The following is a 54,279-nucleotide window of genomic DNA, read 5'->3' on the forward strand; positions in this document are numbered from 1 at the left end:
CTCGCGCAGGTCCGCACGATCGACTGCGGCTCGCTCCGTCAGCCGCAGTTCCCCGGGCAGGAGCTGCACCCCGGCGAGCGCATGCCGCTGCTGTCCGAGGTGCTCGACCTCGTGAACCTCCACCGCGCCCACCAGGTCACGCTCAACATCGAGACCAAGGTCGAGGCGGGCGCCCCCGAGCAGACGGCGCCGCGCGAGCAGTTCGTGCAGGTCGTCGCCCGCGAGGTGCGCGCGGCCCGCCTGGTCGGCCAGGTCACGATCCAGAGCTTCGACTGGGGCTCGCTGATGCGCATGAGCGAGGTCGAGCCCCGTTTCGGCCTGGTGGCGCTGACCAACGGCCAGCAGTTCCTCCAGGTCGGGGCCGACGGCGCCTCCCCGTGGCTCGGCGGCCTCGACATCGACGACTTCCCCGGGTCGATCCAGGAGAAGTTCGTCGCGGCCGCCGCCTCGTTCGGGGCCGACGCCGTCTCGCCCGTGCACGGCGACCCGCAGGGCGGTGGCGTGGCCGACCCCGGCTACGTGCCCTTCACGACGCCGGAGCTCGTCCGTGCCGCCCACCGGCGGGGCATGGCCGTGATCCCGTGGACCGTCGACGACCGGGCCACGATCGAGTCCCTCATGGACATCGGCGTGGACGGCATCATCACCGACCGCCCGGACCTGCTGCGCACGATCATGGCGGAGCGTCACCTGAAGCTCCCCAAGCGCTACTGACGCGGTCAGCCCGCGGCGGCGTCCGTCCCGGCCGGAGGAGCCGCACGACGGCGCTCGCGGCGCCCGCGGGCCAGTTCCGTCGCCAGCGCGTCGAGCGGCTGGGCGAACGTGTCCTCGAAGCGGGCGAGCCAGGCACGGGCGGCCGCCGTCCCGGCGTCGTCCACGGCGTACAGGCGACGGGTGCCCTCGGCCCGCACGTGCACCAGGCCGGCCTCGCGCAGCACGCGCAGGTGCTGTGACACGGCGGGCTGGGTGATGCGCATCCGGGCCTGCAGCGCGGTGACCAGGGCGCCCGCGGGCTGCTCGCCCGGTACCAGCAGCTCCAGGAGCCGACGGCGGACGGGGTCGCCGAGCGCCTCGAACACGCCGGGCGGGGCCGTGTCGGGGTGGCCGGCGGCGTCCCCGGCGTCGGCGCGCGCCCCGGCCGGCCCGTCGTCGTGCGCGGAGGCGGCAGCAGCACGCGGCACTCAGGCCTCCGGTGGCGTGGTGTAGAAGGCGAGGGTCCGCTCGCCCGCGGCGCGGGCCTGGTCGGCGTCGTCCCCGGCGGCGGCCGCGGCGTCGGCCCAGCCGGTGCTGGCGGCGCGCGCGAACGTCACGCCCTCCTCGGAGAGCGACCACTCCTCGACCGCCTGCGGGTCGAGCGATGCGCCGGTCTCGAGGTGCAGGCCCAGGCCCATGAGGCTCAGGTCCCAGCCCACGCCGACGGCGCCGGGTCCGTACCGTGCCCAGAAGTCCGGGTCGACGGGGGACTCGTGGACCAGCTCGAGCGTGGTGCCGCCGTCGGCGGGGGTGAGCGAGACCTCCAGCCACGAGACGCCGCCGTTCGACTCCCACGTGACGGCGAAGGCGTGCGGGGCGTCGCAACGCTCCACGACGCCGCCCGCGTGGCCCTCGAGCTGGTAGCGGCCGCCGACCGTGAGGTCGCCGGTGATCGGCATGAACCAGCGGGGGAGCCGTTCGGCCGAGGTGAGGGCGTCCCACAGGTCGTCGCGGTCGGTCGCGTAGGTGCGGCGCGCGACGGCGATCTTGGTCGGTGCGTCGCCCCGGCTGCCGTCGCGGACCTCGCGGGTCACGAGGCCGGCGGTCGCGGCGGGGTCGGTGAGCGTGGTCATGGTGTCTCCTTCTATAAGTGGACACTTATGTTATGCCACACGTACCGCGCTCGCGCAAGAGGGCCGGTCCCCGCGCAGAAAAAGTGTGCCAAGCGGGTCGACGCCACGAGTGTCGGTGGGGAGGAGTAGGTTCTGGACATGGCCCACATCGACGTGGTTCCCGCGACCGAGGAGCGGTTCGACGACGTCGCCCGGGTCCTCAACCCGACCGGGCGCGAGCAGGCGTGCTGGTGCATGCACTGGCGCGCCCCGGCGAAGGAGGACGTGACGACGCGCGGCGCGCGCCTGCGCGAGCTGACCGGACGGGAGCCCGCGCCGGGGATGCTCGCGTACCTGGGTGCCGGCGCGTCGCGCGAGGTGGTGGGCTGGCTCGGCTTCTCGCGGCGGGCCGACGCGCGCTCCCTGCAGCGGTCCCGTGTGCTACCCGTCGGAGAGCCGGAGACCTGGCCCACGACCTGGGTGTTCATGTGCGTGACGGTGCGCGCGGGCTTCCGCCGGCAGGGGGTCGCGCAGGCGCTGCTCGACGCCGGGGTCGACTACGCCGCGGCCCACGGAGCGACCGCGCTCGACGCCTTCCCCGTCGACCCCGGGCCCGGCCGCCGGGTACCCGTCAGCGCGGCGTTCGTGGGGACGGTCGGCATGTACGAGCGGGCCGGGTTCGACCGGCTCGGCCCCACGGGCGCCACCAGCGCCCGCTTGACCCGCTGGCACCTGCGTCGCGAGATCGCCCCGGCGTAGCAGGCCGTCCGGGGCCGGCTACTCCTCGACGGGCACGACCACGCACACCTCGAACGTCTCGCGGCCACGTCGCAGCAGGTAGCGTGCCCGGTCCGCCGCAGCCTCCGACGCGTTCTCGTCCTTGTAGCTCCAGCGCACGTCCACCCAGAGCAGGGCGTCGCCGACCTGCTCCACGGAGCGCACCTCCGGGACCGCCGCCACCAGGCCCTGTTCCCGGTAGGCGGTCAGCATGCCGCCCAGGCTCTCGCGCGCGACCTCGGCGTCCGGCACCACGAGGGACCGGTCCGCCTGCACCACCATCGACGGATAGCCGAGGCTGTCGGTCACGACCTCCAGGTCCCCGGCCCCGAGCGCGACGCCGTACCGGACGAAGAAACTCACCAGATCGTCCTGATCGAAGCTCTCCATCCGCCACACGGTAACCGCCCCCACCGTCGAGTGCTGGACATTCGCCCTCCAGGAGCGTCCCGAAGGGCGAATGTCCAGCACTCAACGGGCGTGGTCGAGGGCTTGGGTCAGGTCGTGCCAGAGGTCGTCCAGGTGTTCCAGGCCCACCGAGAGGCGGATCAGGTCGGGGGAGATGCCCGCGTCCTTGCGGGAGACCTCGTCCATGATCCGGTGGGTCAGTGACGCCGGGTGCTGGATCAGGCTGTCCACGCTGCCCAGGCTCACCGCCGGCGTGATCAGCCGTACAGCAGAGACCACCGCCACCGGATCGGCCGAGGTCTCGAACGACACCATCGCCCCGCCCACCCGCGGGTAGTGCACCCGGGTCACCCGCGGGTGCTCGGCCAGCCGGCGTGCGAGCTCCGCGGCCGTGGCCGACGCCGCCCGCACCCGCACCGGCAGCGTCGCCAGGCCGCGCAGCAGCTCGTAGCCCGCGATCGGGTGCAGCACGGCGCCGGTGAGGAACCGGACCTGGCGCAGGGTGCGCGCCGTCTCCTCGCCGCACGCCACGACGCCGCCCATCACGTCCCCGTGCCCGCCCAGGTACTTCGTGGCGCTGTGCAGCACCATGCCGGCGCCGAGCGTGAGCGGGCGCTGGAGCACGGGTGTCGCGAACGTGTTGTCCACCAGCAGGGGGACCGGGCCGCAGGCGGCGGCCAGCGCGCGCAGGTCCACCTCGTCCAGGGTGGGGTTGGCCGGGCTCTCCACGACCACCAGCCCGGTCCGGTCCGTGATCGCCGACGCCGCCTCGTCCGGCGTCGCCCACGTCACGGAGGTGCCGAGCAGGCCGGAGCTCAGGAGGTGGTCCGTGGAGCCGTACAGCGGCCGTATCCCGACGACGTGCGGCCGGCCCGCCGCGGCCTGCGCCAGCAGGCATGCCGACAGGGCCGCCATGCCGCTGGCGAAGGCGACGGCGGCGTCGGCCCCCTCGAGCTCGGCCAGGGCGGCCTCGAAGCGGCGCACGGTCGGGTTGGCGACGCGCGCGTACACGGGCGGGCCGCCGTCGTCGTGCCCGTCGGCGAACTCGTCGAGGCGCGCGGCCTCGGCGGCCACGTCGTGCGACGGGTAGGTGGTCGACAGATCGATCGGCGGGGCGTGCAGGCCCAGGGCGGCCAGGTCGTCCTTGCCGGCGTGGACGGCGCGCGTGGACCAGGAGTGCGCGAGGGCTGGGCGGGTGGGCGCGGGGTGCACGGACGGTGGGTGCACGGGCCCTGGATGCGTGGTCATGGGGGACTATCGGCACCCGGCACGGCTCGCGTGGGGCGGGCATGCTACAAATTCGGGCCATGGGCCAGAACGTGATCCTCGATTCGGTCGACCGTGCGCTCATCGACGAGCTGCAGAAGGACGGCCGGCTGTCCAACAAGGTGCTCGCGCAGCGGGTCGGGGTCGCGCCGTCGACGTGCCTGGCCCGTACCCAGCGCCTGCAGAACGCCGGGGTGATCCGCGGCTACCGCGCGGAGATCGACCCGGCCGCCGTCGGGCGCGGGCTGCAGGCCATGCTCATGGTGCGGCTGACCACCCACTCCAGGCCCCTGCTGGGGCCGTTCGTCGAGTGGGTGCGGCGCCTGCCGCAGACGCGGGCGGTGCACCACGTGTCCGGCCCGGACGACTTCCTGGTCCACGTGGCCTGCGCCGACACGGACGAGCTGCAGCGCCTGGTGCTCGACCTGACCGCCCGCGGCGAGGTGGGCCGCGTGCAGACCGACCTGGTGTTCTCCTCCTGGACCTGCGGCCCGGTGACCCCGGCGGACTGACCGGGCCGGACGACAGGCCACCGAGGTGACCGTCGTCCGGCGGGCCGGTCAGAGCGCCTGCGCCAGCAGGTCCGCGAACAGGGCGTCGGGGTCGACGTCCAGCCCGCGGGCCGTGAACCAGGCGCACACGGTGCGGCAGTCGCGCAGCAGCACCTCGCTCGCGAACGGGTTGGCCACCAGGTCCACGACCTGCGGCAGGTCGATGACGACCAGCCGTTCGCCGTGGGCCAGGATGTTGTACGGCGACAGGTCGCCGTGCGCGAAGCCCAGCCGCGCCAGCACCGACATGCCGTGCGTGAGCTGGTCCCAGTACGACTCCAGCAGGTCGTCGGAGGGACGCTCCCGGGCCAGCCGCGGCGCGGCGACGATCTGCGTGCGGCCCTCGTCGTCGACCTCCTCGGTGCCCACGAACTCCATGAGCACCTCCGTGCCGTCGATCTGGACCGGGTACGGCACCGGGGCACCCGCCGACCAGGCGTCGCGCAGGGCGACGAACTCGGCGTCGGCCCACTGGGTGGCCGAGACCGCGCGGCCCCACGCGGACTTGCGGTCCTCCATGGCGCGCTGGTCGCGCGTGCGGCGCACCCGGCGGCCCTCCGTGTACTCGGTGCCGCGATGGAACTGGCCGTGGTCCAGGCTGCGGTACCGCTTGGCCACCAGGAGGCAGCGCTCGGGCTCGCGGGCCGGGGCCGAGGGTGGGGTGCCGTGGGGCGGGGTGTCGTGGGGAGGGGTGTCGTGGGGCGGGGTGCCGTGGGGCGGGGTGCCGTGCGGCGTGGTGCCGTGCGGCGGGCTGCCCGTCGGCGGGGCGGACGGGTTGGCGGGTGTGGCGCCGTGCGACAGGCCCGCCGGGCGTGCAGGCGTGGCGCCGGACGGAACGTCGGCCGGGTCTGCGCTCGGCGGGACGGCGCGCTCGACGAGGAACGCGTCCGCCTCCTTGCCGGTCTTGAGGATGCCGAGCTCGGTGTCGAACGCGGCGTCCCGGGTGACCAGCCAGTCCGGGACCGGTTCGGGGCCGCGCTGGCCCTTGGCGACGGAACGCCAGGTGGACCACCGCTGCCCAGGTCCCGGCTGGGTGGGGTCGGTGGGTGTGTGGTGCGTGGGCGCGTCGTGATCGGGGGTGTCCGGCGCGACGGCGTCGTGCTCGGCGTGCTCCACCAGGGCGAACGTGCTCGGGTGGGGGCCCTCCAGGTCCGCCCGGCCGACGGCGCTGCGACGGTCGTCGCTGCGCTTCCTGCTCGCGGACTGGATCAGGACAGACTTCGGTGCTTCGGGAAAACGGGGCAAGACGGTGCTCCTTGATGCCGGAGCACGACCGGATCAGTGCCGGGTGCTCCTGGTGACAGTGGCGTCTGCTGCCGCAGAGGCAGCTGCGCGAACGACGTCGTCCATGACCGCCTCCTTCCTGTCCGCGCTCATCGAGCGCACCGTGCTGGGCACTTGGCCCGGGGTCTGGCCGGCCAGCGAGCGCCGCCTGCAGGGCTGTCTCGATGACCGTGCGAGGAGCATGTCACGCGTGCGGGACGGCGCGCACCTGTTTTTTCCGACGGGGCCGGCACTCTCCTGCGAAGTCGGCACTCTCCTGCGAGGTCGGCACTCTCCTGTGAGGTCGGCACGTTCCTGTGAGGTCGGCAGTTTGCCTCGAGATCGGTCCAGGCCTGTGCCGATCTCGAAGCAAACTGCCGACTCCGCGCGGCAAACTGCCGACTCACCCTGCAAACTGCCGACCGCCAGGCAGGCTGCCGACCACCGGGCAGTCTATCGGCCACCCTGCAGACTGCCGACCGCCAGGCAGGCTGCCGACCACCCTGCAGACTGCCGACCACCCTGCAAGCTGCCGACCACTGGCAGAGCGCCGACAGCCCCCGAACCTCAGGCAGGTGGCAGGTAAGGGTTGGCCCGGGACCTTCTCACCACGTCGGGCGGCAGGTGTGCCGTGATCCTGGCAAGCATCTTCCGGGTGTCGGCGCGGTCGGCGGCGCTCGTCCGTTCCAGGGTGATGCCGGCCCGGCGTATGGCCTCGGCGCGGTTCTTCTCGCTCATGTACTCCGCGGCAGGGTCGTGACCGGCGCGGACGCCGTCCGGCCGGTACTTGATCAGGCCGTCGAACTCGATGCCCAGCCGCCACTGCTCGTAGCCGAGGTCGGTATGGAAGAGCCCGCGGTCGGTCTGGACCGGCATCTGGGTGCTGGGGCGGGGGAGGCCCGCGCGCAGCATCTCGTAGCGCACCCAGGTCTCCCAGGCTGATCCTGCGCCGTCGTCCGCGAGCTCGACGACCGACCGAGCCCGCTGCACCCCGCGCTGTCCGGCGCGGGCGTCGATCATCTGGAGCAGGGCCTGACGGTCGGCGCCGAGGGACAAGGCGGAGTCGGCGATCACGAGCGCCTCCAGGGGATGCAGCGCCAGGGCGCAGTCGACCACGGTGCGGTCGAGCGACGTGACGGGAAGATCGTCGACCAGAACGACGTCCGCGGGCGGGACCTCTCCCCGGTGCCGTACGACGTCCTTCGCCGATCGCCCCGAGGCGCGATAGCCCTGGTAGACGTGCGTCGCGTCGGGCACCGTCCAGACCCGGCAACCCAGCAGCAGGGCGGCGGTCGTGTGGCTGAAGACGTGGTTCGCGCGGAGCTGGGAGTGCAGGGCGCGTGCCCGGGCCAGCTCCTTGATCCGCTTCTCGCGCGGCGCCGACGAGGGGCCGCCGACCTGGACGGCGTCCGCCTCGCAGTAGGCGCCGCGGCGGACCTTGACGAGTGTGCCGCGGCGGTGGGCGTTCGCGAGCTGGTTGCGGTCGCGCTCGGCGGCGAGCAGGACGGAGGGGATTGTCACGACGGGGGTGGACGATGCGGCGGTCATGGGACGAGAGTGCGCCAACCGCGTGCGGCGTGCTGCCTGCGGTGTCAGGGGATGTGCACAGGTCCGACGCCGCGGGACATGTGGTCATGCGATGAGCCCTGCGGCATGGCGCAGAGGGTCTCCGCGCGGCCTGACAGCTTCTTGAGGTCGGCACTTTCCTGCGACGTCGGCAGTCTGCCTTGAGGTCGGCACAGGCCTGTACCGACCTCAGGGCAAAGTGCCGACTCCGCGCGGCAAACTGCCGACATCGAGGCAAACTGCCAACTCCGTGCGACAAACTGCCGAGGCAAACTGCCGACTCCGCGCGGCAAACTACCGACCTCGAGGCAAACCGCCAACTCCGCGCGGCAAACTACCGACCTCAGAACAGTCAGCCGCCGCCGTCAGTTCCAGGGGAGCGCGTCCTCCACGGACTCCCACAGGGAGTCGCGGACGTCCTCCGTCGTGTCCTGCACGCCCTGCTGCAGGTCGTCCTGGAGCTGTTCGCGCTGCTCCTGCAGGGAGTCGCGGGCGTCCTGCGTGACCTGCTGGGCGTAGCCCACCACGCCCTGGACGGCGATCACGATCACCCACACCACCACGACCAGCCAGAACGGCCACGTCCGGCCGCCGCGCCGCATCCGCACGGCCCGGAAGAGGTTCACGACGGCGGACGTGACGATGCCCAGCAGCGGGATCGACAGCTCCGCCATCCGCGGTGCCCAGACGGGGTCGAGGTTCAGCAGCGCCACGGCGATGTCGCCGAGCGCGGCGAAGAGCGGCAGCCCGGCCGCGCTGGGCATCACGTCGAAGCCCGGCAGGAGCCGGACGAGCTGGTACACGGCCAGCGCGAGCAGCAGGCGCGGGACCCAGCCGAGCACCGTCGCCACGACGCCGAGGCCGCCGCCCGTGCTCCGCCGCTCGTCGTCCCGGGGCTCCCGGGGCTCCCGCGAGTCCCGGCGGTCCCGGTCGTCCTCGCGCCGGGGTGCGGGGGCAGCCGGCGGCTGCGGGGCCTCTGGCTGCGCGGCCCTGACCGCGGGCTGCTGCGCTGTGGCGGGCGCGCCCGCCACAGCGGGCACGGGCGTGGGTACCGGGCGCGTGCCCGGCGGGGGACCGGGCCGGTACGCGGGCGCCACCTGCGTGGCCTGCTGGTTGCTGACCGGCGCCATGCGCTGCGTGGGGTTGCCGGCCGGCCGGGGCGGCGCCGGCGGCGTCGGGACGCCGGGCAGCGGCAGGCCGTGCCGCTTCCGGTAGGCGACCCAGCCGTCGTAGGTGTCGGCGTACCCCTCGGGCGTGAAGGCCGGACCCCAGCGCATCGCCGCCCACAGGTAGTCCTTGATCTCGGCGGGCGAGCGCCCGCCCGCCCGCTGCGGCCCGACGGCGGACAGGTAGACCGAGATGATCTCCTCGGCGGCGCCGTCGAACCCGTCGCCGTGCACCTGGTGCAGCCGGCCCATGAGCTGCTGGTCGTAGACCAGGTTGGTGACGGGCTCGCCCTGCCGCACCGGGTTGCTCGCCAGGGGACTGGTGGGGGCCACGGCGCCCGTGGGCGCCCCGCTGCCGGTCAGCACCTCGGTGACCAGGCCGCGCTCGATCGTCGTGGCGTCGGTCGCCGCCAGCAGCGACGGGTCCAGCCGCGCGCTGTCGCCCGCGAGCTGGGCCACGGTGCCGATGAGGTTGTGCAGCGGCGGCCGGTCCTCGGGCCGGTGCCGGGTCATGGCCAGGACGAGGGGGAGCAGCCGCTGGTCGACCGGTCCGACGTCGGCCGCGGTCAGGTCACGGCCCGCGAAGTTGAGGTCGTTGGGGAGCTGGCCCGTGGCGAGGAAGATGAGCAGCAGGCCGAGGCTGAACACGTCCGACCGGGCGTGCGGCTTGCGCACGAAGAGTTCGGGCGCCATGTACGAGATGGTGCCCGCCGCGTGGGTCGACGTCGAGGTGCCGTGCCCCTTGGCGATGCCGAGGTCGATCAGCACGTACCGGCCGGGCGCGGCGATGATGTTCGCGGGCTTCACGTCCCGGTGCAGGTAGTGCTCCTCCTGGAGCACGGCGAGGGCGTCCAGCACGTCGTCGGCGACGCGCAGCACGTCGTGCACCGGCAGGGGCCCCTCGGCGGCCACGCGCTGGGCCAGCGTCGGGCCCGGCACGAGCTCCATGGCGAACCACGGCGTCGTGGACCGCAGGTCGGCCGCCAGGAGCCGCGGGAAACCGCGCCCGGCCAGACGGTCCAGCAGGGCGGCCTCGCCGACGAACCGGTCCAGCGAGCCGTGCTCCGCGTTCGTCAGGACCTTGAGGGCCACCTCGCCACCCTGCCCGAGCGCGCGGTACACGTGCGCGAAACCGCCGTGGCCGAGCGTCCCGACGAGCTGGTACGGACCGAGCACCTCGCCGGTCGCGGGGATGCGGGGCCCCGCCTGCTGCGGGGTGGCCGGGCGGCCTGCAGGTCCGCCGCCCGCGGGCGGCGGCGCGAACGTCGACGCGGCGGGCGCGAACCCGGCGGACGACGGCGCCGCGGGGCCACTCTGTCTCGCGGGCGGTGCTCCGGGCGCCGGGCGCACGGCGGTCTCCGCGAACCGGGCGGTGCCCGTCTGCTCTGTGCTCGCCTGCCCTGTGCTCGCCTGACCTGAGCCCGCCTGACCTGAGCCCGCCTGTCCTCTGCCCGACGGCAGCACGACCTGCGTCGGCGCGGTGGGCGGCGGCGTCGGGGCGGTGCCCGTGGCCGGTCGCACGACGGCGGTCCGGTCACCGCCCTGGGCCGGCTGGCCGGCGGGGCGTACGGCCGGCGTGCGGGTGGTCTCGTCGGACAAGCAGGGCTCCTCAGCAGTGCACCGGGACGACCGGTGGGGACCTGAGCAAACCTATCAGCGTCCCGCTGTGCCGATCAGGCATGTGCCTGGCCGGTTTCGTGCCGGTTCCGTGACCGCACGGGCTCCTGACCGGCGGTCTCCGCGCTAGCCCTCGCCGCCCGGCAGGGCGTCCTGGAGCTGCTCGGTGACGCTCTCCTCGATGTTCTCGGTCGCGTCCTGGCGGGCGTCGTCGACGCTCTTCTCCAGCTCCTCGCGGGCGGTGTCCTCGGCGTCCTGCTTGGCGTCCTCGATGCCCTCGTCCACCGACCGCTCGATGTTCTGCCGCGCGTTCTCGGCGGCGTCCTGCGCGTAGCCGACGATGCCGCCCACGGCGAACACCACGATCCACGCGAACACGGCCAGACCGTACGGCCAGACCGCCAGCGACGTGCCCAGCGCCCGGATCGAGTTGAACACGCCGGCGAGCGCCATGCCGAGCACGGGGATGGTCAGGTTGGCGGCCTGGTCGGACCACCCGGGGTTGAGGTTGAGCATGGCGAGCACGCCGTCGCCGATGCTGCGGAACAGCGGGAACTGCGCGACGTCGGGCATGACGTCGAAGCCCGGGACGAGCCGGACGAGCTGGTAGACGCTCAGCACGAGCAGCAGGCGCGGGATCCAGGCCAGCACCGCGCCGGCCGCCGAACCGCCGGGGCGGGAGTCGTCGTCGCGGTCACGGCGCGGTGCGGGCGGAGTCGGCCCGGACGGCTGCGGTGCGTAGCCCTGCTGGTCCTGGTCGTAGCCCGTGCCCGGTTGCCGGCCGTAGGCGTGGGGCGCCTGCGGGTAGCCCTGGCCCGGCTGCTGGCCGTAGCCGGCTGTGGGCTGCGGATACCCCGGAGCCTGCTGCTGGCCGTAGCCGGCGGCGGGCCGGCCGTAGACCTGGGTCGGCTGCCCGTAGCCGCCCTGTCCCGTCCCGGGCTCGCCCGGGAACGGGCCGGCCCCGTGGACCTGGGTGGGCTGGGCGGTCTCGTAGGGGCGGTACGGCTGAGCGGGCGGTGGTGTCGCGGCCCGGTAGTCGCGGCCCTGCCCGGCGACGCCGGGAGCGTCCGCCGCGCCCGACGGCGGTAGCACCTGGGTCGCGTCGCCGTAGGAACCGCCCTGGGCGCGGTCGGCGTAGCCGCCGCCCTGCGTGGGCGGCATGGCCTGGGTGCGGTCGTCGTAGCCTGTCGTGCCCGGCGCCACGACCTGGGTGCGGTCGTCGTACCCCGCCGTGCCGGGGCCCATGACCTGCGTCTGGTCATAGCCCGTGGCGCCCTGTGGCGCGACCCCCTGCCCGTCCCGGCGGTTCGGGAAGACCTCCGTGCGGTGCGGCACGGCATACGATGACGGGGCATCGGGCTGCGCGTCCGGGCGACCTGTCCGAGCGGGTGGCCGCTGGATCTGCGTGGGGTCGGCTGCCGGAGGAATTCGGCGGGTGGGCTCGTCGGACACGCGGAGGCTCCTCGGTTGTGGTCCGGTTTCGACACCTGTTTCGCGAGAACCTACCAGGTGGGGTGAATGCCCCGTTGGGGTGGCCAGGCAGGCCAACATGTCCGACCCTTGCTTCGGGGGCGGACCACGCAATGCCGCCTGTCCAGGAACTTCGGAGGAAACGCATGAGCTCTGACACCGTGCCCCGCTGGCCTCGGATCGACGCGGTCGTCCGGGAGGACGGCTCCGGGGAGGTGACGATCGACGGGACGTTCCATCCCATCAGCGCCGCCAGCCTGGAAGAGGCACGCGTGGAGGTGCTGCGCCGGGTCACGGAGAACGCGGCCCGGGTGGGTCGGCCGGTACGGGCCTCCGCGACCGGTCCCGAGGGGCTCTGGAACCTGATCGTGCACCCCGACGGGACGGTGGTCCCGGAGGAGGACGAGCTCGCCCCGCCGTCGGCCCCGACCCCCCAGGCCCCGCCTGCCGGGTCCGTCCCCGACCAGGTGCCGGGACAGGCCCCGGGGCCGGTCTTCGACGACGCGTCCGCCGCCGACCTGCCCACGCGCGAGCCGCTGCCCGGCGCGCACGACGGGCCGTCGGCCGACCCGCTCGCCTCCGCCGTGGAGATCGACCCGGACGACACGGTGCGCCGCGTGCCTGCGCCCGGTCCCGCCCCGGACCTGGGGCCCAGGCCCGACCTCGCACCCCGTCCCGACCTCACGCCCGGCCCGGCCGACGCTCCGGGCGCGGCCGACCGGCTGGGAGAGAGCGCCGCGGACCGCGACCTGGTCGCCCCCGCCGCGGACCCGGGCGTCGACCCGGGCGCCCTGCCGGGCACGGTGCCCGGCGACATGGCGGGTCACCACGCCGCGGGACCGGCGTCCGGCCCCCTGGACACGGTGCCCGGCCCGGCCGGCCCCCTGGACACCGTGCCCGTCCCGTCCGGACCCGTGGACGCCGTCCCGTCCGGCGCGGGCGCGCCTGCCGCACCGGCCGACACCGGGCGGACGAGCGGCACGGAGGCGCCTCGCTCGCGCCGCGAGGCGCGGGAGTCCTTCCTCACCCACCAGCAGGACGAGGACCCGGCCACGCGCGGCTTCCGCGGCGTGCTGACGCGCCTGGGCATCCGCGTGGGGCCCAGCGAGTCGGAGCGGGCGGAGCGGGCCGACGAGCGCGCCGTCAGCCAGCACTGGCCGGGGCCGCGCACCATCTCGATGGTGAACGGCAAGGGCGGCGCGGGCAAGACGCCGTCGACGGTGCTGCTCGCAGCGGTGTTCGCGCAGTTCGGCGGCGCGGGTGTGGTCACCTGGGACAACAACCAGACGCGCGGCACGCTGGGCTGGCGCACCGAGCAGGGCCCGCACGAGTCGACGCTCCTGGACCTGCTGCCGCAGACCGACCGCCTGCTGGGGCCGTCCGCGCAGGCCGCGGACCTCGCCCGGTACGTGCACCACCAGACGCGCGACCGGTTCGACGTGCTGCGCTCCAAGCCGATCGCCATGGCGAACGAGCAGCGCATCGAGCCGCAGGACGTCGACGCGATCCACTCGGTGCTGTCGAAGTACTACCGGATGATCCTCATCGACTCGGGCAACGACGAGTCCGACCCGATGTGGCAGCGGATGATCGACCTGACCGACCAGCTCGTGGTCGCCACCACCACGCGGGACGACCACGCCGAGGCCGGTGCCCTGCTGCTGGAGGCGCTCTCGACGCGCGACGGCCGGTCGGCGTACCTGGCGCAGCAGGCCGTGGTGGTGGTGAGCCAGGCGGACCAGAAGCAGCCCGCGAGCGAGCTGGAGCGGGTCGCCGACGGGTACCGGTCGCTGGCCCGCGAGGTGGTGACCATCCCGTTCGACCCGGCCATGGTGGACGGCCACCTGCGGTACGGCGCGCTGCGCCCGGACACCCGTCGCGCCTGGCTGGCGGCGGGCGCCGCGGTGGCCGGCGGCCTGTGACCGGCGGCCTGTGACCGGCGGGGCGTCCGGCCGGCCCGTGCAGGGCCGGCCGGATCAGGCCCCGAACAGCCCGACGATCTGGTACCAGGTCGCCATGGTGTCGTAGCCCATCTCGTCGAGCAGCGCCCACACGATGCCCACGATCGCGTAGAGCGAGACCGGGACCAGGAAGATCCACTCGCGGACCGATCCCGCGTCGCCCAGGATCGGGATCGACAGGTTGCCGCCGGACCGCCAGATCATGTCGAGCTCCAGGCCGCGACCGTCCCGCATCCAGCGCGGGGAGCGGAACTTCAGCGGCCAGAGCAGCGGCACGCCGTTGGTGGTGATCATGTCGCCCAGGATGTGCACGGTGCAGCCGAGGGCCACGCTGAACGGCATCCAGAACCACTCCTCGGGCGCGAAGATGGCGATGAGCACCGCGAGCGTGATCGACGTCGTCCACGGCAGGACCTTCGTGTCACGCGTGATCTTGAGCGCCTTGAGGGCGAACGCGACCAGCAGCACGCACATGATGCCCGGGCCGATGAGGATCGCACCGATCTCCGGGTTGCCCGTGTCGATGCTCAGGAAGCTCAGGCCCCAGGCGATGGCCGTGAACACGGCGATGCCGAGGATCGAGTGGGTGCCCTTGCGGTGGCCGCCCGAGACGGCCTCGATGCCCTTGACCACGACGTTCGACACCGGCTTGAGGGAGTTCGCGATGGTGCCGGAGTGATGGTCGGCGTCAGGCAGGAGCGCGGCGCCCGCACACACGAGCGCTCCCGCGATCACACCGGTGTCCGTCACGGGGTACCAGCCGAAGGCGATCGGCGTGGACGCGGTGACCGCTACCCAGGCCGCGGCTCCCGTCGCGGCGTGGTTGCCTCCCATCATGGTCGTGTGCGCTCCAGTTCCCGGGGTATCCCGATTGATTTGTTAACTCTGACCAGGTTTGTCCCGGAACCCTAACGTGCACCTCCGACACACCTCCGTAGGCGCGCGCGACGTGCCAGGCCCTCAGGTCACCCGGTTGACCTGAGGGCCTGGCACGGGGGCGTCAGGCGCCCGTGACGTACATGTAGTGGTGGAAGCTCTGGTCGCGCACGAAGCCCTCCGACTCGTAGAGACCCTGTGCGGCGACGTTGTCCCACGCGGTGGCCAGCGAGACGCGGATGGCGCCCGCCTCCTTGGCGCGGCGGCACGTGTCCTGCACCAGCGCACGCCCGGCACCCGTGCCGCGTGCGGCCGGGGTGACGAACAGGTCGTTGAGCACCCACGAGCGGCTCAGGCTCACCGACGACCAGGTCGGGTAGCTCTGGGCGAAGCCCACCAGCCCGCCCGGGGTCCCGGCGTCGTCCGGCCCGAGCTCGGCGACCAGCAGCACGCTGTCGCCCGCGTCGCGGCGGGCGGTCAGGTAGGCCCGCGCCTCGGCATCGGGTACCTCCTGGTCGTAGAACCTCAGGTACTGGCGGAACAGGTCGACCACGGCATCGACGTCGTCGTCGGTCGCGGGGCGCACATCAACAGACACGTTCGCGATCATGTCAGGCCGCAGGGGGTCGGCGCCACGACCTCCCGCGATACCGCGAAGATCCGCGAGGTGATACAGGAACACGACGGCGCCCGGAACGGTTGACACAGGCGATGAACACCCAGCCACGCCTGTCCGTCCTTGACCTCGTGCCCGTCCGCTCGGGCCAGACCAGCGCCCAGGCCCTGGCGGCCTCGCTCGACCTGGTGGCGCTCGCCGACCGCCTCGGCCTGGAGCGCTACTGGTTCGCCGAGCACCACAACATGGCCGCCGTCGCCGCGTCCTCGCCGCCGGTGATGATCGCCGCGGCCGCCGCGCGGACCTCCCGCATCCGGGTGGGCTCGGGCGGCGTGATGCTCCCGAACCACGCGCCGCTCGTGGTGGCCGAGCAGTTCGCGGCCCTGGAGGCGATCGCGCCGGGCCGGATCGACCTCGGCATCGGGCGCGCGCCCGGCAGCGACCCCGTGGTCACCTCCCTGCTGCGCGCCACGGGCCCGACGGCGGACGTGGACCGGTTCCCGCAGCACGTCACCGACATCCTGAGCCTCATGGGGCCCGACGGCGCGCGCCTCCGCCTGGTCTCGGGCGACGTCTACGACGTGCGGGCCACCCCGGCGGCCGACGGGACGCCGACGGTGTGGCTGCTGGGCTCCAGCGACTACTCCGCGCGCCTGGCCGCAGAGCTCGGCCTGCCGTACGTGTTCGCCAACCACTTCTCCGGGCAGGGCATGGAGCAGATCCTGGGCCTGTACCGGGACGGCTACCGGCCGTCGGAGGAGCACCCCGAGCCGCGCACCTTCGTGACGGCCAACGCGGTGGTGGCGCCGACGTCGGACGAGGCGCACGACCGGGCCCTGCCCCAGCTGCGCCAGATGGCCCGGCTGCGCTCCGGGCAGCGGCTCGGGCCGCTGGAGACGGTGGAGGAGGCGCTGGACGCCCAGGCCGCCGAACCCGCCGACGGCATGATCGCCCAGTCGATCGAGTCGATGCGCGCACGCTGGCTCATCGGCGACGCCGAGCAGGTGGCCGGCCAGGTGCGCGACCTGGCCGGGCGGTACGGCGTCGAGGAGGTCATGCTCGTGCCGGTGGCCGGTTCGCGGGCGGAGGAGCCCCTCGACGCCACGCCCGGGCGCGCACGAACCCTGGAGCTCCTGGTCGAGGCGCTGAGGGGCTGAGCGCGCCGTACACGCCGGAGCGGCCCGTCCTGGGCACCCGAGGAGCCGTCGTTCCCGCCTGGCGGTTGCTCGACCCGATGGTCGGCAGAAGGTCAGGTGATCGGCCACCCGGGTTGCCGATCACCTGACCTTCTGCCGACCGCGGACGGAGCGGGGGCAGCCGGGGTGGTCACGCCGCGCGTGCCGCCCGGTGCCGGATGGCGCGCGCGTAGTCCGCGCGGGGGACGTGCGGCGTCACGTGGAGCACCATGCCGGCCTCGGCCGGGGTGCGGTCCGCCTTGTGCGAGTTGCACTCGTAGCAGGCGGCGACGAGGTTCATCCACGTCGAGGGCCCGCCGCGGGACCGCGGCAGGATGTGGTCCACGGTCTCGGCGGGGCCGCCGCAGTACGCGCACAGGCCGTCGCGCCGCTTGACGCCCAGCTTGGTGCACGCGGGCGCGCCGCCCGACTTGTAGAGCCACCGCATCGTGACGTACCGGACCAGCCGCAGCACGCGCGGTAAGGGGAACGGCCCGAAGGAGCGGCCGTCGACCGCCTCCTCCACGACCGCGACCTCGCGCACGAGCATGTGGATGGCATGCCGGACCGATACCCGGTGCAGCGGCTCGTAACCGGCATTGAGGACAAGGACGTCGGCCACGGGCCTGCTCCTTCCGGTGAGCGTGTCGTACTTCCTGGATGTCTCGGGTCGTGCTGTCGGGCGGGACGTGTCCGCGCCCGGGACGACAAGAGCCGCCCGGGAACAGGCATCCCGAGGCGGCTCACAGCACTGGTCCGGCACTGCCGGATCAGGAGCGTATGGCGCCCCGGATGGCCTCACGGCCGTCCCACAGGTGCGTGGCAGTGGTCGGGTAGGACGACGCGGTGGCGGCACTGACCTTGCACAGGCCGGCGGCCTGGAGCGCGAAGCTGGTGCGGACCATCGTGTTCTCGTCCTTTCCCGTCTCGTTCGAAGGGCTGGTATCGGTGCTGCGGCAGGCGTGCGGACACACGTCATGCCTTCACGGCGCGAGTCCGTGTGTGAAGAAAGGTACAACGAGGACTTGGTGTCGTCTATGGCTTTTCCGGAACTGCAACCCAAGGATGCATCAAGAACCTCCGCGTGGCGGCATGTCCCGGCGTGTCGCTCAGGGGGTCGGGGCGGCCCGGCGCTCGAGGTCGGCATCCCCGGCCCGGGAGGCCGCGAGCTCCGCCTGGAGCGCGGCGAGCTGCCCCCGGATCGCCCGCAGCTCGTCCATGACCTCGGCGTCCGACCGCTCCTCGTGCTCGGCGAGCTCGTCGATGCTCTCCATGCCGCTGACGACCACCGCGATGAACAGGTTCAGCACTGCGAACGACACCACGAGGATGAAGACCACGAAGAAGATCCAGGCGGTGGGCTCGTGCGCCATCACGTCGTCGGCGATGTCCGGCCACGCCTCGCCCGTCATGACCTGGAACAGCGTGAACGCCGTGGTCCCCAGGTCGCCGAAGTGCTCCTCGGCGATCCTCCCGTAGAGGTTGGTCGCGATGACCACCGACACGTACATGACCAGGAGCAGCAGTGCCCCGACGGAGCCCATCCCGGGCCGACGCCGGCCCGGCGCAGGGCCCGGCTCTACCAGGTCACGGGGTCACGGATGATCGGGCAGGTCATGCAGTGCCCGCCGCCCCGGCCGCGACCCAGCTCGCCGCCGGCGATCTCGATGACCTCGATGCCGGCCTTGCGCAGCAGGTCGTTCGTCGTCGTGTTCCGGTCGTAGGTGAACACCACGCCCGGCTCGACGGCGACCGAGTTGTTGCCGCTGTCCCACTGCTGCCGCTCCGACTCGTAGACGTCGCCGCCGGTCTCGATGACCCGGAGCTCGCCGAGCCCGGAGACCTGCCCGACGACGTCGAGGAAGGACGACCCGCCGGCGTCGGTCACCGAGACGCCGAGCGGCCCGCCGTCGGGCCGCAGCACGAACGGGTGCACGCGGTCGACGATCCGCGGGTACACGGTCACGGTGTCGACGTCGACGAACGTCATGATCGTGTCCAGGTGCATGGCCGCACGCAGGCGGGGCATGCCCGCCACGACGATCTGCTCGGCCGCGCCCGCCTCGAACAGCGAGGCGGCGACCTGCGTGATGGCCTGGCGCGAGGTGCGCTCGCTCATGCCCATCAGCACGGTGCCGTTGCCGATCGGCATGATGTCACCACCCTCGAAGGTGGCCTCCCCGTGGCCGGTCTCGGGGTCGCCCCACCACACCCTGCTGCCCACGTACTGGGGGTGGAACGTGTAGACGGCCTTCATCAGCAGCGTCTCGTCGCGGCGGGCCTGCCAGTACAGCGGGTTCAGGGTGAGGCCGCCGTAGATCCAGCACGTCGTGTCGCGCGTGAACAGGGTGTTCGGCAGCGGCGGCATGAGGTACTCGCGCGCGTCGGGGCTGAGGTCTGCCAGTGCGCGGAAGCCCGGCGGGAGCTCGGGCACGTCCGCGACGGCGAGGCCGCCGATCAGGTAGCGCGCCAGCTCGTGCTCGGGCAGCGACTCCAGGTACTCGCGCGTGGCCTCCACCAGGCCGTTGCCCACGATCTCGGGCACGATCTTGCGGTCCAGGAGCCAGTCGCGGGCGCCCGGCACACGGAGCGTCTCGGCGAGCAGGGCGTGCAGCTCGACGACGTCGACGTCGCGGCCGCGCAGCTCCGCCACGAAGTCGGCGTGGTCCTGCTGCGCGCGCTCGACCCACAGCACGTCGTCGAACAGGAGGTCGGCGGAGTTGGACGGCGTGAGCCGCTGATGGGCCAGCCCGGGCGCGCAGACCAGGACCTTGCGCAGCCGGCCGACCTCGGAGTGGACGCCGTACGCCGACGAGGGTGTGCCGGCCGGGGGCGGGGTGCTGTCGATGGTGTTCATCGGGCGCTAACGGTACTCACCCGACCGCCGTCGTGCCGAGCAGCGAGCCGATCGCGAAGGTCGCGCCCAGCGCCAGGGCTCCGCCGATCACCACGCGCGCCGTGGCGCGCACCCGCGGTGCGCCGCCGATCCAGGCCGCGATCCACCCCGTCCCGGCCAGGGCGGCCAGCACGACGACGAACGTCACGCCGACCCGCCAGGGCTCCGGGATCAGGAGCACGGCGGCGAGCGGCAGGACGGCGCCGAGCGTGAAGGCGACGGCGGACGCGAGGGCGGCGTGCCAGGGGCTGACGACCTCGTCCTCGTCGATGTTGAGCTCGGCCTCCAGGTGGGCGGCCAGGGCGTCGTGCTCGGTGAGCTCGACCGCGACCTGGCGGGCGGTGGCGGGGGACAGGCCCTTGGCCTCGTAGAGCCCCGCCAGCTCGGCGAGCTCCTGCTCGGGCATCTCGGCGAGCTCGGCCTTCTCCTTGGCGATGAGGGCCTTCTGGCTGTCGGACTGGCTGGAGACCGACACGTACTCGCCCAGGGCCATCGAGATCGCCCCGCCCACGAGGGCGGCGAGGCCGGCGGTGAGGATGGGCCCGGTCTGCGACGTGGCGGCCGCGACGCCGACGGCGACCGCGGCGACCGAGACGATGCCGTCGTTCGCGCCGAGCACGCCGGCGCGCAGCCAGTTCAGGCGCTCTGCGAGCCCGTTGGTGTGCGGCTCGTCGGGGTGTCCGGCGGCGTCGCGGCCGGTGTCCGGGTGGTTCGTGCCGGACGTGGGGGTGGTCATGGGTTCAGGCAACCAGGAGTCGGCGCGGAGAGCCAGTGCCGGGGGCGGGGTTGGACAGCCTCACCTTGCCCCCAGCCGTGGTTCAGTACGCCTGCGTGTCCGGGGTGCGCTCGCCCACCGGGACCTCCACGGCCAGCGTGTTGCCGTCCTGGGCCAGCGGGCACGTCCATGCCGGGTCGTAGGCGCAGGACGGGTTGTAGGCGAAGTTGAGGTCGAGCACCAGGTCCCCGTCGCCGAAGTCGCCCGGGCCGCCCCCCTCGCCGCCGTCGGGCCCGCCGGTGTGGCCGAGCCAGGCGCCCTTGATCGTGTCGATGAGGTAGCGCCCACCGCCGTAGGTGCCGCCGGGCGGGCCCGCCAGCGCGTCCTTGATCGGCACGAACAGACCACCGCCGTAGGAGGCGAGCCGCCAGACGTCGAGCGTGCCGAGGTCGCCCAGGGTGTCTGACGCCAGGGTCACCGTGCCGAGCAGCTCGAACGGCACGACGCCGTCGGTCCCGGTGGGCACGTCGAGGCGGCGCGGCGCGCCGTCGGGCCCGGGCTCGGCCGGGACGACCGGGGCGCTCAGGCGCCATGCCGGGTCGTAGGGCGTGACCGTCAGGCCGGTGAAGCCGGGCTGGTCCTCCGGCAGGATCGGTGACACCGGGTGCGTCGCGAAGAGCTCGTCCCGGGCGGCGACCCAGCCGGCGTGGGCGGCGGCCGGGTCCACGACGGCACGGGTGCGGGCCTCGGCGTAGAGCGCGAAGACGCGGCGGCGCCAGTCCGCGGTCTGGAGCGCCGTGACGGCCGGGGAGGTGGTGGCGTACGTCATGCGCACGACACTACCCACCGCGGCGACGTCGCACGGGGCAGGGTCGGGGGCTCAGGCCCTGGGCGTGAGCCGGATCACGGGGATCTCCCGGTCGGTCACCTGCTCGTACCGGCGGAAGTTCGCCGCCTGGGCGGTGATCTTCTGCCAGGCCTCGGCGCGCTCGGCACCGTGCAGCTCCGTGGCGGTGACGGCGACCTTGCGGCCGCCCTGCTCGACGGTGACCTGGTCGGGGTGCGCGGCGAGGTTGAGGTACCAGGCCGGGTTGGCGGGGGCACCTCCGGCCGAGGCCACGACCAGCCAGCTCCCGTCGGGCCCGGGGAACGAGGCCAGCGGGTTGGAGCGGGGCTGCCCGCTCTTGCGTCCGAGGGTGGTCAGGACCAGCAGGTTCATGCCCATGGTCGTGCCCTCGGCGCGGCGGGCGCGTCGCATGAGGAGCCGGTTCATCCAGCGGAAGCCGCGTCCGGGCTGCCTCGCGCCGTGCGTGCCGGTGGGGTGGGTGAAGGTCACGTCAGTCCTCGGGGTCGGCCGGACGTACGGTGTCCGGCACCGGAAAGGTTCGTGCCGTCCAGTATCGGTCGAGTGCGGGCGCGTCGTGGGCCTGGCGCGGAGGCCGGGTCCGCGCGGCCTAGGATCACGGGGTGCTGCGACTCTCCGACGTCACCTATCTCGTCCGCGACCACGACGAGGCCATCGCCTTCTTCGTCGACGCCCTCGGGTTCGCCCTCCGCGAGGACGAGACCACCGCGGCCGGACGTCGTCGCGTCGTCGTCGGCCCGGCGGACGGCGGGACCGGGCTGGTCCTCGCCCGCACGGACGCCCATGCCGCCGTGGGCGACCAGGCCGCCGGGAAGGTCGCGTTCTTCCTGGAGACCGACGACTTCGCCGCGCAGCACGCCCGCATGACGGCGGCCGGCGTGCGGTTCCGCGAGGAACCACGCCACGAGGCCTACGGCACGGTGGTCGTGTTCGAGGACCTGTACGGCATGCCCTGGGACCTGATCGAACCGCCGCGCGGCTGATCCGTCGCTCCACGCCAGGGCCGCCAGGCCCGCCGGAAGGTGTCCCGGGGGCCCGGCGGCCGGTTCGGCCGGCGTCAGCCGCAGTGCTCGAACGGGCTGGTGTAGCTCGTGCTGCCCACCGAGCCGCCCCACTTCACGCAGGTGCCCGGTGCGGACCGCTTGACCGGGCCGGCGTAGTAGGAGAAGTTCCCCGAGTCGGTGGTCCGGGACGCGCCCTCCGGTTCCAGGAAGGCCGAGACCGCGCTCGGCGTGCCCAGGTTGGTGGACTTGAGCGTGACCGCGCAGTTGTAGCCGTTGCCGGCGTTGTAGAGCAGGTAGGTGCGGCCCACGGTGCCCAGCGCCGCGGAGTCGATCACCGAGTAGCCGCTGCCGCACACCTCCGCGGGCGTGTACGGGTTGCTCGAGCCGCCGCAGCCGTTGGTGCTGGTGACCGCCTTCTTCTGGCCCAGCGAGACGGTGACGCCGTCGACGGTCGGCGAGGTGTCGACCACGCCGGACGAGGTGCGCTGCTCGTAGTGCAGGTGCGGCGCGCTCGACCCTCCGGTGGACCCGACGGTGCCGATCACGGTGCCCTGGCTGACGGACATGGTCTGGCCCGCGGCCCGCACCATCGTGGCGAGGTGGGCGTAGCGCGTGCGGGTGCCGTCGCTGTGCACGATCTGCACCCACTTGCCGTAGCTCGTGCTGCCCTCGTCGTCGAACGTGGCGGTGCCGCCCGCCGTGGCACGGACCGTCTCGCCGTTGATGGCGTCGCTGCCGTACGTCTGCCAGTCGATGGAGCCGGACGGGTTGTGCCCGCCGGTCCAGTTGTTGGCGTAGAAGGTCTTGCCGCAGTCGAACGGTGCCTTGTGGGCGATGGCCAGGACGCCCGCGTCCTGGGTCGAGGTCGTGGCGGCGGCCGCCGGGGAGGCGGCCAGGGCGAGCGCGGTCACGGCCGCGAACGTCCAACGCCTGGTGATCTTTCTGCGGAACGTGATCTTTCTGCGGAACGGGGAGATGACTGCCATGGTGCTCTCCATCCTCGGGCCGGACTCCTGGTCTGACGTTGCGAAGGCTGGCACGGCGCCTCGTGCGGCGCCCATGGGGAGTGCTCCCCGTGGACGCCCAGGAGGAACGCGTGCCGTGTCGCCCCGAGCAGTGAGAACCAATCTCTCGGCAAGCCTTCATCGGGTGGGGCGTGCGCCCGGCAGGGCCGTGCGCCGTCGTCGCCGGAGCCGGGATCGCCGGCTCCGGCTCACCCCGTGAGGGGCTGGACGGCGACCTGTCCGGCGTCGCCGTCGACGGTGACCGTCTGGCCGTCCCGGAGCGTCGTCGTGGCCCCCGGCACCGGGGGGGGGGGGGGGGGGGGGGGGGGGGGGGGGGCCCGGCGCGCCGGGGGGCGCCCCCCCCCCCCCCCCCGCGGGGGGCCGCCCCCCCCCCCCCCCCCCGCCCGCGGGGGGGCGCCCCCCCCCCCCCCCCCCGTCTCGGTGACGACCGCTGCCACGACGCCGAACAGCGCGGTCCAGGCCGGTTCGGTGAAGCGGCACACCAGCACGTCGCCGGCACGGACCCGGGTGAAGTCGTCGGGGCTGTGCACCACGCGGGCGGGCCCGGTGGCCCGGCCCGGGCTGCCGGGTGTGCCGGCGACGCCGGCCGTGCTGTGCGACATGCTTCCTCCCTGGGCGTACCTGTTCGCGTTGACACCGGCCGCCGCAGGACGCACGGTCCAGACATGACCAACGACACGCTGCCCGGCCGATCTTCTCAGCCGGAGCTGCTCGTGCTCCACTCCGTGCGCATCCAGGGGATGGCGGACGACGGCGCCGTCGCCGAGCGGTTCGGCCTCGACGAAGCGGGGACGCACGAGATCCTGCTCGACGACGAGGCGTACGGCTGGGTCAGTCACGCGGCGTTCGCGGGGACCAGCGGGTGGTCGATGACGGAGCGCGGCCGTGCCGAGGACGACAGACGCCTGGCCGAGGAGCTCGCGGAGTCGGGTGCGCGGCCCGCCGTCGAGAGCGCGCACGAGCGGTTCGGGCCGCTGAACGACCGCCTGCTGCAGGCCTGCACGGACTGGCAGCTCCGGGCGAACGGGGACGAACGGCTCGTCCCGAACACCCACACGGACCCCGAGTGGGACGCGCGCGTCCTCGACGAGCTGGAGGCGCTGGAGGCCGAGCTCGAGCCCTTGGTCGCGGGGCTGAGCCAGGTGCTCGCGCGGTTCGAGGGGTACGACACGCGGTTCTCCTCGGCCCTGGCCCGCGCCCGGGCGGGCCGGGGGGAGTGGGTGGCGGGCACGGCCGTCGCCTCCTGCCACGCGGTGTGGATGGAGCTCCACGAGGACCTGATCTCGACCCTCGGCATCGACCGCGCCGCCACCGCCGGGCAGTAGGTTCGTCGCATGGCGACCAGACATCTCTACCTGGCCCGGCACGGTGCGGCCGACGCGTTCGGCGAGCTGACCGACGTCGGACGGCGGCAGGCCGGGCTGCTCGGCGAACGGCTGGCCGGTCTCCCGGTCGACGCCGTGTGGCACTCGCCCCTGCCCCGCGCCTCGGCGAGCGCGCACGAGATCGCCCGGCGCCTGCCGGGCGTGCCCGTCGCGGAGGCCGCCGAGCTGGTCGACCACGTGCCGTACGTCCCCTCCGGCCCGGACCTGCCGGCGGCCTGGGCGGGCTTCTTCGACGGGTTCGACGACGCCGAGCGTGTCCCCGGTGAACGGCTCGCCGCGGACCTCGTCGACCGGTTCGCCCGGACCGCCGAGGCCGAGACGCACGAGGTGCTGGTGACCCACGCGTTCCAGGTGGCCTGGCTGCTGCGGCACGCGCTCGACGCCCCGCCCGCGCGCTGGCTCGGCCTGAACGCCGGCAACGCCGCGCTGACGGTGATCGAGTACCGCGACGGCCTGCCGCCCTCGGTCGTGCTCTTCAACGACATGGGCCACCTGCCCGCAGACCTGCGCTGGACGGGTTTCCCGGGGGTGGTGCGGCCCTGACGGGTCGGTCGCACACGAGTCCGTGCAGCGCGCGCGGCGCGCTGGTACGGTCCGACGGCGGCGTCCGGCCGGGCGTCCCCACGTCAGCACGACGGAGGCACACCGTGCACCCTGGATACACCGCGGTTCCCGACGGTGACGGACCGTTCCCCGGCGTCGTGGTGGTGCACGACGCCTACGGCATGACGGCAGAGCTGCGCCGCGTGTGCGACCACCTCGCGGCCCAGGGCTACGTGGTCCACGCCCCCTCGATGTTCCAGGGCGGCCGGTGCCTGCGGCAGACGTTCCGCAGCTTCGTCGCCGACCAGGGTCCGGCCTACGACCGGCTGGAGGCCGAGCGCGCGGCGCTCGCGGACCGGCCGGACTGCACGGGCCGGGTCGGCATCATGGGCTTCTGCATGGGTGGCCGGTTCGCCCTGGTCGCGGCGGGCCGCGGCGGGTTCGACGCCGCGTCGGTCAACTACGGGCTGCTGCCGAAGGGCAAGCAGGAGCCGGCCGCGCTCGAGGCGATGCTGTCGGCGCCCTGCCCGGTCGTGGCGAGCTTCGGCGACCGGGACACGGTGGTCGACGTCGCCGAGGTGGCCAAGCTACGGACCGGGCTGGAGCGTGCCGGGGTGCCCGTGGACCTCAAGGTGTACCCGGGCGCCACCCACTCCTTCCTGGCGCAGTACACGGGCGCGCTCGGGATGCTGATGCGGGTCCAGGGCATGTCGCACGACCCGGAGGCGTCCGCGGACGCCTGGGCGCGCACGCTCGGGTTCTTCGACGAGCACCTGGGCGCCCGGGCCTGACGACGGTCCCGCTCAGGCGGTGGCCGGTGCCGGCCGGGGGCGGGGCCGCAGCTCCGCCGTGGTGGGCCGGTCGGGGGCGGCGGAGTCGACGAGCCGGTCGACGGTGTCCTCCAGTGCGTCGAGCACCTCGGGCAGGGCCGCGGCGACGGCGCGCGGGTCGGCGTCGGGGCGGTCGTAGGTGGACCGGATGAGGCGCTCCGCGGCGTCCAGGACCGTCGCCCGCCGGTCCGGCGCGGCCAGCGCGAGCGTCACGGAGCCGCTCATCACGGTCTGGAAGGCCGTGGCGACCTCGTCGGTCGGGGTGTCCCGGACCAGGCCGTGCCGCTGCATGATCGACAGGACCCGGTGGAGCGCGGGGCCCGGGAACTCGTCGAGGTCGAAGGGCGTGTCGGGTTCGGTCATCGGCAGCGGCGCCATGCCGGGGTTCTCCAGGACGGCGGCGATCTCGCTGCGGACCACGCGGCCGACGCTCAGGTGTGTCGCGCCGGTGCGCAGGTCGTCGGCGAGATCGGTGAGCATCCGGGCGGCCTCCAGGCGGAAGACGGCCTCGCGCAGTCGTGCCTTCGTGGGCCAGTAGAGGAAGACCGTCCCCTTGCCGACGCCGGCGCGGGCGGCGACGGCGTCGACCGTCGTGCGCTCCGGCCCGTCGAGGAGGAACTGCGTCCTGGCCGCGGCCAGGATCACCTCGGCGCGGTCCTGCACGGGTCGTGCCATCGTTCCCCCTTCCTCGCGTGACGGCCATCCTAGTCCCGAGTTCTTGACTGGTGAGATTAGCGCAGTCAATAATCGAGGCACGTTCGCAGACCGAGGAGAGGGATCGACATGAGCAAGCCGCGCGCACTGGTGGTCGGGATGGGTGTCGGGGGACTGGCCACGGCGCTGCGCCTGCACGACGTCGGGTGGGAGTCCGTGCTCGTCGAACGGGCGCCCGCACGGCGCGGCGCCGGCTACTTCGTCGGCATGTTCGGCACGGGGCAGTCGGCGGCGGCCCGGCTCGGGGTGCTGGACGCCATCGGCAACCGGACCGACCCGGCGTCGATCACCTACGACGTCGAGCGGGACGGCCGTCGTCGTCCCGGCATGGGCTACGGAGACCTGCCGGGCGCACCCCAGCTCGTGCTGCGCGGTGACATCGAGGGAGCGCTGTACGACGCCGTCGAACCGCTCGCCGAGATGCGGTTCGGCACCACGCCCGTGGCCGTCGAGGAGCGCGGCGACGGCGTGCACGTCACGCTGCGCACGACCGGCGATACCCCCGGCGAGCCGGCCACGGAGGCGACCGAACGCTTCGACCTGGTGGTGGGCGCCGACGGCCTGCGGTCCACGGTGCGCCGCCTCGTGTTCGGCCCCGACGCCGCGTACCTGCGGCCGTTCCACCACATCATCGGCGTGTCGGTGCTCCAGGAGCCCGTGCCCGGCTTCGGCCCGACCGACGGCATCGTGGTCGCGGAGCCCGGCCGGTCGGCGTGGGTGTTCCCGTTCACCGACCACCGGCCGACCGTGCTGTTCAGCTACCGCACCGACGACGAGGACGCGCAGTTCCGCCGTCCGCCGGTCGAGTCGCTGCGCCGGGCCTTCGGGCCCGAGCCCACCGGGCCCGTGCTGGGCAACCTCCTGGACCAGTTCGAGGCTGCGGACGACGCCCTGTTCGACTCCGTGCACCAGGTGGTGATGCCGAGCTGGCACTCCGGCCGCGTGGTACTGCTCGGCGACGCCGCCTGGTGCGTCACGCTGTACTCCGGCATGGGGGCCTCCAGCGCGATGGCCGGGGCGGACCTGCTGGGCACGGTGCTGCAGCGCAACCCCGGCAACCCGGCCCGCGCGCTGCGCGAGTGGGAGCTGCGGATGCGCCCGTTCATCGCCGCCCACCAGCGCAACGGCCGCCGGGACCTGGTCATGTTCGTGCCGCAGACCCGCCGTGACAAGCGGGCCAGGACCTTCACCCAGACCCTGCTCGGCAACCCGACGGGCAAGCGCGTCATGCAACGTGTCTTCGCCCCCCGCTTCGCGGAGAAGTCCCTGGACATCGCCGCCTGACCCCGCCCCGTTGAGTGCTGGGTATTCGCCCTCCTGGCACACGAAGAAGGGCGAACATCCAGCACTCAACGGGTGGGCGGGGTCAGTCCGTGGAGCGGAGGATGGCGCGGACGCCGATCGTCAGGCCCACGGCCGCCGTGGCGACGGCCGCCAGCCAGCCCCAGGCGACCGTCGTCGAGAGGATGTCGCCCGCGAAGGCCGCGCGGCCGGAGTCGACGACGTAGCGCAGCGGGTTCACCGCCGAGACGGCGCGCATCCAGGCCGGGCCGGACTCCAGGGGCAGCAGCATGCCGGACAGCAGCATCACCGGGAACAGGACCGTCTGCTGCACCACCCAGAACATCCACTCCTGCTTGCGCACCGCCAGGGCGAGCGCGTAGGACAGCGAGCCGACGCCGATGCCGAGCACCGCCAGCTGCAGCAGCGTCAGCACCGCGCCGAGGGGGTCGGGCCGCAGGCCGAACGGCAGCATCACCAGCAGCACGACCGCCGACTGGGCGACGATCGGCACCATCTCCTTCAGCGCGCGGCCGACGAGCTGCGCCGAGCGTGACAGCGGGGTGACGAGCATCCGCTCGTGCACCCCCGAGGTGAGGTCGAGCTGCAGGTTGGAGCCCGTGACCGACGTGCCGAACAGAGTGGTCATGGCCAGCACGGCGGGCACGAACCAGAGCCAGACGTCGCCGCCCAGGCTCCCGCCCGCGGAGCCCGCCAGCAGCGGACCGAACAGGCCGAGGAACACCAGGGGCTGGATCAGGCCGAAGACCAGCGAGAACGGGTCGCGCACCACCGGGGCGAGCTCCCGCAGGAGCACGATCCGGGTGTCACGGACGAGGCTGCGCCGGGGGAGCGGGCGGGCCGGAGTGGTCGGTGCCGAGCCGGGGTACAGGGTCGCGGCGCTCATGCCAGGACCTCCTTCGCGGTGGTGTCGGTGCTGGTGGTGGACGTGGTGGTGGACGTGCTGGTGTCGCCCGCCGGACGCGCGGAGACCGGGCCCTGGTCCGGCGTCCCGTCCTCGCCACCGACCCCCGTCTCCCGCAGGCTGCGGCCGGTGAGGCCGAGGAAGACGTCGTCGAGCGTGGGCCGGGCGACGTCGACGCGGAGCACCCTCAGGCCCGCGGCGTCGGCCGCGCGGAGCAGGCCGGGCGTGGCACCCGGGCCGTCCGCCATCCGGATCTCGACCGCGCTCGTGCCGTCACCGGCGGCGTGGCCCGTGGTGCGGTCCGAGGTGCGGACTGCCGGGCGGGCGGACAGGGGCCCGCCGGCCGGCCCCCGCCGGGCGGGTCCGACCCGCACCGACCGTGCCCCGGGCGCCCGCTCGGCGAGCGTCGCGAGCGCCCCCGCGTCCTCGGCCGCCACGCGCAGCGTCACGAGGTCTCCCGCCAGGTCGGCCTTCAGGGCGTCGGCGGTGTCGTCGGCGATGACCTGCCCGTGGTCCACCACGATGACCCGCTCGGCGAACGTGTCGGCCTCGTCGAGGTAGTGCGTGGTGAGCACGATCGTCATGGGCTCGGCAGCGGCGGTCCGCATCCGGAGGATGTGCTCCCAGAGATTGGCGCGGTTGTGCGGGTCCAGGCCGGTCGAGGGCTCGTCGAGGAACAGCAGCGACGGCTGGTGGACCAGTCCCACGGCGACGTCGAGGCGGCGCTTCTGCCCGCCGGACAGGCTCTCGACCTTCCGGTCGGCCTGCTCGGTCAGGTCGAGGGCCTCCAGCAGCTCGCCGGCCCGGCGGCGGGCGGTGCGCCGGTCGAGGCCGTAGATCTCGCCCTGGACCACGAGCTCGTCGCGTACGACCTGGGACGCCCCGCCGGCGCCGCCCTGGCCCACGTAGCCGATGGCGGCGCGGACGCGGTCGGGGTGGGCGACGACGTCGTACCCGGCGACCGTCGCGGTGCCCGACGTGGGCGGGACGAGCGTGGTGAGCATGCGCAGCGTGGTGGTCTTGCCGGCGCCGTTGGGGCCGAGCACCGCCACCAGCTCGCCCGGCGCGACGTCGAGCGAGATGCCGCGCACGGCGTGCACGGTGCGGGTGCGGCTCACCACGAAGTCCTTGGTGAGCGCGTCTGTGCGGATCACGGTGTCTCCTTCTGTCCTGGTGCTGCTGACAGGACCCACCCTTTCGTCAGTAGAGGTCAGTTCCTGGCCTCTACCGCGTGCGATCCTGGATCCGTGCTCGAGACCTCCGGACGCCTCCTGACCCTGTTGTCGCTCCTGCAGGCCCGCCGCGACTGGCCGGGTGCACTGCTGGCCGACCGGCTCGGCGTGAGCCCGCGCACGGTGCGGCGCGACGTCGACCGCCTGCGCGAGCTCGGCTATCCCGTCAATGCCACCAAGGGGCCCGACGGCGGCTACCGCCTCGCCGCCGGCGCCGACCTGCCGCCGCTCCTGTTCGACGACGAGCAGGCCGTGGCCGTGGCCCTCGCCCTGCGCACCGCCGCGATCCCTGGGGCGGAGGAGGGCGCGCTGCGGGCGCTCGCGACGATCCGGCAGGTCATGCCTGCCCGGCTCCGGTCCCGGCTCGACGCGCTGGAGGTGACCACGGTGCGGCGTCGGCCCGGGACCGAGGATGCGGTCGTGGAGCCTGAGACGCTCCTGGCGCTCGGCTCCGCGTGCCGGGCGGGGGAGGTGGTGCGGTTCGACTACGCGGGCGGCAGCATGGCCGTCGTCGGCGAGGGGGACGCCGCCTTCCGGCCGCCGCGCCGCGTGGAGCCGCACCACCTGGTGACCTCGGAGGGGCGCTGGTACCTGGTGGCGTACGACCTGGACCGGGCGGACTGGCGGCTGTTCCGGGTGGACCGGCTGACCCTCCGGTCGGGTACGGGGCCCCGGTTCACCCGGCGGGAGGTGCCGGGCGGTGACGTGGGTGCGTTCGTCGCCGACCGGATCAGCGGTTCGCCGTCGCCGGTGCGGGGCGAGGTGGTGCTGCACGCGCGGGCCGCCGACGTCGCGCCGTGGATCGGCGCCCGGGGGCTGTGCGAGCCGCTGCCCGACGTCGACGGTGCGCCCCGGTGCCGGGTGGTGCTGGGCTCGTGGTCGTGGGGCGGGCTGGCCGGCTGGCTCGGGGTGTTCGACGTGCCTTTCGAGGTGGTGGGGCCGCCCGAGCTGGTCGCGGCGACCCGGGAGCTGGCGGCCCGCTACGCGGGCGCGACGCCCGCCGCGCGCTGAGCCCGGTCCGCCAGGCGACGGAACGCCGCGGCGGTCTCCCGGCCCTCCAGGACCTCGACCTCCGGGCCGAGTGCCGCGAGCCAGAGCGCGAGCCGGTCGGGATCGTCGGTGCCCAGGTCGATGGCGCACGTGCGCTCGTCCAGCGGCTCCGCGACGACTCCGGGTGCCAGGAGTGGTGTGACCTGGTCGGCCGGCGCGTGCACCCGCACCCGTGCCCGCACTCCCCACGTCGCCCGTGCGACCCGGTCGGTCACCCACCGCGTGACGTCCGGGGCCGGTGGTGGTCGCGGGGCGAAGCGCGCGCCGGTCGGGGCCCGCGGCGTCATCCGGTCGACCCGGAAGACCCGCCAGTCCCCGCGGTCGCGGTCCCAGGCGGCGAGGTACCAGCGCATGTTCCAGCACACGAGGTGCCGGGGTTCCACGAGACGGGTCGTCGTGGCGCCGTCCGCGGAGGTGTAGTCGAACCGGAGCAGCTCCGTCCACCGGACGGCCATCGCGACCGTGCCGAGCACGGCCGGGTCGGTGACGGGCCCGTCGTCGCGCACGACGGCGGTCGTGGCCCGGACGGCGTCCACCCGGCGGCGCAGCCGGTGCGGCAGCACCTGATCGAGCTTGGCGAGCGCGGTCAGCGTGGTCTCCTCCGCGCCGGCCACGCCTTGGGCGGCCACAGAGCGCAGGCCGACGGCGACGGCCACCGCCTCGTCGTCGGAGAGCAGCAGCGGCGGCATCGCCGTGCCCGCCGACAGCCGGTAGCCGCCGGCCACCCCGGGGCGGGCCTCGACGGGATAGCCCAGGTCGCGCAGACGTCCGACGTCGGCGCGGACCGTGCGGGCCGAGACGCCCAGCCGCTCGGCCAGCTCCTGACCGGTCCAGCCGCGTCGCAGCTGCAACAGGGACAGCAGCTCGAGCAGACGGGCGGAGGTCTCCAGCATCCTCCGATCATCACACCGATCGCGGAAGCTGCTCTGCCGCAATGGTTCCTACGGTCGGTGTCGTGACCACGAACCACGACCTCACCCCGTTCCGCATCGACGTGCCGCAGGCCGACCTCGACGACCTGCGCGACCGGCTCGCCAGGACCCGCTGGCCGCTGCCCGTCCCCGGGCGCACCGACGACTTCGGTCGCGGCGTCCCGCTGCCCTACCTGCGCGACCTCGCCGAGTACTGGCGCGACGAGTTCGACTGGCGGTCCCAGGAGGCGCTGCTGGGCGAGCTGCCCCACTTCGTCACCCGGATCGACGACCAGCCGGTCCACTACGTCCACCTGCGCTCACCGGAGCCGGACGCGACGCCGCTGGTGCTCCTGCACGGCTGGCCCGGGTCGTTCGCCGAGTACACCCGTGTGCTCGGGCCGCTCACCGACCCGGTGGCGCACGGCGGCGACGCCGCGGGCGCCTTCCACGTGGTGGTCCCGTCCCTGCCCGGGTTCGCGTTCTCCACGCCGCTGAGCGGCACGGGCTGGGAGATGTCCCGCACGGCGGACATGACCGCGGAGCTCATGTCCCGGCTCGGCTACGAGCGGTACGTGCTGCACGGCAGCGACATCGGCTCGGCGGTCGTGGGGCACCTGGCCATGGTCCGGCCGGACCGGGTGATCGGCGTGCACAAGGCTGTCGACGGGCGGCTGCTGGCCATGGCCGGCCAGGCCTTCCCGGTACCCGACGGGCTCACCGCGCACGAGACCGCGGAGATCGGACGGGTTGCGGCGCTGAACGCCCAGGACCTCGGCTACCTCATGGTGCAGAACCACCGGCCCGACACGATCGGGCCCGCGCTCACGGACTCGCCGGTGGCGCTGCTGGCCTGGATCGCCGAGAAGTACCAGGGCTGGACCAACCCCGCGTACGCGACCCCCGACGCCGCCGTCGGCCGGGACGCGCTGCTGACCACCGTCAGCCTCTACTGGTTCACCCGGGCCGGGGCCTCCTCCGCGCAGTTCTACTACGAGGCGTCCCACTCGGACGTCGACTGGTTCAGCGGCACCCACGCGCCGACCGCCTGGTCCGTCTTCGACGCGCACCCGCTGCTGCGGCGCGTGGTGGACCCGCAGGGTGCCGTGGGGCGCTGGGTCGAGCACACCGAGGGCGGCCACTTCCCGGCGCTGGAGGTGCCGAACCTGCTGGTGGAGGACCTGCGCGCGTTCGTCCGCGACCTCGGGCCGGGTTCTCGCGGGCCCGGCCGCACCCAGTAGGTTGTGCCGCATGACGAACCTGTCCGACTTCACCGACGACGAGATCGACCAGATCCTGGACGCACCGGGTGCCGTGCTCAAGGGCGCGACCCTCGCGGACGGCAAACCCGGCGGGCTCCGGTTCCTGCTCGAGACGGCGGCCGGTGCCAAGGTGTTCCGCGAGGCCCAGGTGCACGAGAACGACTTCGTCCGGTCGGTGGCGGTCGCGCTGCGCGAGCGGATCGCCGAGCAGTCCGCGGCCGAGGAGGAGGCGCGACGCAACCCGGCGTCGCAGGTCGGGGTGGCGGCCGCCGCCGCGGCCACGCAGGAGGCGGCGACGGTGGGCGTGCGCCCCGACCCGGAGGGTGCGACGGCCGAGGCCGTCGAGCTGACCGGAGCCGCCGTGACCCTGTTGCGCGCGCGGGCGGACGAGAAGGACGCCGCCGCCTACGCCGCGTGGGTGTACCGGATCGCGGAGCAGGTCGCCGAGGCGGCATCGACCAAGGAGGGCGGCTTCTTCAGCAGGCGCGTCAAGGTCTCCGCGGGCGAGCAGGACTACCTCGACCGGCTCGCGGCCGCCGTCGGGCGCTGATCGGGCGCGACCGTCGGCCGTGCGCCGTGCGCCGTCGGCTGTGCGGCGCCGGCTGTGCGGCGCCGGCTGTGCGGCGCCGGTCGTGCGGCGCCGGTCGTGCGGCGCCGGTCGTGCCGTACGTCAGGCGCGCTGCCGGGAGTACTCGAGCTCCGGCCGCCCGCGCGTCCCGTACCGGGGCGCGCGGGTGGCGGTCCCGCTGTCCGCCAGGAACTCCAGGTAGCGGCGCGCCGTGATGCGGGCCAGGTGCAGCTCGTCGGCCACCTCGCTGGCCGACAGCGCGCCCGTCTGCCGGGCGAGCAGGTCGGACACGGCGTCGAGGGTGTCCTGCGACAGGCCCTTGGGCAGGCCGGCGGCGTTGGAGGTGCGCAGCGCCGCGAACGCGGTGTCCACCTCGCGCTGGCTGAGGGTCGAGACCGGCGAGCGCATCTGCTCGAAGTAGGTGCGGTACGCGCCGAGCTTCTCCGCGAACAGCCCGAACACGAACGGCTTGATGAGGTACTGCACCACGCCGACGGCCACCGCCTCGCGCACCACCTCCAGCTCGCGGGCCGCCGTCACGGCGATCACGTCCACGACGAGGCCCGCCGCGCGCAGCTGCCGGCACAGCACCAGGCCGTGCCGGTCGGGCAGGTTCATGTCGAGCAGGAGCAGGTGCACCTCCGCTCCCGCGGCCTGGGCGTCGCGCAGGGCGCGGACGGTCTCGCTCGCGGTGTGCACCACCCCCGCGAGCTCGAAGCCCTCGACCCGGCGCACGTACTCGCCGTGCGCCTCGGCGGTGCGGTGGTCGTCCTCCACGACCAGGACACGGATCATGCGCGGGCCGCCGTCCCGGTCGCTGTCTCGGTCGCAGGGCGCGCGGTCGTAGGGCTCGCGGTCGCGCGAGGCGCCGAGCGGTCCGCGGGGCGGGGGAGCGTGACCGTGAAGACGGCGCCCGCGTTCGTGCCCGCGCCGCCGGACACCTCGATGTCGCCGCCGAGGCTCTCGACCACCTGGCGCACCAGCGCGAGCCCGTAGCCGCGCCCGCCGGCCGCGGCGTCCTTGGTGCTCCAGCCCTGCTCGAAGATGTGGGCGACGTGTGCCGGGGCGATGCCCCGGCCGGAGTCGGAGACCTGGAACACCAGCGACCCGTCGTCACCGTTGGCGAGGTACACCTCGACCCAGGCGTCGGCACCCGCGCCGTCGTCCTCCAGGACGCGGGCCGTCGCGGCGTCGATGCCGTTGTCGATCAGGTTGCCCAGGATCGTCACCACGTCCACGGGTTCCAGCCAGTGCGTGCCCGGCGCCAGGTGCGTCTCGAAGTGCATCTCGACGGCCCGCTCGCGGGCCTGCGCGGCCTTGCCCAGCACGAGCGCCGCGATCACCGGTTCCTCGATGGCCTGCACCACGCGGTCGGTGAGGCGCTGGCCCAGGTCGCGCTCCCCGGCCACGAACCGCAGGGCCTCGTCGCTGCGGCCCAGCTCGATGAGGGTCGCGATGGTGTGCAGCCGGTTGCTGAAGTCGTGCGTCTGAGCCCGCAGCGCGTCCGAGATGGTCCGCACGGAGGAGAGCTCACCGGTCACCCGCTGCAGCTCGGTGCGGTCACGCAGGGCCACGACCTCGCCCACGGTCCGCCCGCGCGTGGCGGCTGCCTCGCGCCCCACCAGCAGCACGCGGGAACCCACCCGCACCGGCCCCTCGGGCGCGGTGCCCCCGAGCAGGTCGCGGACGGCGGGGGACAGCCGCGGGTCCGTGACCGCGAACGGCGCGGCCAGGTCGGGCACGTCGAGCAGGCGCAGCGCCTCGTCGTTCGCCAGCACCACCGTGCCGTGCTCGACCAGCAGCATGCCCTCCTCGACCGAGTGCAGCACCGCCTCGTGCGCGGCGAACAGGTGCGCCAGCTCGTCCGGGCCGCGGGACTCGGTGATCCGGTCCAGCCGGCGCGCCAGCAGCGTCGCGGCCACGGCGCCCGTCGCGAACGCCAGGAGCGTGGCCACCCCGACCACCAGCAGGCGGGGCACGATGCTGTCCCACAGCCGGTCCAGCGTCACGCCGGCCGACACCATGCCCACCACCTCGCCGTCCTGCGTCACCACCGGGACGACGGCGCGCACCGACGGCCCCAGCGTGCCGTCGTACACCTCGGTGAACGTCTCGCCGCGCAGCGCGGGCGCTGTCGAACCCACGAACGGGTGGCCGATCTGCCACGCGTTGCGGTGTGTGTACCGGGTGCGGTCGGTGTCCATGACCGTCAGGTAGTCGATCTCGGTGGCCTCCATGACACGCTCCGCGTACGGCTGGAGCTGCGCGGAGGCCTCGGCCACCGAACCCTCACGGTCGTCGGCGGCGTCGGCGTGCGCCCGGGCGACCGTGTCGATCACGAGCGCCTCCGCGGCCACCGTGGCCGCCAGGTCCGTGCTCTCCGTGGCCGCGTGCGCCTCCGCCGAGGAGCGCGCGTCCACGGCCAGCAGGCCGAACACGATCACCGCACCCGCGAAGAGCAGGGCCGTGTGCACGGCGAGGAACCACCTCGCGATACTCGCACCCCGTCGCTGCGCCACGGACCCATTGTGGCCCCCGCGCGCCGTGCCACCGACCATCCGGGCGCACCGCGAGAACACTATGTACGCAATGGGGGTTTCCGACGGCCGGGACAGCACCCTGGTCGCTGACCACACAGCGTCGTGAGAGGAAACCACCATGGCTGTCACGCAGCCCGCCGGTGCCGGGACGACCCCGCGCCGCCGGCTCGACAAGAGTCACTACCTGTACATCGCGGTGATCGTGGCCGTCGTGGCCGGTGTCGTCGTGGGCCTGGCGTCGCCCGAGACCGGGGTGGCGCTGAAGCCGCTCGGCACCGGGTTCGTCGCGCTGATCAAGATGATGATCTCGCCGGTCATCTTCTGCACCATCGTGCTGGGCATCGGCTCGATCGCGAAGGCCGCGACGGTGGGCCGGGTCGGCGGGCTGGCCCTGCTGTACTTCCTCGTGATGTCCACGTTCGCGCTGTTCATCGGCCTGGTCGTCGGCAACGTGCTGCACCCGGGCGAGGGCCTGAACATCGCCGACGCCAGCTACGAGGCCGACGGCGAGGCCGAGGGCCTGGTCGACTTCGTGCTCGGCATCATCCCCACCACGCTGGTCTCGCCGCTGACCGGGGAGTCCGTGCTGCAGACGCTGTTCGTGGCGCTGCTCGTCGGGTTCGCGATCCAGCAGCTCGGTGCGCGCGGCAAGCCCGCCCTCGACGCGATCCGGATGATCCAGGCCATCGTGTTCCGCGTGCTGACGATGATCCTGTGGGTGGCCCCGGTGGGCGCGTTCGGCGCCATCGCCGGCGTGGTCGGCGAGACCGGCTGGGGCGCCGTCGTCGCGCTCGGCACGCTGATGCTCGGGTTCTACCTGACCTGCATCGTGTTCATCGCCGTGGTGCTGGGCGCCGTGCTCTGGTTCGTGGCCCGCGTGAACATCTTCTCGCTCATGAAGTACCTGGCGCGCGAGTACCTGCTCATCGTCAGCACGTCGTCGTCCGAGGCGGCCCTGCCGCGCCTCATCGCCAAGATGGAGCACCTGGGCGTGTCCAAGCCGGTCGTCGGCATCACCGTGCCGACCGGGTACTCGTTCAACCTGGACGGCACGGCGATCTACCTGACCATGGCGTCGCTGTTCATCGCCTCGGCCATGGGCACCCCGCTGTCGATCCCCGAGCAGATCGGCATGCTCGCCTTCATGATCATCGCCTCCAAGGGTGCCGCCGGGGTCACCGGCGCCGGCCTGGCCACGCTCGCGGGCGGCCTGCAGACCTACCGGCCCGACCTGGTCGACGGCGTGGGCATCGTGGTGGGCATCGACCGCTTCATGTCCGAGGCCCGTGCGCTGACCAACTTCACCGGCAACGCCGTGGCGACGGTGATCATCGGCACCTGGACCAAGGAGATCGACCGCGACCGCGTGGACCAGGTGCTGGCCGGCGCGCTGCCGTTCGACGAGGCCGCGGCAGCCGACCTGCACGGCCCGGAGGACGCGGCCGACGGCGAGGCCGGCGCTCCGGGCGCCGCCCGCGACGCCGACGAGGCGGGCCGCACGGGCGGCGCGCGCGCCAAGGTGGCCGAGCCCACCGGCGTCTGACCTCACGGACCGACGACGGCCGGGGCGCTCTGGGGGTGCCCCGGCCGCCGTCTGAACGGGTCCGCCGCCGGCAGGTGGTCGCGCATGCTCCCCGGTCTCCGGGCGTGCGCGGTCGCCGGCCGGGGGCGGACCTTCGTCGTCTCCCGGGACCGCTGTGCGGGAATATATGGACGGCGCGTGCACTTCTGTGCTTATATGGACGCACAGTCCACATCGAGACCAGGGAGCACCTCATGAGCACCACCGACACCAGCACCCGCGTCGCCCTCGTGACGGGCGGGTCCGGCGGCATCGGCCGCGCCGTCGTCGAACGGCTCGCTGCCGACGGGTTCGCCGTCGCCGTCCACTACGCCGGCAACCAGGCCCGGGCTGACGAGGTCGTCGCGGCCGTCCAGGCATCCGGCGGCCAGGCGCTCGCCGTCGGCGGGGACGTCGCCGACGAGACCGCGATGGCCGCCGCGTTCGACGCGACCGAGGCGGCGTTCGGCGGCGTCGACGTCGTCGTCAACACGGCCGGGATCATGATCCTGGGCCCGGTCGTGAGCTTCGACCTGGCCGACCTCGACCGCATGCACCGCACCAACATCCGGGGCACGTTCGTCGTCTCCCAGCTGGCCGCGGACCGGCTGCGGGCCGGGGGCGCGCTGATCAACTTCTCGACGTCGGTGGTCCGGACGCAGTTCCCCGGGTACGCCGCCTACGTGGCCAGCAAGGCCGCCGTCGAGGGCATGACGCTGATCCTGGCGCGCGAGCTGCGCGGCAAGGACGTCACCGTCAACGTGGTGGCCCCCGGCCCCACGGCCACCCCGCTCTTCCTGGACGGCAAGGACGAGCAGACCATCCAGAACCTGGCGAACGCCGTGCCGCTCGAGCGCCTCGGCCAGCCCGAGGACATCGCCGAGACGGTCGCGTTCCTGGCCGGGCCCGCACGGTGGGTCAACGGGCAGGTCATCTACACCAACGGGGGGATGGCATGAGCACCGTCGTCATCACCGGGGCGTCCAGCGGGTTCGGCGCCCTCACGGCCCGGACGCTCGCCTCGGCGGGTCACACCGTCTACGCCGGCATGCGCGAGACCGAGGGGCGCAACGCGCCGCAGGTCGCGGCCGCGCGGACCTGGGCCGCGGAGCACGACGCGGACCTGCGGCCGGTCGAGCTCGACGTGAGCTCGCAGGAGTCCGTGGACCGCGCCGTGGAGCGGATCGAGGCCGAGCACGGGCAGGTGGACGTGCTGGTCCACAACGCCGGGCACATGGTCGTCGGCCCGGCCGAGGCCTTCACGCCGGAACAGCTCGCCCAGCTCTACGACGTCAACGTGCTCTCGACCCAGCGCGTGAACCGCGCGGTGCTGCCCGGTATGCGTCGCCGCGGCGCGGGGCTCGTGATCTGGGTGTCCAGCTCCAGCGTGAAGGGCGGCACCCCGCCGTACCTGGCGCCGTACTTCGCCGCGAAGGCGGGCATGGACTCCCTCGCGGTGTCCTACGCCGCGGAGCTGACCCGCTGGGGTGTGGAGACGTCGATCGTGGTCCCCGGCTCGTTCACGAGCGGCACCAACCACTTCGCCCACGCCGGGCACCCCGCCGACGCGGCGGTGGAGGCCGACTACGAGACCCGGTACGCCGGGCTGATGGGCCAGGTCGCGGACAAGCTCGCCGCACTGGCGCCCGACGCCGACGTCTCGCTCGTCTCCGACGAGATCGCCCGCATCGTGGCGCTGCCCGCCGGGCAGCGACCGTACCGCGTGCACATCGACCCGGCGGACGACGGCTCCGAAGCGGTCTCGGACCTCGCCGACCGCACCCGTCGCGAGTTCCTCGACCGTGTCGGCCTGGCCGACCTGCTGACGGTCGCGGTCGGCGGTGCGGGGGGTGCCGGTGCCGCCGGGTGATCGGCAGGCCTGGCACACACCTATGCTGGCGGGCGTCCGGGGTGCAGCAGCGGGGGATCACAGGAGCGCACATGACTGACCAGCCGACGGCGGCCGCCGTCGACCAGCCGCCCGCCCGTGGCCGTGGCCGCGGGCGGCGGCCCGCCGACGAGGTGCGCGGCGACGTGCTGCGCGCCGTCGGCGAGCTGCTGCTGGCCGAGGGCATCGCCGACCTGACGTTCGAGCGCGTCGCGCGCGTCGCCGGAGTCAGCAAGACCACGCTCTACAAGTGGTGGCCCTCCAGGGGTGCGCTCGCCCTGGACGGCTACTTCCACGCCGTCGAGCAGACGCTCGCGTTCCCGGACACCGGCGACATCCGCGTGGACCTGCGCGACCAGCTCCGGGCGTTCGTGCACCTGATGACGGCGACGCCCGCGGGTCGCATCCTCACGGAGCTCATCGGGCAGGCGCAGACCGACCAGGACCTCGCCGTCGCCTACCGCACGCTGTACTCGTCCGAGCGCCGCCGGCTCGCGGCCGAGCGGCTGCGCGCGGCCCAGGAGGCGGGGCAGGTCCGGGACGACGTCGACGTGCAGGTGGTGGTCGACCAGCTCTGGGGCGCCGTCTACCACCGGCTGCTCATCCCGGACGAGCCGGTCACCGAGTCGTTCGCCGACGCCCTGGTCACCAACATCCTGCTCGGCATAGCCGGCCCCCGCCCTGCGTCCCGTTGAGTGCTGGGCATCCGCGAGGTCCCGGGGCACGGGCCCGACGGACACCCAGCACTCAGACGAGCGCTCACCGGACCAGGCACGGACGTTTCGGGTCGAAGGTCCAGTCCGGGATCAGATACTGCATCGCCCGGGCGTCGTCACGGGCCCCCAGGCCGTGCTCCAGGTAGAGCTCGTGGGCGGCGGCCAGGCGGTCGAGGTCGAGGTTCACACCCAGGCCCGGCGTCGTCGGCACCTGGATCGCACCACCCTCGATGCGTGGCGGGGCCGTGGTCAGGCCCTGCCCGTCCTGCCAGATCCAGTGCGTGTCCAGCGCTGTGATCTCGCCGGGCGCCGCCGCGCCGACGTGCGTGAACATGGCCAGCGAGATGTCGAAGTGGTTGTTGGAGTGCGACCCCCACGTGAGCCCGAACTCGTGGCAGAGCTGGGCCACGCGCACCGAGCCCGCCATGGTCCAGAAGTGCGGGTCGGCCAACGGGATGTCGACGGCGCCCGCGCGCACGGCGTGCGCCATCTCGCGCCAGTCGGTGGCGATCATGTTGGTCGCCGTCGGCAGGCCCGTGGCCCGGCGGAACTCCGCCATGACCTCGCGGCCGGAGAAGCGGCCCTCCGCCCCGCACGGGTCCTCCGCGTACGCGACGACGCCGCGCATGCGCCGGCCCAGCCGGATCGCGTCGGCCAGCAGCCAGCCGCCGTTGGGGTCCAGGGTGATCCGGGCGTCGGGGAACCGTTCCTTGAGGGCCACCACCGTGTCGACCTCGAGGTCGCCCGCCTGCACGCCGCCCTTGAGCTTGAAGTCGGTGAACCCGTACCGCGCTGCGGCGGCCTCGGCCAGGCGCACCACGGCGTCGGGCGTCATCGCCTCCTCGCGGCGCAGCCGCCCCCACGCGTCGGACTCGTCGTCGCCGCGCAGGTAGGGGAGGTCGGTCGCCCCCGGGTCGCCCACGTAGAAGAGGTAGCCCAGCATGGGCACCGTCGCGCGCTGGACGCCGTCGCCCAGCAGCTCCGCGACGGGGACGCCGAGATCCTGTCCGTGCAGGTCCAGCAGCGCGGACTCCAGGGCCGTGACCGCGTGCACCGTGGTGCGCAGGTCGAACGTCTGCGTGCCACGGCCGCCGGCGTCGCGATCGGCGAACGCGGCCGACACCGAGCGCAGCAGGGAGCGGTACCGCGCCACCGGCTGCCCGACGACGATCTCGCCCGCCTCCTGGATCGTCGCCCGGATCTTCTCCCCGCCGGGCACCTCGCCGAGGCCCGTGCGGCCGTCGGAGTCGGTGACGATCGCGACGTTCCGCGTGAAGAACGGGGCGTGCGCGCCGGACAGGTTCAGCAGCATCGAGTCGTGTCCCGCGACGGGCACCACCTCGACGCGCGCGATCGTGGGGCGGGCGCTCACCGGCCGGCCTCCGCGGGGGCGCCGTCCGTGCTGGTCGCGTCCGTGACGTCGGGTCCCGTCGTGCCGAGCACCACGTCGAGCACGCCGTCCACCCGACGGGTCAGGTGCCACGGGTTGTCCGACCGCAGCGGCTCCGGCAGCAGGAACTCCGGCAGGTTCTGGTAGGCCACCGGGCGCAGGAACCGCTCGATCGCCAGCGTGCCCACCGAGGTGGTGCGCCCGTCGGACGTCGCGGGGAACGGCCCGCCGTGCACCATCGCGTGGCCCACCTCGACGCCCGTGGGCCAGCCGTTGGCCAGGATGCGGCCCGCCTTGCGCTCCAGGAGGGGCAGCAGTGCCGCAGCCGCCTCCCGGTCGGACTCGGTCAGGTGCAGGGTCACGGTGAGCTGCCCCTCCAGGTGCTCGACGGCGGCCATCAGCTCGTCGGCGCCGTCGTACCGGACCACGAGCGAGGCTGCGCCGAAGATCTCGGCCTGCAGCACGGGGTTGCTCAGCAGGGTCGGCACCGCGCTGGCGAACACGGCAGGCGCGGGGGCGTTGCGCGTCGCGCCCGGCGACCCGGCACCCACGAGCGAGACGCCGTCCTGGGCGGCCAGCGTGTCCACGCCGTCCTGCCACGCGCGGGCGATGCCGTCGGTGAGCATGGTCTGTCCGGCGGCGGCCGCCGCGGCGCGTCCGGCGGCGGCCACGAACGCGTCGCCGCGCTCGCCGTCCGGCACGAACACGAGACCTGGGGCCGTGCAGAGCTGGCCCGACGAGCCGGTCACCGACGCGAGGTAGGCGGTGGCGAGCGCGTCGACGTCGCCGGCCAGAGCGCCGTCGAGCAGGATCGTCGGGTTGATCGAGCTCATCTCGGCGTAGACGGGGATCGGCACGGGCCGGGCGGCGGCCGCCTCGACGAGCGCGAGGCCGCCGCCGCGGGAGCCGGTGAAGCCGACGGCCTGGATCACCGGGTCGGACACCAGCGCCTGGCCGACGACCTTGCCCGGACCGTAGACCAGCGAGAACACTCCGGGGTGCAGATCCGACGCGGCCACGGCGTCGGCCACCGCACGGCCCACCAGCTCGGCCGTGCCCGGGTGCGCGTTGTGCGCCTTGACCACGACGGGGCAGCCCGCGGCCAGTGCGGAGGCGGTGTCGCCGCCCGCCGTCGAGAAGGCGAGCGGGAAGTTGCTGGCACCGAACACGGCCACGGGGCCCACGGGCACCTTGCGCTGCCGGATGTCGGCGCGCGGCAGGGGGGTGCGGTCGGGCAGGGCGGGGTCGATCCGCACACCGCGATGGTCGCCCTGCCGCACGACCTGCGCGAACAGGCGGAGCTGGCCGGTGGTCCGGGCCACCTCGCCGGTGAGCCGGGCCGCCGGGAGGCCCGTCTCCAGCACGGCCCGCGCGACGACGTCGGACGTGATCGCCTCGATGTTGTCCGCCACGCGCTCCAGGAACCGTGCGTGGGGTTCCGGCGCGAGCACGGAGAACGAGGCGAACGCGTCCTGTGCGGCGGCGGTGGCCTGCGCGACCTGTGCCTCGTCGAGCAGGGAGTAGGCGGGGGCGAGCGCCTCGGCGGTCGCCGGGTCCTGCCCGGCGAACGTGCCGGCGGTGCCCGGCAGGGACGCACCGGCGACGATCGAGTGGCCGGTGAGGTGGGCTGTCATGGGTGTCTCCTCGGGTGCGGGTCGGTCAGCCGGCCAGGGCGGCGGGGCCGGTGGCGCCCGCGGGGTTCGTGGCGCTCGCGGGGCGGACGCCGGCGGCGTCGATCAGGGCGGTGAGGTCGGCGAGGTCCTGCGCGGTCAGGTCCTGCAACGGGGCGCGGACGCTGCCCATGTCCCGGCCCACCGCTCTGAGGCCGGCCTTGACGATGGACACCCCGTACCCCTTGGCGCGGTCGCGGATGTCGAGGTAGGGCAGCACGAACCGGCGCAGCTTCTCCGTGACCGCCGCCTGGTCGAGCGCGCGCACGTCGCGGTAGAACTCCAGCGCGAACTCGGGCACGAAGTTGTACATCGCCGAGGAGTAGGTGCTCATGCCGAGCTGCAGCAGCGGCAGGGCGTAGGTCTCCGCGGTGGGCAGCCCGCCCAGGTAGAAGAGCCGGTCGCCGTTGGTCGCGTGCACGCGGCTGAGCTGCTCGATGTCGCCGATCGCGTCCTTGAACCCGATGAACGTGGGGTGCCGGTCGGCCAGCCGTTCGACGGTGCGCGCCGAGTAGACAGCGTTGGCGCGGTTGTAGACGATGACGCCGAGGCCGGTGGCCGCGCAGACGGCGGAGGCGTGCTCCAGGAGCCCGTCCTGGTCGGCCTCGGTGAGGTACGGGGGCAGCAGGAGGATGCCCTCGGCGCCGGCGTCCTGCGCGGCGCGCGCGTTCTCGATCGCCTGCGCCGTGTTGCCGCCCGCGCTGCCCAGGACCGGGGTGCGTCCGCCCGCCGTCTCGACGGCGAGCCGCACCACGCGGGCCGACTCCTGCGGGGTGAGGCTGAAGCCCTCGCCCGTGCCGCCCGCGGCGAACAGGCCGCCGATCTCGAAGCCCGACTGCCAGTCGATGTGGTCGCGGTAGCGGGCCTCGTCGACCGCGCCGTCGGCGGTGAACGGCGTGACGGGGAAGGAGAGCAGCCCGTCCTTGAGGGCGGCGGCGAGCTCCTGGGGTGCGTACGTGGCCACGGTGGCCCCTCCTGTGACAGACGTCGGCGATGGCGTGCTGGTGCGGTGGTGACGGGCCGATGCCCGGCAGGTCCGGCCGCCAACCTAAGAACCGTCCACGATGCCTGTCCAAGCCCGATGTTGCATCGGTTCATGCCGCAGGGGTATCGCTGCGGCGCGCTCAGTCGTGGACGGGGCGGAGGTAGCGGAGGAACTCGTGCAGGGCGGGGTTCTTCGAGTCGCGGTTCCAGATGGCGTGCAGCTCGACCACGCCGTGCGGTACGTCGCCGAGCTCCAGGAAGGTCACGCCGGACAGGCCGAGCAGCCGTGCCGACTCGGGCACGAACGCCACGCCCCGGCCGACGGCGACCAGCGAGCACATGGTCAGGATCTGGCTGACGACGTGCACCACGTTGCCGTGCTCGACGGCGATGTACCGGACCACCATGTCGTAGAAGTAGCGGGCCTTGGTCGGGTGGTGCCCGATCAGGGGCTGGTCGCGCAGGTCGCGGCCGCCGACCGGCCGGTCCAGCCGGGTCAGCGGGTGTCCGTGCGGTACCGCGAGCACGAGATCCTCGGACAGCAGGAGCCGGGAGTCGAGGGTCTCCTGGTCGAACGGGGGCCGGCCCAGCGCGAGGTCGAGCTCGCCGCGTCCGATGGCCTCGATCTGCTCGATCGTGACCAGCTCCTGGAGGTCCAGGTCGACGTCCGGCATGAACTCGGCGACCTCCTGCACGAGCGTGCCGAGCAGGCTGAACCCGGAGGCGGCGGTGAACCCGAGCCGCAGCACGCCGGCCCGGCCGGCCGCGATCCTGCGGGCCAGGGCCGGCGCGGCGTCGGCGGCGGCCAGCAGGCGGCGGGCCTCCTGGAGGAACACGGCGCCGGCGGTGGTGAGCTCGACGTGCCGGTTGTCGCGCTCCAGGAGCGGTACGCCGACGGCGCGCTCCAGCTTCTGCACCTGGCGGCTGAGCGGCGGCTGGGTCATGTTGAGCCGCTCGGCGGCGCGCCCGAAGTGGAGCTCCTCTGCCACGGCCAGGAAGCAGCGGACCTGATCGAGGGTGTACACGATGGCCTTTCCGAGACTCGATGCATTCCGGGAATCAAGCAATGCAGTAAGAGGCTTAGACAGGCATCGTATGGCCTTCCTATGCTCAACGCCCGACCGGCAGATGCCCGTCCGCGACCTTCCTGCCGTCCGGTGTGCCGACGGCGAGATCTCAATGAGGAGAGCCTGAGATGACGACTGAGAACCGCCCCCGCGCCCGCCGGGCAGCGCTGGGCGTCACCGCCGCGATCGCCGCCCTGACCCTCGCCGCGTGCGGGGGGAACGTGGGCGGCGGGAACGACGCCGGGGCCGACTTCCCGTCGGGTCCCGTGACCATCACCGTGGGCCAGGAGGCGGGGGGTTCGACCGACCTGATCGCCCGCGCCGTGGCCGAGGGCATGGCCGAGGACCTCGGCGTCGCCGTGCCGGTGGTCAACCGCGACGGCGCCAACGGCGCGCTGGCGACCGAGGAGGTCGCCGCGAAGCCCGCCGACGGGTACGAGCTGGTGCTGCTCAACGCGTCGCTCATCACGATCACTCCGCTGGCCGTCTCCGAGGACGAGGCCGTGAGCCTGGACGACCTCGAGGTGCTCAAGGGGCTGTCCCAGGACGACTACGTGCTGCTCGCCAGCAAGGAGTCCGGCTTCGAGACCCTGGAGGACCTCAAGGGCGCCTCGGGCGAGATCAAGTACGGCACCACGGGTGTCGGCACCGGCTCCCAGCTCGCGCAGGCCGCGCTGTTCAAGCAGGCCGAGATCGACGGCACCGCGGTGCCCTTCGACTCCGGCTCGCCCGCACTGACCGCCGTCGTCGGCGACCAGGTCCAGGTGGCCACGGTGCAGCTCGGTGAGGCCAAGCCGCAGATCGACGCCGGCAACGTGGTGCCGCTGCTCGCGTTCTCCGCCGAGCGCAACCAGTTCCTGCCCGACGTGCCGACCGCCGTGGAGGAGGGCTACGACGTGCCCGTCTCGCAGTTCCGTGCGGTCGCGGCGCCCAAGGGCCTGCCCGAGGACGTCAAGGCGCGGCTCGTGGAGGCGATCGACGCCGCCGTCGCGTCGGACACCTACACCTCGTTCAACGAGAACAACCTGCTGACGCCGCACGAGATCTCGGGCGAGGAGGTCACCACGGAGTGGACCGACCTGGCAGGGAAGTACAAGGCGCTCACCGAGGAGTACGACATCAGCCTTGCCGAGGGCTGATCCGTGGCAACGGCAACCGAGGAGACAGGCGTGGAGGAACGAGCCGAGCGCGGGCCCGCCGAGGACGCGCCCCTGCCCGCCGAGCCCGCCGAGGAGGCGCCGCCGTCCGGCGGGCCGGTCGCGAACCTCGCGGCCTGCCTGGTCACGGCCGGCGTCGGCGTGGCCGGCGCGGCCGGGGCCGTGGCGCTGGGCCTGGGCACCCTGGAGCGGCCCGGCGCCGGGCTGTGGCCGCTGGCGATCAGCGTCGCCGTGGTGGTCCTGTCGCTGGCCCAGGTCGTCGTCGGGCGGCACGGCGGGGACGGGGAGCGGTTCTCCCGGTACTCGTGGTTGTCGCTGGTCGGCCTCGTGACCCTGCTGGGCCTCGTGGCGCTGCTGCCCGTGATCGGGTTCGAGATCCCGGCGCTGCTGCTGAGCCTCGTGTGGATGAAGTTCCTCGGCGGCGAGTCGTGGCGGTCCGCCGTCCTGTTCTCGGTGCTGGTCGTGGGCGCGCTCTACGGGGTCTTCGTCGGGGCGCTCGGCACCACCGTCCCGCACCTCTTCTGACCCGCCCCCGCTCTGATCCGCAAGGGAAGTAGCACGTGGAATCGCTGCAGAACGTCGCCGCCGGGTTCGCCGTCGTGCTGGAACCGACGAACCTCCTGTACTGCCTGCTCGGGGTGGTCATCGGCATGCTCATCGGGGTGCTGCCGGGCCTCGGCCCGGCGGCCACCATCGCCATCCTGCTCCCGCTGACGTACGGCGTGGAGCCCGTCACCGCGATCATCATGCTCGCCGGCATCTTCTACGGCGCCCAGTACGGCGGCACCATCACCTCGGTGCTGCTGCGCCTGCCCGGCGAGGCCAGCTCGGTGGTCACGGTGCTCGACGGTCATGCGCTCGCCCGGCAGGGCCGGGCGGGCACCGCGCTCGGCGTGGCGGCCGTCGGCTCGTTCGTCGGCGGCACCGTGGCCATCGTCGGGCTCACGTTCCTCGCGCCGCTGGTGGCGGGCTTCGCACTCGACTTCGGGCCGCCCGAGTACGCCGCGCTGGCCCTGCTCGGCATCCTGCTGGTCTCCACCATCGCGTCCGGCGCGCGGGTGAAGGCGCTCGTGGCGGCCGCGATCGGCCTGCTGCTGGCCACCGTGGGCCGCGACGCCTTCACCGGCGCCGAACGCTTCACGTTCGGCAACCTGAGCCTGGCCGACGGCATCGACTTCGTCCCCGTCGCCATGGGCCTGTTCGGCCTGGGCGAGATCCTCTACAACCTGGAGGAGCGGCACCGTGCCGTGCAGGCGCCGGGCAAGGTCGCCAACGTCTGGCCGTCGCGCAAGGACCTCAAGGAGTCCTCGGGCGCCGTCACCCGCGGGTCGGTGCTCGGCTTCTTCCTGGGTATCCTGCCCGGCGGCGGCGCCACCATCGCCTCGATGGCCGCCTACGCCGCGGAGAAGAAGCGCGCGAAGGACCCGAGCCGGTTCGGCAAGGGCGCCATCGATGGTGTGGCCGGCCCGGAGACGGCGAACAACGCCGCCGCGACCAGCTCGTTCATCCCGCTGCTCACGCTCGGCATCCCCGCCAACGCGACGATGGCGCTGATGTTCGGGGCGCTGCTCATCCAGGGCATCACCCCCGGCCCGCAGCTCGTCTCCCAGCACCCCGAGCTGTTCTGGGGCGTCGTCAACTCGATGTACATCGGCAACGTGCTGCTGCTGATCATGTCCATCCCGCTGGTCGGCGTCTTCGTCCGCATCCTGCGGGTGCGGGCCGCCATCCTCGCGCCGGTCACCGCGCTGATCACGATGATCGGCGCCTACACCATCAACAACTCGGTGTTCGACGTGCTCCTGGTGGTCGTCTTCGGCGCCGTCGGCTACCTCATGAAGAAGCTCGGCTTCGAGCCCGGGCCGCTGGTGCTGGCGTTCGTGCTGGGCTCCCTGCTGGAGGACAGCCTGCGGCGCTCGCTGCTCCTGTTCGACGGCTCGGCCGCGGGCTTCCTCACGCGCCCCATCTCCGCGACGCTCCTGGTCGCGTTCGTGGTGGTGGCCGTGCTGCCCCTGATCCGTTCGGTCCGTGCCCGGCGGACCGCGCCGGTCGAGGCCGGGTCCCCGAAGAACCGAGAGGAAGAGTCCGTATGAGCATCGTCGTGGGGTACGTCCCGACGCCCGCGGGGGAGGCCGCCGTGCGCGCGGCCGTCGCCGAGGCGAGGCTGCGCGGTGAGGACCTGCTGGTCCTCAACTCGGCACGGGAGGGGTCCCTCGTGGAGACCACGGTCGCCTCCGACGAGGACCTGGGCCGGGTGCTGGCGCCGGCCCAGGAGGCAGGGGTGCGGGCACGGGTGGTCCGTGGCGCGCACCGCGACGACTTCACCGACGAGATCCTGGACCTCGCGGCCGAGCACGACGCCTCGCTGATCGTGATCGGCCTGCGCCGCCGCAGCACGGTCGGCAAGTTCATCATGGGCTCGGTGGCCCAGCGCATCCTGCTCCAGGCCGACCACCCGGTGCTGGCGGTGAAACCCCGGCGCTGACGCCCGGCTCACCCCCGCCGCCGGGGTCAGGCGGTGGGGGCCTCCGCCTCCAGTCGGTGGCGGGTGGAGGTCAGGTGGAGCCGCATCGCCGCGGCCGCGGTGAGCGGGTCCTGCGCGGTGAGCGCGTCGAGGACGGCGCGGTGCTCGTGGACGACGGCGGCGAACCGGCCGCCGTCGTGCGCGTCACCGCTCCGGGCGCCCTCGGACGGCGCGAGCCGGCCCCGCGGCATCGCGATCATCTGCGGGCCGAGCCGGTCCAGGGCCTCCAGGAGAAACCTGTTGCCCGCCGCCTCGGCCACCAGGCGGTGGAACGCGAAGTCGTGCTGCACGGCCGTGGCCGGATGTGCATGGGCCGACGCCAGCGCGTCCAGCCGGTCGCCGAGGGCCGCGAGCTGCGCAGGCGTGCGCCGGGCGGCGGCGAGCGCCGCGGCCTCGGTCTCCAGCGCGGTGCGGTATTCCACCAGGGCGATCCGGTCGGCCAGGGAGCGGGCGACGGGGGCGGCGTCGTCGGCCGGCGGGGTCAGGACGTAGCTGCCGCTGCCCCGCCGGGTGTGCACGAGGCCCTCCAGGTTCAGCCGGGCGATGGCCTCGCGCACCACCGTGCGGCTGACCTGGTGCTCGACGGCGAGGCGCGGTTCGCTGGGCAGCTTCTCGCCCGGGGCGATGTCGCCGTTGGCGATGCGCGTGCGCAGGGTCTCGACGAGGGTTCCGCTCAGCGTCCGGGCCATGGCCTCATGCTTCCATCTCGGTGCGTGCTCGTGCCGCCCGTGCGGCGGGGGATCAGGACGGGCCGAACAGTGCCGTGTCCGTGGTCCAGGCGCGGGCCTGGTCGCTGAACGTGACACCCAGGCCGAGACGGTCGGGGACGAGCATGCGGCCGTCCTTCGTCTCCAGCCGCTCGTTGAACAGCGGGTCCAGCCAGTCGAAGTGCTCCACCCACGGCTCGCGCGGGTAGGTGGCGGCCAGGTGCAGGTGGATCTCCATCGCGAAGTGCGGTGCGAGGTCCAGGCCCGCCTGGTCGGCCAGGGTGAGCAGCCGCAGGAACTGCGTGATGCCGCCGACGCGCGGGGCGTCGGGCTGGATGATGTCGCACGCACGGGTGGCGATCAGGCGTTCGTGCTCGGCGACCGACGCGAGCATCTCGCCCGTGGCGATCGGCGTGTCGAGCGCGGTGGCGAGCGCGGCGTGCCCTTCGGCGTCGTAGGCGTCCAGCGGCTCCTCGATCCAGACGAGGTCGTACTGCTCCAGGCGGCGGCCCATCCGGAGGGCGGTGGTGCGGTCCCACTGCTGGTTGGCGTCGACCATGAGCGGAACGTCGGGGCCGATGTGCTCGCGGACGGCCTCGACCCGGGCCAGGTCTGTGGCGCCCTCGGGCAGGCCGACCTTGATCTTGATGCCGCCGATGCCCTCGGCGATGGACCGGCTCGCGCGGTCCTTGACCTCGTCGATGCTCGCGTTGAGGAAGCCGCCCGAGGTGTTGTAGGTGCGCACGGAGTCGCGGTGCGCACCGAGCAGCTTGGCCAGCGGCAGCCCGGCGCGCTTGGCCTTGAGGTCGTACAGGGCGATGTCGATCGCGGCGAGCGCCTGCGTCGCGACGCCGGACCGGCCCACGGAGGCGCCCGCCCAGAGCAGCTTGGTGTAGAGCTTGGCGATGTCGTTGGGGTCCTCGCCGACGGCGGCCTGCGCCACCTCCTTGGCGTGCGCGTACTGGGCCGGGCCGCCGGCGCGCTTGGAGTAGGAGAACCCGAGGCCCTCGAACCCCTGCTCGGTGGTGATCTCCGCGAGCAGGAACACGACCTCGGTCATGGGCTTCTGCCGGCCGGTGAAGACCTTGGCGTCGGAGATCGCGGTGGCCAGCGGAAGGGTGACGGTCGAGAGCCGCACGGTCCGGACGGCATCGGGCTGGTAGGTCATGTCGCTCCTTTGCGGATGGGTAGTTCGAGCATACAAGTCAGCAACCTGTATGACTAATAGCTCTGCCCGCGCGCTGGTTCCTGTGCTCGGCGTGCGCCCGACGCCGTGGGGCGACCTGCTCGACGCGGCGGCGGTCGCCTGGGGTGCCCGCGTCGCGGCCGGGTGTTAGCATCGCCATATGGCGATGACAGAGGCTGTAGACGATGAGTTGGGCGACGGGTTGGGTGACGAGTCGGTCCTGGAGTCGCCGGCGGCGTCCGCGGACCTGTTCCACGCGTTCGCGGACCCGTCACGGCTCGTGATCCTGCAGCACCTGCGGCTGGGTGAGCACCGGGTCGTGGACCTGACCGGTCACCTGGGGCTCGCGCAGTCGACCGTCTCGAAACATCTCGCCTGCCTGCGTGACTGCGGTCTGGTCGAGTCCCGGCCGCAGGGCCGGGCATCGGTCTACTCGTTGACCCACCCGGAGCGGATGCTCGACGTGCTGGCCGCGGCCGAGCGGCTGCTCGCGCTGACGGGAGCCCCGGCGGGTGCCCACGACCACGGCACCGAGGACGAGAGGTAGCGAACCATGGCCGACCACCACCACGGCGCGCACGGGCACGCGCACGGCGCCGCGGGCGAGGAGGGCAACCGCCGCCGGCTCGCCGTCGCGTTCGGCATCACGGCTGCGGTGTTCCTGGCCCAGGCCGTCGGTGCGGTGCTGACCGGCAGCCTCGCGCTGCTGGTCGACACCGCGCACATGCTGACCGACGTCGCGGGGCTGGCCATCGCGCTGTTCGCCGCCTCGCTCGCCCTGCGCCCGCCCTCGCCGCGGCGGACCTGGGGCTTCCGGCGGGCCGAGATCCTTGCGGCGCTCGCCCAGGCCGCCGTGCTCCTCGCCGTCGGCGTGTACGCGCTCGTCGAGGGGGTGAGCCGCCTCGTCGGGCCGGCCGAGGCGCCGGGGCCGGGGCTGCTGGTGTTCGGCGTCGTGGGCCTGGCGGGCAACGTCGTGGCCCTGCTGGTGCTGGCGGGGGGCAGGTCGGCGTCGCTCAACCTGCGTGCCGCATTCCTGGAGGTCGTGAACGACGCGCTGGGTTCGGTCGCGGTGATCGTCGCCGCGGTGGTCATCGCGACCACCGGGTGGCAGCGGGCCGACGCCGTCGCGGGGCTCGTCATCGCCGTCCTGATCCTGCCCCGGGCCGTGCGGCTCCTGGTGGAGTCGGCGAACGTGCTGCTGGAGGCCACGCCGCCCGGCATCGACCTGGAGCAGGTGCGCGCCCGGCTGCTGGAGGTGGAGAACGTCGAGTCCGTGCACGACCTGCACGCGTCGCTGGTCGCTACCGGCCTGCCCACCATCAGCGCGCACGTCGTGGTGCGGGACGCCTGCTTCCGGGACGGGCACGCGCCGCCCGTGCTCGACGCGCTCCAGCGGTGCGTGGCCACCCAGTTCGACGTGTCCGTGGAGCACTCGACCTTCCAGCTCGAACCCGCCGAGCACGCCCGGCACGAGGCGCCGACGCACGCGTGAGGAGGCGGTGCCTCAGCCGGGCCGGCCGTCTTCGTGGCGGCCGTCCGGCGGGCCGCACAGGCGCTCGACCAGGTAGCGCCAGCCCGACTCGAACCGCTCGGTGCCCCGGGCCAGGTCCGGGCCCGCGACGAGCTGGAGCAGCAGCGGCCCGTCGAGCGCGTACGTGAGCTGTGCGGCCAGCACGTCGACGTCCGCGCCCGCCGGGGCCGCCTCGCGCAGCAGCACCCGGAGATGGATCTCGGTCAGGGGTGGCCTCCGCTCGGCCGAGCCGCGGCCGTCGATCGTCGCGCGCGCGACGGCCCGGTGCTCGGCGAGAAAGCGGATGCGGGCCGTGCCGTAGGCGATCAGCCGGTCGACCGGGGGTGCGCCCGGGCCGAGCGGGGGCGGCCCGCTGAGCACCTGCTGCTGCAGGTCGCGCTCGGCGTCGTCGAGGACGGCCTGGAAGATCCCCGCGCGGCTGCCGAAGCGCCGGAACACCGTGCCCTTGCCGAGCCCCGACCGTTCGGCGAGCAGGTCCATGGTGAGGCACTCGGGGCCCGCCTCCGCCAGCAGCTCCCGTGCCGTGGCGAGCAGCACCTGCCGGTTGCGCGCGGCGTCCGCGCGCTCGGGCTGCGGTGTGCCCCACGTCATGGGTGTGCTCATGGGCGGATGCTATCGCCGGAGCGTTAACCGGGGTAAAGTCCGGTTAGGTTTCCGCCGGGTCGCCGGCGGGCGGACGAGGAGGACGACATGGCAGACATGAACACTCAGATCATCGAGGCGTTCCGGGCGAACGCGGGCGTGCTGGGCGCCGACGTCGCCGGAGGGCACTTCCTGGGCAAGCGCCTCGTGCTGCTGCACCACGTCGGGCGCGTCAGCGGCACGGAGCGGATCACGCCGCTGGTGGCCGCGACCGACGGCGACGCCTACCTGGTCGTCGGGTCGATGGGTGGCGCGCCGAAGGACCCGGCCTGGGTCGCGAACGTCGAGGACGGCCCCGCCGAGGTGACCATCGAGGTGGGGGACCGGACCCTGCGCGCGAAGGCGGACGTCGTCCGCCCCGGGGACACCGAGTGGGAGCGCCTGTACGGCCTCTGGGCGGAGTACTGGCCGGACGCCAAGGAGTACGAGACCCACACCGACCGCAAGTTCCCGGTGATCCGGCTGGAGCCGGTGGCCTGAGGCTGCCTGCTCCTCACCGCGGCTCCAGCGACCGGAGGAACTGCCGGACGCGCGCCGCCATCTCCCCGGGCACCTCGCCGACCGTGAAGTGGCCGCCCTCGACGAGCCGGTCGAACGTGCGCAGGTCGAGGTAGTGACGGCGCGCGAGCGACTCGGGGTAGTCCGCCTCGTGCCGCTGGACGAGCACGGCCGCGGGCACGGTCGTCGGCGGGATCGGTCCCGGCTGGTCGGCGCCCTCGTAGTACGGCCGGAACGACGACGCGATCGTCCGGGTGACCCAGTAGATGGTGGCCTCGGTGAGGATGCGGTCGCGCGAGATGCGGCGCTCCACCGCGCGTGGGTCACCCGGCGGCGTGTCGCTCCACTCGACGAGCTTCTCGGTCAGCCAGGCCAGCAGGCCGGCCGGGGAGTCGTCGAGAGCCGTCGCCAGCGTGTCGGGCCGGGTGGCCTGGACGTGCCCGTAGGCGCCGTCGGCCGTGTGCCGCGCGGCGATCCGGGCGAAGAAGTCGCGGA

The 54,279-nt window shown here is 73.6% G+C and carries 56 protein-coding genes (2 of these 56 cut by a window edge); 24 read left to right on the top strand and 32 right to left on the bottom strand.

All coding sequences use genetic code 11. The annotated features are described in order from the left end of the window. A protein-coding gene (locus ACIBBF_RS15215; protein ID WP_397414682.1) for a glycerophosphodiester phosphodiesterase family protein crosses the window boundary here: on the top strand, window positions 1–714 show its 3' portion. Its footprint begins 396 nt before the window's first position; only the last 714 of its 1,110 coding nucleotides appear in the window; its start codon lies beyond the left edge, outside the window; it ends in the stop codon at window positions 712–714. 5 nt (window positions 715–719) lie between these two features. Here ACIBBF_RS15215 and ACIBBF_RS15220 read toward each other — a convergent pair whose 3' ends face one another. Both ACIBBF_RS15220 and ACIBBF_RS15225 read right to left on the bottom strand, forming a co-directional pair. Then, on the bottom strand, window positions 720–1,181 hold the full coding sequence (locus ACIBBF_RS15220; RefSeq protein WP_397414684.1) for an ArsR/SmtB family transcription factor: 462 nt from the start codon (window positions 1,179–1,181) through the stop codon (window positions 720–722). Continuing rightward, the gene (locus ACIBBF_RS15225) at window positions 1,182–1,826 is read right to left on the bottom strand and encodes an SRPBCC family protein (protein WP_397414687.1); all 645 of its coding nucleotides are present in this window, start codon (window positions 1,824–1,826) and stop codon (window positions 1,182–1,184) included. Window positions 1,827–1,964: 138 nt separating this feature from the next. On the opposite strand from ACIBBF_RS15225, the gene ACIBBF_RS15230 reads away from it, so the two are divergent. Further along, window positions 1,965–2,564 carry a GNAT family N-acetyltransferase gene (locus ACIBBF_RS15230; RefSeq protein WP_397414689.1) on the top strand — a complete coding sequence of 200 codons (600 nt, stop codon included), beginning with the start codon at window positions 1,965–1,967 and terminating at the stop codon, window positions 2,562–2,564. Between the two features lie 18 nt (window positions 2,565–2,582). Here the strand turns inward: ACIBBF_RS15230 and ACIBBF_RS15235 are convergent, their stop codons facing one another. Together ACIBBF_RS15235 and ACIBBF_RS15240 are read right to left on the bottom strand one after the other, a co-directional pair. Continuing rightward, complete coding sequence (locus tag ACIBBF_RS15235) at window positions 2,583–2,972, bottom strand: hypothetical protein (protein ID WP_397414691.1); 390 nt, start codon at window positions 2,970–2,972, stop codon at window positions 2,583–2,585. 81 nt (window positions 2,973–3,053) lie between these two features. Then, window positions 3,054–4,238, bottom strand: a complete 1,185-nt coding sequence (locus ACIBBF_RS15240) for a trans-sulfuration enzyme family protein (protein WP_397414692.1) — start codon at window positions 4,236–4,238, stop codon at window positions 3,054–3,056. A gap of 59 nt (window positions 4,239–4,297) precedes the next feature. Between ACIBBF_RS15240 and ACIBBF_RS15245 the strand changes: the two genes are divergently transcribed. After that, the gene (locus ACIBBF_RS15245) at window positions 4,298–4,768 is read left to right on the top strand and encodes an Lrp/AsnC family transcriptional regulator (protein WP_397414695.1); all 471 of its coding nucleotides are present in this window, start codon (window positions 4,298–4,300) and stop codon (window positions 4,766–4,768) included. A 48-nt stretch (window positions 4,769–4,816) separates the two neighbouring features. Here the strand turns inward: ACIBBF_RS15245 and ACIBBF_RS15250 are convergent, their stop codons facing one another. The 4 genes from ACIBBF_RS15250 to ACIBBF_RS15265 form a co-directional block, all read right to left on the bottom strand. Beyond that, on the bottom strand, window positions 4,817–6,052 hold the full coding sequence (locus tag ACIBBF_RS15250; RefSeq protein WP_397414697.1) for an RIO1 family regulatory kinase/ATPase: 1,236 nt from the start codon (window positions 6,050–6,052) through the stop codon (window positions 4,817–4,819). A 585-nt stretch (window positions 6,053–6,637) separates the two neighbouring features. Further along, window positions 6,638–7,618, bottom strand: a complete 981-nt coding sequence (locus ACIBBF_RS15255) for a hypothetical protein (protein WP_397414699.1) — start codon at window positions 7,616–7,618, stop codon at window positions 6,638–6,640. Between the two features lie 383 nt (window positions 7,619–8,001). Then, window positions 8,002–10,401 carry a protein kinase gene (locus tag ACIBBF_RS15260; protein ID WP_397414701.1) on the bottom strand — a complete coding sequence of 800 codons (2,400 nt, stop codon included), beginning with the start codon at window positions 10,399–10,401 and terminating at the stop codon, window positions 8,002–8,004. A 144-nt stretch (window positions 10,402–10,545) separates the two neighbouring features. After that, the gene (locus ACIBBF_RS15265; protein ID WP_397414703.1) at window positions 10,546–11,754 is read right to left on the bottom strand and encodes a hypothetical protein; all 1,209 of its coding nucleotides are present in this window, start codon (window positions 11,752–11,754) and stop codon (window positions 10,546–10,548) included. Between the two features lie 281 nt (window positions 11,755–12,035). On the opposite strand from ACIBBF_RS15265, the gene ACIBBF_RS15270 reads away from it, so the two are divergent. After that, window positions 12,036–13,811, top strand: coding sequence for an ATPase (locus ACIBBF_RS15270; protein WP_397414705.1), 1,776 nt, complete (start codon window positions 12,036–12,038; stop codon window positions 13,809–13,811). A gap of 54 nt (window positions 13,812–13,865) precedes the next feature. Here ACIBBF_RS15270 and ACIBBF_RS15275 read toward each other — a convergent pair whose 3' ends face one another. Then, a complete protein-coding gene (locus ACIBBF_RS15275) occupies window positions 13,866–14,687 on the bottom strand; it encodes a metal-dependent hydrolase (protein WP_397414707.1) in 822 nt (273 codons plus the stop codon). Between the two features lie 163 nt (window positions 14,688–14,850). Next, window positions 14,851–15,324, bottom strand: coding sequence for a GNAT family N-acetyltransferase (locus tag ACIBBF_RS15280; RefSeq protein WP_397414709.1), 474 nt, complete (start codon window positions 15,322–15,324; stop codon window positions 14,851–14,853). 113 nt (window positions 15,325–15,437) lie between these two features. Between ACIBBF_RS15280 and ACIBBF_RS15285 the strand changes: the two genes are divergently transcribed. Then, entirely contained in the window at window positions 15,438–16,499 is a 1,062-nt protein-coding gene (locus tag ACIBBF_RS15285) for an LLM class flavin-dependent oxidoreductase (protein ID WP_397414711.1), read from the top strand. A 169-nt stretch (window positions 16,500–16,668) separates the two neighbouring features. On the opposite strand, the gene ACIBBF_RS15290 is transcribed toward ACIBBF_RS15285, so the two are convergent. From ACIBBF_RS15290 to ACIBBF_RS15320, 7 genes are all read right to left on the bottom strand, one after another. Next, a complete protein-coding gene (locus tag ACIBBF_RS15290) occupies window positions 16,669–17,139 on the bottom strand; it encodes an HNH endonuclease (RefSeq protein ID WP_020018328.1) in 471 nt (156 codons plus the stop codon). A gap of 148 nt (window positions 17,140–17,287) precedes the next feature. Then, on the bottom strand, window positions 17,288–17,422 hold the full coding sequence (locus ACIBBF_RS15295) for a hypothetical protein (protein ID WP_397414713.1): 135 nt from the start codon (window positions 17,420–17,422) through the stop codon (window positions 17,288–17,290). Window positions 17,423–17,626: 204 nt separating this feature from the next. Then, entirely contained in the window at window positions 17,627–18,061 is a 435-nt protein-coding gene (locus tag ACIBBF_RS15300; RefSeq protein ID WP_397414715.1) for an ion transporter, read from the bottom strand. 35 nt (window positions 18,062–18,096) lie between these two features. Beyond that, complete coding sequence (locus tag ACIBBF_RS15305) at window positions 18,097–19,374, bottom strand: arginine deiminase (protein WP_397414717.1); 1,278 nt, start codon at window positions 19,372–19,374, stop codon at window positions 18,097–18,099. 16 nt (window positions 19,375–19,390) lie between these two features. Next, window positions 19,391–20,149: a VIT family protein gene (locus tag ACIBBF_RS15310; protein ID WP_397414719.1), complete on the bottom strand. Its 759-nt coding sequence runs from the start codon at window positions 20,147–20,149 to the stop codon at window positions 19,391–19,393. 82 nt (window positions 20,150–20,231) lie between these two features. After that, window positions 20,232–20,957 carry a DUF1684 domain-containing protein gene (locus ACIBBF_RS15315; protein WP_397414721.1) on the bottom strand — a complete coding sequence of 242 codons (726 nt, stop codon included), beginning with the start codon at window positions 20,955–20,957 and terminating at the stop codon, window positions 20,232–20,234. A 51-nt stretch (window positions 20,958–21,008) separates the two neighbouring features. Further along, complete coding sequence (locus ACIBBF_RS15320; RefSeq protein WP_397414723.1) at window positions 21,009–21,464, bottom strand: nitroreductase/quinone reductase family protein; 456 nt, start codon at window positions 21,462–21,464, stop codon at window positions 21,009–21,011. 131 nt (window positions 21,465–21,595) lie between these two features. On the opposite strand from ACIBBF_RS15320, the gene ACIBBF_RS15325 reads away from it, so the two are divergent. Next, window positions 21,596–21,976, top strand: a complete 381-nt coding sequence (locus tag ACIBBF_RS15325) for a VOC family protein (RefSeq protein WP_397414725.1) — start codon at window positions 21,596–21,598, stop codon at window positions 21,974–21,976. A 74-nt stretch (window positions 21,977–22,050) separates the two neighbouring features. Here the strand turns inward: ACIBBF_RS15325 and ACIBBF_RS15330 are convergent, their stop codons facing one another. Further along, window positions 22,051–22,983, bottom strand: coding sequence for a M23 family metallopeptidase (locus tag ACIBBF_RS15330; RefSeq protein WP_397414727.1), 933 nt, complete (start codon window positions 22,981–22,983; stop codon window positions 22,051–22,053). A 704-nt stretch (window positions 22,984–23,687) separates the two neighbouring features. Between ACIBBF_RS15330 and ACIBBF_RS15335 the strand changes: the two genes are divergently transcribed. From ACIBBF_RS15335 to ACIBBF_RS15345, 3 genes are all read left to right on the top strand, one after another. After that, window positions 23,688–24,347 (top strand): transcriptional regulator, encoded by a 660-nt coding sequence (locus tag ACIBBF_RS15335; protein WP_397414729.1) that lies wholly within the window; start codon window positions 23,688–23,690, stop codon window positions 24,345–24,347. Window positions 24,348–24,356: 9 nt separating this feature from the next. Next, window positions 24,357–24,950 carry a histidine phosphatase family protein gene (locus tag ACIBBF_RS15340; protein WP_397414731.1) on the top strand — a complete coding sequence of 198 codons (594 nt, stop codon included), beginning with the start codon at window positions 24,357–24,359 and terminating at the stop codon, window positions 24,948–24,950. Window positions 24,951–25,054: 104 nt separating this feature from the next. Then, the gene (locus ACIBBF_RS15345) at window positions 25,055–25,741 is read left to right on the top strand and encodes a dienelactone hydrolase family protein (RefSeq protein WP_397414733.1); all 687 of its coding nucleotides are present in this window, start codon (window positions 25,055–25,057) and stop codon (window positions 25,739–25,741) included. 12 nt (window positions 25,742–25,753) lie between these two features. On the opposite strand, the gene ACIBBF_RS15350 is transcribed toward ACIBBF_RS15345, so the two are convergent. Continuing rightward, window positions 25,754–26,455 carry a TetR/AcrR family transcriptional regulator gene (locus ACIBBF_RS15350; RefSeq protein WP_397414735.1) on the bottom strand — a complete coding sequence of 234 codons (702 nt, stop codon included), beginning with the start codon at window positions 26,453–26,455 and terminating at the stop codon, window positions 25,754–25,756. Window positions 26,456–26,563: 108 nt separating this feature from the next. On the opposite strand from ACIBBF_RS15350, the gene ACIBBF_RS15355 reads away from it, so the two are divergent. Continuing rightward, the gene (locus ACIBBF_RS15355; protein WP_397414737.1) at window positions 26,564–27,778 is read left to right on the top strand and encodes an FAD-dependent monooxygenase; all 1,215 of its coding nucleotides are present in this window, start codon (window positions 26,564–26,566) and stop codon (window positions 27,776–27,778) included. Between the two features lie 82 nt (window positions 27,779–27,860). Here the strand turns inward: ACIBBF_RS15355 and ACIBBF_RS15360 are convergent, their stop codons facing one another. After that, window positions 27,861–28,682: an ABC transporter permease gene (locus tag ACIBBF_RS15360; protein WP_397414741.1), complete on the bottom strand. Its 822-nt coding sequence runs from the start codon at window positions 28,680–28,682 to the stop codon at window positions 27,861–27,863. Next, a complete protein-coding gene (locus tag ACIBBF_RS15365; protein ID WP_397414743.1) occupies window positions 28,679–29,854 on the bottom strand; it encodes an ATP-binding cassette domain-containing protein in 1,176 nt (391 codons plus the stop codon). The genes ACIBBF_RS15360 and ACIBBF_RS15365 overlap by 4 nt, the downstream gene beginning before the upstream one ends. A gap of 93 nt (window positions 29,855–29,947) precedes the next feature. Here ACIBBF_RS15365 and ACIBBF_RS15370 point away from each other — a divergent pair, with 93 nt between their 5' ends. After that, window positions 29,948–30,943, top strand: a complete 996-nt coding sequence (locus ACIBBF_RS15370; protein WP_397414745.1) for a helix-turn-helix transcriptional regulator — start codon at window positions 29,948–29,950, stop codon at window positions 30,941–30,943. Here the strand turns inward: ACIBBF_RS15370 and ACIBBF_RS15375 are convergent. After that, a complete protein-coding gene (locus ACIBBF_RS15375) occupies window positions 30,913–31,875 on the bottom strand; it encodes a helix-turn-helix transcriptional regulator (RefSeq protein WP_397414746.1) in 963 nt (320 codons plus the stop codon). The two genes, ACIBBF_RS15370 and ACIBBF_RS15375, sit on opposite strands and share 31 nt — an antisense overlap. Before the next feature lie 62 nt (window positions 31,876–31,937). Here ACIBBF_RS15375 and ACIBBF_RS15380 point away from each other — a divergent pair, with 62 nt between their 5' ends. Then, the gene (locus ACIBBF_RS15380; protein ID WP_397414748.1) at window positions 31,938–33,134 is read left to right on the top strand and encodes an epoxide hydrolase family protein; all 1,197 of its coding nucleotides are present in this window, start codon (window positions 31,938–31,940) and stop codon (window positions 33,132–33,134) included. A 10-nt stretch (window positions 33,135–33,144) separates the two neighbouring features. Continuing rightward, the gene (locus ACIBBF_RS15385) at window positions 33,145–33,705 is read left to right on the top strand and encodes a hypothetical protein (protein WP_397414750.1); all 561 of its coding nucleotides are present in this window, start codon (window positions 33,145–33,147) and stop codon (window positions 33,703–33,705) included. 120 nt (window positions 33,706–33,825) lie between these two features. On the opposite strand, the gene ACIBBF_RS15390 is transcribed toward ACIBBF_RS15385, so the two are convergent. After that, window positions 33,826–34,518 carry a response regulator gene (locus ACIBBF_RS15390; RefSeq protein ID WP_397414753.1) on the bottom strand — a complete coding sequence of 231 codons (693 nt, stop codon included), beginning with the start codon at window positions 34,516–34,518 and terminating at the stop codon, window positions 33,826–33,828. Then, window positions 34,515–36,242, bottom strand: coding sequence for an ATP-binding protein (locus tag ACIBBF_RS15395; RefSeq protein ID WP_397414755.1), 1,728 nt, complete (start codon window positions 36,240–36,242; stop codon window positions 34,515–34,517). The genes ACIBBF_RS15390 and ACIBBF_RS15395 overlap by 4 nt, the downstream gene beginning before the upstream one ends. Before the next feature lie 139 nt (window positions 36,243–36,381). Between ACIBBF_RS15395 and ACIBBF_RS15400 the strand changes: the two genes are divergently transcribed. From ACIBBF_RS15400 to ACIBBF_RS15415, 4 genes are all read left to right on the top strand, one after another. Then, the gene (locus ACIBBF_RS15400) at window positions 36,382–37,806 is read left to right on the top strand and encodes a cation:dicarboxylate symporter family transporter (protein ID WP_397414757.1); all 1,425 of its coding nucleotides are present in this window, start codon (window positions 36,382–36,384) and stop codon (window positions 37,804–37,806) included. 233 nt (window positions 37,807–38,039) lie between these two features. Continuing rightward, complete coding sequence (locus ACIBBF_RS15405) at window positions 38,040–38,783, top strand: SDR family oxidoreductase (protein WP_397414759.1); 744 nt, start codon at window positions 38,040–38,042, stop codon at window positions 38,781–38,783. Beyond that, entirely contained in the window at window positions 38,780–39,694 is a 915-nt protein-coding gene (locus ACIBBF_RS15410; RefSeq protein WP_397414761.1) for an SDR family oxidoreductase, read from the top strand. The genes ACIBBF_RS15405 and ACIBBF_RS15410 overlap by 4 nt, the downstream gene beginning before the upstream one ends. 71 nt (window positions 39,695–39,765) lie before the next feature. Then, complete coding sequence (locus tag ACIBBF_RS15415) at window positions 39,766–40,407, top strand: TetR/AcrR family transcriptional regulator (protein WP_397414763.1); 642 nt, start codon at window positions 39,766–39,768, stop codon at window positions 40,405–40,407. Between the two features lie 64 nt (window positions 40,408–40,471). On the opposite strand, the gene ACIBBF_RS15420 is transcribed toward ACIBBF_RS15415, so the two are convergent. From ACIBBF_RS15420 to ACIBBF_RS15435, 4 genes are all read right to left on the bottom strand, one after another. Beyond that, window positions 40,472–41,800: an enolase C-terminal domain-like protein gene (locus ACIBBF_RS15420; protein WP_397414765.1), complete on the bottom strand. Its 1,329-nt coding sequence runs from the start codon at window positions 41,798–41,800 to the stop codon at window positions 40,472–40,474. Beyond that, entirely contained in the window at window positions 41,797–43,452 is a 1,656-nt protein-coding gene (locus tag ACIBBF_RS15425) for an aldehyde dehydrogenase (NADP(+)) (protein WP_397414767.1), read from the bottom strand. The genes ACIBBF_RS15420 and ACIBBF_RS15425 overlap by 4 nt, the downstream gene beginning before the upstream one ends. A gap of 25 nt (window positions 43,453–43,477) precedes the next feature. Continuing rightward, window positions 43,478–44,452 (bottom strand): 5-dehydro-4-deoxyglucarate dehydratase, encoded by a 975-nt coding sequence (kdgD, locus tag ACIBBF_RS15430; RefSeq protein WP_397414769.1) that lies wholly within the window; start codon window positions 44,450–44,452, stop codon window positions 43,478–43,480. A 160-nt stretch (window positions 44,453–44,612) separates the two neighbouring features. After that, the gene (locus ACIBBF_RS15435) at window positions 44,613–45,497 is read right to left on the bottom strand and encodes a LysR family transcriptional regulator (RefSeq protein ID WP_397414771.1); all 885 of its coding nucleotides are present in this window, start codon (window positions 45,495–45,497) and stop codon (window positions 44,613–44,615) included. 170 nt (window positions 45,498–45,667) lie between these two features. On the opposite strand from ACIBBF_RS15435, the gene ACIBBF_RS15440 reads away from it, so the two are divergent. From ACIBBF_RS15440 to ACIBBF_RS15455, 4 genes are read left to right on the top strand one after another with little or no spacing between them, the layout of a single operon-like run. Further along, complete coding sequence (locus ACIBBF_RS15440; RefSeq protein ID WP_397414773.1) at window positions 45,668–46,678, top strand: tripartite tricarboxylate transporter substrate binding protein; 1,011 nt, start codon at window positions 45,668–45,670, stop codon at window positions 46,676–46,678. A 30-nt stretch (window positions 46,679–46,708) separates the two neighbouring features. After that, window positions 46,709–47,221 carry a tripartite tricarboxylate transporter TctB family protein gene (locus ACIBBF_RS15445; protein ID WP_397414775.1) on the top strand — a complete coding sequence of 171 codons (513 nt, stop codon included), beginning with the start codon at window positions 46,709–46,711 and terminating at the stop codon, window positions 47,219–47,221. A gap of 35 nt (window positions 47,222–47,256) precedes the next feature. Then, window positions 47,257–48,789 carry a tripartite tricarboxylate transporter permease gene (locus ACIBBF_RS15450; RefSeq protein ID WP_397414777.1) on the top strand — a complete coding sequence of 511 codons (1,533 nt, stop codon included), beginning with the start codon at window positions 47,257–47,259 and terminating at the stop codon, window positions 48,787–48,789. Continuing rightward, the gene (locus ACIBBF_RS15455; RefSeq protein ID WP_397414779.1) at window positions 48,786–49,181 is read left to right on the top strand and encodes a universal stress protein; all 396 of its coding nucleotides are present in this window, start codon (window positions 48,786–48,788) and stop codon (window positions 49,179–49,181) included. The genes ACIBBF_RS15450 and ACIBBF_RS15455 overlap by 4 nt, the downstream gene beginning before the upstream one ends. A 26-nt stretch (window positions 49,182–49,207) precedes the next feature. Here the strand turns inward: ACIBBF_RS15455 and ACIBBF_RS15460 are convergent, their stop codons facing one another. Together ACIBBF_RS15460 and ACIBBF_RS15465 are read right to left on the bottom strand one after the other, a co-directional pair. Beyond that, entirely contained in the window at window positions 49,208–49,909 is a 702-nt protein-coding gene (locus ACIBBF_RS15460) for a FadR/GntR family transcriptional regulator (protein ID WP_397414781.1), read from the bottom strand. A gap of 52 nt (window positions 49,910–49,961) precedes the next feature. After that, a complete protein-coding gene (locus ACIBBF_RS15465) occupies window positions 49,962–51,095 on the bottom strand; it encodes a mandelate racemase/muconate lactonizing enzyme family protein (RefSeq protein ID WP_397414784.1) in 1,134 nt (377 codons plus the stop codon). Between the two features lie 178 nt (window positions 51,096–51,273). Between ACIBBF_RS15465 and ACIBBF_RS15470 the strand changes: the two genes are divergently transcribed. Continuing rightward, window positions 51,274–51,660: an ArsR/SmtB family transcription factor gene (locus ACIBBF_RS15470; protein WP_397414786.1), complete on the top strand. Its 387-nt coding sequence runs from the start codon at window positions 51,274–51,276 to the stop codon at window positions 51,658–51,660. A gap of 6 nt (window positions 51,661–51,666) precedes the next feature. Continuing rightward, complete coding sequence (locus tag ACIBBF_RS15475; RefSeq protein ID WP_397414788.1) at window positions 51,667–52,605, top strand: cation diffusion facilitator family transporter; 939 nt, start codon at window positions 51,667–51,669, stop codon at window positions 52,603–52,605. Between the two features lie 12 nt (window positions 52,606–52,617). On the opposite strand, the gene ACIBBF_RS15480 is transcribed toward ACIBBF_RS15475, so the two are convergent. After that, window positions 52,618–53,247, bottom strand: a complete 630-nt coding sequence (locus ACIBBF_RS15480; RefSeq protein WP_397414791.1) for a TetR/AcrR family transcriptional regulator — start codon at window positions 53,245–53,247, stop codon at window positions 52,618–52,620. Window positions 53,248–53,334: 87 nt separating this feature from the next. Between ACIBBF_RS15480 and ACIBBF_RS15485 the strand changes: the two genes are divergently transcribed. Further along, window positions 53,335–53,766, top strand: a complete 432-nt coding sequence (locus ACIBBF_RS15485; protein WP_397414793.1) for a nitroreductase/quinone reductase family protein — start codon at window positions 53,335–53,337, stop codon at window positions 53,764–53,766. A 13-nt stretch (window positions 53,767–53,779) separates the two neighbouring features. Here ACIBBF_RS15485 and ACIBBF_RS15490 read toward each other — a convergent pair whose 3' ends face one another. Further along, window positions 53,780–54,279, bottom strand: partial view of an epoxide hydrolase family protein gene (locus ACIBBF_RS15490; RefSeq protein WP_397414795.1) — the final stretch only. Its footprint extends 619 nt past the window's final position; only the last 500 of its 1,119 coding nucleotides appear in the window; the start codon falls outside the window, past its right edge; its stop codon occupies window positions 53,780–53,782.

It is taken from the genome of Promicromonospora sp. NPDC050880, assembly GCF_044456525.1.
In the GTDB taxonomy this organism is placed as follows: Bacteria; Actinomycetota; Actinomycetes; order Actinomycetales; family Cellulomonadaceae; genus Promicromonospora.

What these genes read in the sequence shown, in the direction of transcription:
- ACIBBF_RS15485 (WP_397414793.1), top strand. Translation starts at nt 53,335, where the DNA reads ATGGCAGACATGAACACTCAGATCATCGAGGCGTTCCGGGCGAACGCG.
- ACIBBF_RS15255 (WP_397414699.1), bottom strand. Translation starts at nt 7,618, where the DNA reads ATGACCGCCGCATCGTCCACCCCCGTCGTGACAATCCCCTCCGTCCTG.
- ACIBBF_RS15230 (WP_397414689.1), top strand. Translation starts at nt 1,965, where the DNA reads ATGGCCCACATCGACGTGGTTCCCGCGACCGAGGAGCGGTTCGACGAC.
- ACIBBF_RS15375 (WP_397414746.1), bottom strand. Translation starts at nt 31,875, where the DNA reads ATGCTGGAGACCTCCGCCCGTCTGCTCGAGCTGCTGTCCCTGTTGCAG.
- ACIBBF_RS15275 (WP_397414707.1), bottom strand. Translation starts at nt 14,687, where the DNA reads ATGATGGGAGGCAACCACGCCGCGACGGGAGCCGCGGCCTGGGTAGCG.
- ACIBBF_RS15460 (WP_397414781.1), bottom strand. Translation starts at nt 49,909, where the DNA reads ATGGCCCGGACGCTGAGCGGAACCCTCGTCGAGACCCTGCGCACGCGC.
- ACIBBF_RS15405 (WP_397414759.1), top strand. Translation starts at nt 38,040, where the DNA reads ATGAGCACCACCGACACCAGCACCCGCGTCGCCCTCGTGACGGGCGGG.
- ACIBBF_RS15245 (WP_397414695.1), top strand. Translation starts at nt 4,298, where the DNA reads ATGGGCCAGAACGTGATCCTCGATTCGGTCGACCGTGCGCTCATCGAC.
- ACIBBF_RS15350 (WP_397414735.1), bottom strand. Translation starts at nt 26,455, where the DNA reads ATGGCACGACCCGTGCAGGACCGCGCCGAGGTGATCCTGGCCGCGGCC.
- ACIBBF_RS15410 (WP_397414761.1), top strand. Translation starts at nt 38,780, where the DNA reads ATGAGCACCGTCGTCATCACCGGGGCGTCCAGCGGGTTCGGCGCCCTC.
- ACIBBF_RS15235 (WP_397414691.1), bottom strand. Translation starts at nt 2,972, where the DNA reads ATGGAGAGCTTCGATCAGGACGATCTGGTGAGTTTCTTCGTCCGGTAC.
- ACIBBF_RS15270 (WP_397414705.1), top strand. Translation starts at nt 12,036, where the DNA reads ATGAGCTCTGACACCGTGCCCCGCTGGCCTCGGATCGACGCGGTCGTC.
- ACIBBF_RS15315 (WP_397414721.1), bottom strand. Translation starts at nt 20,957, where the DNA reads ATGACGTACGCCACCACCTCCCCGGCCGTCACGGCGCTCCAGACCGCG.
- ACIBBF_RS15305 (WP_397414717.1), bottom strand. Translation starts at nt 19,374, where the DNA reads ATGAACACCATCGACAGCACCCCGCCCCCGGCCGGCACACCCTCGTCG.
- ACIBBF_RS15355 (WP_397414737.1), top strand. Translation starts at nt 26,564, where the DNA reads ATGAGCAAGCCGCGCGCACTGGTGGTCGGGATGGGTGTCGGGGGACTG.
- ACIBBF_RS15475 (WP_397414788.1), top strand. Translation starts at nt 51,667, where the DNA reads ATGGCCGACCACCACCACGGCGCGCACGGGCACGCGCACGGCGCCGCG.
- ACIBBF_RS15440 (WP_397414773.1), top strand. Translation starts at nt 45,668, where the DNA reads ATGACGACTGAGAACCGCCCCCGCGCCCGCCGGGCAGCGCTGGGCGTC.
- ACIBBF_RS15415 (WP_397414763.1), top strand. Translation starts at nt 39,766, where the DNA reads ATGACTGACCAGCCGACGGCGGCCGCCGTCGACCAGCCGCCCGCCCGT.
- ACIBBF_RS15240 (WP_397414692.1), bottom strand. Translation starts at nt 4,238, where the DNA reads ATGACCACGCATCCAGGGCCCGTGCACCCACCGTCCGTGCACCCCGCG.
- ACIBBF_RS15340 (WP_397414731.1), top strand. Translation starts at nt 24,357, where the DNA reads ATGGCGACCAGACATCTCTACCTGGCCCGGCACGGTGCGGCCGACGCG.
- ACIBBF_RS15225 (WP_397414687.1), bottom strand. Translation starts at nt 1,826, where the DNA reads ATGACCACGCTCACCGACCCCGCCGCGACCGCCGGCCTCGTGACCCGC.
- ACIBBF_RS15295 (WP_397414713.1), bottom strand. Translation starts at nt 17,422, where the DNA reads ATGGTCCGCACCAGCTTCGCGCTCCAGGCCGCCGGCCTGTGCAAGGTC.
- ACIBBF_RS15470 (WP_397414786.1), top strand. Translation starts at nt 51,274, where the DNA reads ATGGCGATGACAGAGGCTGTAGACGATGAGTTGGGCGACGGGTTGGGT.
- ACIBBF_RS15425 (WP_397414767.1), bottom strand. Translation starts at nt 43,452, where the DNA reads ATGACAGCCCACCTCACCGGCCACTCGATCGTCGCCGGTGCGTCCCTG.
- ACIBBF_RS15400 (WP_397414757.1), top strand. Translation starts at nt 36,382, where the DNA reads ATGGCTGTCACGCAGCCCGCCGGTGCCGGGACGACCCCGCGCCGCCGG.
- ACIBBF_RS15390 (WP_397414753.1), bottom strand. Translation starts at nt 34,518, where the DNA reads ATGATCCGTGTCCTGGTCGTGGAGGACGACCACCGCACCGCCGAGGCG.
- ACIBBF_RS15465 (WP_397414784.1), bottom strand. Translation starts at nt 51,095, where the DNA reads ATGACCTACCAGCCCGATGCCGTCCGGACCGTGCGGCTCTCGACCGTC.
- ACIBBF_RS15385 (WP_397414750.1), top strand. Translation starts at nt 33,145, where the DNA reads ATGACGAACCTGTCCGACTTCACCGACGACGAGATCGACCAGATCCTG.
- ACIBBF_RS15330 (WP_397414727.1), bottom strand. Translation starts at nt 22,983, where the DNA reads ATGGCAGTCATCTCCCCGTTCCGCAGAAAGATCACGTTCCGCAGAAAG.
- ACIBBF_RS15285 (WP_397414711.1), top strand. Translation starts at nt 15,438, where the DNA reads ATGAACACCCAGCCACGCCTGTCCGTCCTTGACCTCGTGCCCGTCCGC.
- ACIBBF_RS15360 (WP_397414741.1), bottom strand. Translation starts at nt 28,682, where the DNA reads ATGAGCGCCGCGACCCTGTACCCCGGCTCGGCACCGACCACTCCGGCC.
- ACIBBF_RS15300 (WP_397414715.1), bottom strand. Translation starts at nt 18,061, where the DNA reads ATGGGCTCCGTCGGGGCACTGCTGCTCCTGGTCATGTACGTGTCGGTG.
- ACIBBF_RS15310 (WP_397414719.1), bottom strand. Translation starts at nt 20,149, where the DNA reads ATGACCACCCCCACGTCCGGCACGAACCACCCGGACACCGGCCGCGAC.
- ACIBBF_RS15335 (WP_397414729.1), top strand. Translation starts at nt 23,688, where the DNA reads ATGACCAACGACACGCTGCCCGGCCGATCTTCTCAGCCGGAGCTGCTC.
- ACIBBF_RS15455 (WP_397414779.1), top strand. Translation starts at nt 48,786, where the DNA reads ATGAGCATCGTCGTGGGGTACGTCCCGACGCCCGCGGGGGAGGCCGCC.
- ACIBBF_RS15480 (WP_397414791.1), bottom strand. Translation starts at nt 53,247, where the DNA reads ATGAGCACACCCATGACGTGGGGCACACCGCAGCCCGAGCGCGCGGAC.